The sequence below is a fragment of the Flavobacterium sp. CAU 1735 genome (genome assembly GCF_039888695.1).
Taxonomy (GTDB): domain Bacteria; phylum Bacteroidota; class Bacteroidia; order Flavobacteriales; family Flavobacteriaceae; genus Flavobacterium.
Map to the genome: position 1 here is coordinate 115,343 of NZ_JBDQQQ010000009.1, position 40,663 is coordinate 156,005.

General features: G+C 39.9%; 23 protein-coding genes (1 of these 23 only partly in view). 15 read left to right on the forward strand and 8 right to left on the reverse strand.

From position 1 onward, the window contains the following. The 3 genes in view from AAFN64_RS16695 to panC are tightly spaced (at most 13 nt apart) and all read right to left on the reverse strand, a layout consistent with a single transcriptional unit that may run on beyond the window. Positions 1-28, reverse strand: partial view of a lysylphosphatidylglycerol synthase transmembrane domain-containing protein gene (locus tag AAFN64_RS16695; protein ID WP_347761363.1) — the 5' portion only. The gene continues 935 nt to the left of window position 1, outside the view; 28 of the gene's 963 nt are visible here — the first part of the coding sequence; the start codon lies at positions 26-28; its stop codon lies beyond the left edge, outside the window. Between the two features lie 9 nt (positions 29-37). Then, positions 38-388, reverse strand: coding sequence for an aspartate 1-decarboxylase (gene panD, locus AAFN64_RS16700; protein WP_300488580.1), 351 nt, complete (start codon positions 386-388; stop codon positions 38-40). A 13-nt stretch (positions 389-401) separates the two neighbouring features. Continuing rightward, positions 402-1,250 carry a pantoate--beta-alanine ligase gene (panC, locus tag AAFN64_RS16705; RefSeq protein WP_300488577.1) on the reverse strand — a complete coding sequence of 283 codons (849 nt, stop codon included), beginning with the start codon at positions 1,248-1,250 and terminating at the stop codon, positions 402-404. A gap of 106 nt (positions 1,251-1,356) precedes the next feature. Here panC and AAFN64_RS16710 point away from each other — a divergent pair, with 106 nt between their 5' ends. From AAFN64_RS16710 to AAFN64_RS16730, 5 genes are all read left to right on the forward strand, one after another. After that, positions 1,357-2,163: a glycogen/starch synthase gene (locus AAFN64_RS16710; RefSeq protein WP_300488574.1), complete on the forward strand. Its 807-nt coding sequence runs from the start codon at positions 1,357-1,359 to the stop codon at positions 2,161-2,163. Positions 2,164-2,187: 24 nt separating this feature from the next. Beyond that, the gene (locus AAFN64_RS16715; RefSeq protein WP_347761364.1) at positions 2,188-3,816 is read left to right on the forward strand and encodes a DUF4270 domain-containing protein; all 1,629 of its coding nucleotides are present in this window, start codon (positions 2,188-2,190) and stop codon (positions 3,814-3,816) included. A 3-nt stretch (positions 3,817-3,819) separates the two neighbouring features. After that, positions 3,820-5,667 carry a glutamine--fructose-6-phosphate transaminase (isomerizing) gene (gene glmS, locus AAFN64_RS16720; protein WP_300488569.1) on the forward strand — a complete coding sequence of 616 codons (1,848 nt, stop codon included), beginning with the start codon at positions 3,820-3,822 and terminating at the stop codon, positions 5,665-5,667. Positions 5,668-5,818: 151 nt separating this feature from the next. Next, positions 5,819-7,330, forward strand: coding sequence for a F0F1 ATP synthase subunit beta (gene atpD / locus AAFN64_RS16725; RefSeq protein ID WP_300488566.1), 1,512 nt, complete (start codon positions 5,819-5,821; stop codon positions 7,328-7,330). Between the two features lie 48 nt (positions 7,331-7,378). After that, entirely contained in the window at positions 7,379-7,660 is a 282-nt protein-coding gene (locus AAFN64_RS16730; protein WP_136404131.1) for a F0F1 ATP synthase subunit epsilon, read from the forward strand. 270 nt (positions 7,661-7,930) lie between these two features. Here AAFN64_RS16730 and AAFN64_RS16735 read toward each other — a convergent pair whose 3' ends face one another. Beyond that, complete coding sequence (locus AAFN64_RS16735; protein WP_347761365.1) at positions 7,931-11,239, reverse strand: reprolysin-like metallopeptidase; 3,309 nt, start codon at positions 11,237-11,239, stop codon at positions 7,931-7,933. Positions 11,240-11,390: 151 nt separating this feature from the next. Between AAFN64_RS16735 and AAFN64_RS16740 the strand changes: the two genes are divergently transcribed. Genes AAFN64_RS16740 through bioD form a run of 3 tightly spaced genes read left to right on the forward strand, consistent with a single transcriptional unit; the run spans position 11,391 to position 13,568 of the window. Beyond that, the gene (locus AAFN64_RS16740; protein WP_347761366.1) at positions 11,391-12,533 is read left to right on the forward strand and encodes an 8-amino-7-oxononanoate synthase; all 1,143 of its coding nucleotides are present in this window, start codon (positions 11,391-11,393) and stop codon (positions 12,531-12,533) included. Position 12,534: 1 nt separating this feature from the next. Continuing rightward, positions 12,535-12,954, forward strand: a complete 420-nt coding sequence (locus AAFN64_RS16745; protein WP_347761367.1) for a DUF2007 domain-containing protein — start codon at positions 12,535-12,537, stop codon at positions 12,952-12,954. Beyond that, a complete protein-coding gene (gene bioD, locus AAFN64_RS16750) occupies positions 12,951-13,568 on the forward strand; it encodes a dethiobiotin synthase (RefSeq protein ID WP_347761368.1) in 618 nt (205 codons plus the stop codon). The genes AAFN64_RS16745 and bioD overlap by 4 nt, the downstream gene beginning before the upstream one ends. A gap of 72 nt (positions 13,569-13,640) precedes the next feature. Here bioD and AAFN64_RS16755 read toward each other — a convergent pair whose 3' ends face one another. Continuing rightward, on the reverse strand, positions 13,641-14,462 hold the full coding sequence (locus AAFN64_RS16755) for a hypothetical protein (protein WP_347761369.1): 822 nt from the start codon (positions 14,460-14,462) through the stop codon (positions 13,641-13,643). A 143-nt stretch (positions 14,463-14,605) separates the two neighbouring features. Here AAFN64_RS16755 and bioA point away from each other — a divergent pair, with 143 nt between their 5' ends. Both bioA and AAFN64_RS16765 read left to right on the forward strand, forming a co-directional pair. Further along, complete coding sequence (gene bioA, locus AAFN64_RS16760; protein WP_347761370.1) at positions 14,606-15,886, forward strand: adenosylmethionine--8-amino-7-oxononanoate transaminase; 1,281 nt, start codon at positions 14,606-14,608, stop codon at positions 15,884-15,886. A 23-nt stretch (positions 15,887-15,909) separates the two neighbouring features. Next, positions 15,910-17,064 (forward strand): beta-ketoacyl synthase N-terminal-like domain-containing protein, encoded by a 1,155-nt coding sequence (locus AAFN64_RS16765; RefSeq protein WP_347761371.1) that lies wholly within the window; start codon positions 15,910-15,912, stop codon positions 17,062-17,064. A gap of 1 nt (position 17,065) precedes the next feature. Here the strand turns inward: AAFN64_RS16765 and AAFN64_RS16770 are convergent, their stop codons facing one another. From AAFN64_RS16770 to bioB, 3 genes are all read right to left on the reverse strand, one after another. After that, complete coding sequence (locus tag AAFN64_RS16770) at positions 17,066-17,545, reverse strand: regulatory protein RecX (RefSeq protein ID WP_300488538.1); 480 nt, start codon at positions 17,543-17,545, stop codon at positions 17,066-17,068. Between the two features lie 21 nt (positions 17,546-17,566). Beyond that, positions 17,567-18,436: a cupin-like domain-containing protein gene (locus AAFN64_RS16775; protein ID WP_300488535.1), complete on the reverse strand. Its 870-nt coding sequence runs from the start codon at positions 18,434-18,436 to the stop codon at positions 17,567-17,569. Between the two features lie 107 nt (positions 18,437-18,543). After that, positions 18,544-19,644, reverse strand: a complete 1,101-nt coding sequence (bioB, locus tag AAFN64_RS16780) for a biotin synthase BioB (protein WP_347761372.1) — start codon at positions 19,642-19,644, stop codon at positions 18,544-18,546. Positions 19,645-20,212: 568 nt separating this feature from the next. Here bioB and AAFN64_RS16785 point away from each other — a divergent pair. The 5 genes from AAFN64_RS16785 to AAFN64_RS16805 form a co-directional block, all read left to right on the forward strand. Beyond that, positions 20,213-20,818 carry a hypothetical protein gene (locus tag AAFN64_RS16785; RefSeq protein ID WP_347761373.1) on the forward strand — a complete coding sequence of 202 codons (606 nt, stop codon included), beginning with the start codon at positions 20,213-20,215 and terminating at the stop codon, positions 20,816-20,818. Continuing rightward, positions 20,815-26,403: a hypothetical protein gene (locus AAFN64_RS16790; RefSeq protein ID WP_347761374.1), complete on the forward strand. Its 5,589-nt coding sequence runs from the start codon at positions 20,815-20,817 to the stop codon at positions 26,401-26,403. The genes AAFN64_RS16785 and AAFN64_RS16790 overlap by 4 nt, the downstream gene beginning before the upstream one ends. A gap of 65 nt (positions 26,404-26,468) precedes the next feature. Further along, entirely contained in the window at positions 26,469-29,864 is a 3,396-nt protein-coding gene (locus tag AAFN64_RS16795; RefSeq protein WP_347761375.1) for a VWA domain-containing protein, read from the forward strand. 9 nt (positions 29,865-29,873) lie between these two features. Then, positions 29,874-30,596, forward strand: coding sequence for a hypothetical protein (locus AAFN64_RS16800; protein WP_347761376.1), 723 nt, complete (start codon positions 29,874-29,876; stop codon positions 30,594-30,596). A gap of 11 nt (positions 30,597-30,607) precedes the next feature. Further along, the coding region (locus AAFN64_RS16805) for a thrombospondin type 3 repeat-containing protein (RefSeq protein ID WP_347761378.1) at positions 30,608-40,663 on the forward strand (10,056 nt) is incomplete at its 3' end.

Genomic DNA, 40,663 nt, shown 5'->3' on the forward strand with positions numbered 1-40,663 from the left:
CTATGGTTTTTTTTAATTTCTCTTTCAAAAGAATGATCTAGGTTAATGTATTGTCATTTTCGTTCGGGAAAATGATAGCCGGTTTGAAGTCTTTTGCTTCTTCCGTACCGATAATTCCGTATGAAATGATAATAATGATATCGCCTTTGTGAACTTTTCGTGCAGCGGGTCCGTTTAGGGTAATTTCCCCACTGTTACGTGGTCCGGGAATGGCGTAGGTTTCGAGACGTTCCCCGTTGTTGATGTTTACAATAGAGACTTTTTCTCCTTCAAAAATATTGGAAGCTTCCATCAAAGCGACGTCAATCGTAATGCTTCCGATGTAGTTTAGATCGGCTCCAGTCACCTTTACACGGTGAATTTTGGATTTAACAACTTGAATTTGCATGGTGCAAAGGTAATTAATTTAGTGCAATATTGTCAATCAATCTGATATTGTTTATGTAAACCGCAATAAAGCCGCGGTATTTTTTAGTGCTGCTTTTGCGAGTGGCAGATAATAAGGTCGCCTCATCTGCAATTTCAAAATATTCCAGTTCAAAGGCGGGATATTTGGCAAAGGTACGGGTGACATAATCAATAACGTCCTTGGTCGATTGGGTGCTGAATTTTTGTTTGGCTTCCAACAGGGTTTTGTAAATCAGGGAAGCTTCTTCCCGGGCTTCGCTGCTTAGACGCTCATTTCGGGAACTCATGGCCAGTCCGTTTGCTTCCCGGTGTATCGGGCATCCGATTACGTTTACCGGGATATGGTATTTTTGAACCAGTTTCTTTACAATTTGTAGTTGTTGGAAATCCTTTTCGCCAAAATAAGCATTTGTTGGCTGTACAATTTCAAACAGTTTTTTTACAATCGTTCCAACGCCGTCAAAATGACCCGGACGATGTGCGCCTTCCATCTGAAATTCCAAACCGTCGTATTCAAATGCGGCAGCTGTTGTATTGCCTTCGTAAATATCGTCTACTGTTGGAGCAAAAATCAGGATGTCTTCCGATACCGTACGAACCTTTTCGATGTCACGGTCTATATGTCTTGGGTATTTTTCAAGGTCTTCCGAATTGTTAAATTGTGTTGGGTTTACAAATATGCTGATAACCGTAATCTGATTTTCGGAACAGGATTTTTGTAACAGGGAAAGATGGCCCTGATGTAATGCGCCCATGGTAGGAACAAGCCCAATCGTTTTTTTGGATGTGCCGATTTGCGCTAAATGTTGCGCTAAATCTGCTTTTTTGGCAAAAACAAACATTTGCTTTGGATTTAAATTGGGTGCAAAATTACTATTTTGTCAAACAACTGCATAAAATTTTGTAATTTTGCATGTTTTTTATATCCAATAAATAAAATTTAATGCAATGAATGATAAGAGGATATTGTATGTATCATCTGAAGTGGTGCCTTATTTAGCTGAAAATGAGGTTTCTTTAATGTCGTACGACGTGCCAAAAATGATCAATGATCAAGGAGGACAAATCAGAATTTTTATGCCTCGATATGGGAATATCAATGAGCGCAGGCACCAATTGCATGAGGTTATCCGCTTGTCTGGGATGAATTTAGTGGTAAACGATATGGATATGCCGTTAATTATTAAGGTGGCTTCTATACCGAAAGAGCGTATTCAGGTTTATTTTATCGATAATGATGAATACTTTAAACGCAAAGCTACTTTCTCGGATGAGGATGGAGTGTTGTATCCGGATAATGACGAGCGTTCTATCTTTTTTGCAAAAGGAGTGGTGGAAACCGTTAAAAAATTAAACTGGGTACCCGATATTATTCACGTGCATGGCTGGTTGGCGGGTATGCTTCCGATTTATATGAAACATTATTATAAAGATGAAGCCCTTTTTGCCGATACTAAAATTGTAACGTCTGTTTATGCGCAGTCATTTGATGGAACACTGGATCCGGAAATGATGAAAAAAGTGGCGTTTGATGAAGTTCCGAACGCGTCGATCACCGACCTGGAAATTCCGAACTACGAAAATATTATGAAAGCCAGTATTCTGCATTCGGATGCAGTAATTATAGCTTCTGAGGAGCTCTCTCCAAGTTTAACAAAATTTATAGAAACATCGGGTAAACCTTTTTTACCTTTCGTGCCCAAAGATGCTTTTGCGGAAGCATATACTAATTTCTATAAAAATCAAGTTATATAATCATTCTTTGATCTGATAAAAAATATGAATAGGATTTCATTATTACAAAAATTGCTTTTGTCTTTAACGGCGATTTTGTTGTTCTCCTGCGATAAGGATTTTAATACTGTCGGTTCCGATCTGGTAGGTGAGGAAAATTATAATATGGAGAAGTACATAGGGCAAACGCTGGAGGCTTATAATAAAGCAACAGGTGGGGTGCAGACAAACAACTTGCCGGTGAATCTTTTGGGGGTAATGAACAATACCACTTTCGGCGAAACCAAAGCGCATTTCGTGTCGGAAGTGCAATTGGCTTCCGTGGCGCCAACAATCGGAGATAATCCTGTAATTGATTCGGTTTGGGTGTATGTGCCGTATTTTGCGACACAAACCGGAACGGATGATAATGGCGTGCGTTTGTACGAGTTGGATTCGGTTTACGGAAAAGATAATAAGTTTAAATTAAGAGTCTACGAATCAAAATACCAATTGCGAACGTTTGATCCTGCTAACGGGGGAGATGCTCAAAAATATTTTTCGGATGAGAAAAATCTGGTAGAAAATAACAGAGGTACCTTGCAGTTGAATGATGGGCCTCCAAATCAGAATGAAGCGTTTTACTTGAATGATCTGGAGACAATTTTATATAAATTGGATGCTGCCGGGAATTATCTGAATTCGGCCGGACAGATTATTGATAATAACGATATTGGTAATCGAGTGATTCTGGAACGGTATACGCCGGGTATGTGGCTGGATTTAAATAAAGCATTTTTTCAAAATAAAATCTTAAATGCGTCTTCTGATAAGTTGTTTAATAATAACGCGTTTAAAGAATATTTTAGAGGATTGTATTTTCAAGTGGAAGGTATTTCGGATCAAACCTGTATGGCAATGCTTGATTTCTCGAAAGCGAAAATCAATATTCGTTATAAAGCCGATGCTTCTACGGGGTCGACTACGCGGGTGCGAAAATCGATTGTGTTGAATCTTACCGGTACAACGGTTAACTTTTTAGAAAACAGCTTCTCGCTGCCGACAGAATCCGGTGATGATCGTCTGTATTTAAAAGGAGGTCAGGGGGCTTTTTCGTATATCGATTTATTTAATAAAACCGAGTTGGAAGATCTTCGTGCGCAAGTGGCGAGTAATAAATGGTTGATCAACGAGGCAAATCTTACTTTTTATGTCGACAAACCGGCGATGCAGAACGTAACCTACGAGCCGCAACGTATTTATTTGTACGATATTAAGAATAATAAAGTACTGATCGATTATAATTACGATGCGACAACCAATTCCTATTATCCGAAAATGAGCAAGCTTGTAATCGGTGGATTGGTGGAACGGGAAACGAGTGGCGATAAAAAAGCAATCAAATATAAGCTGCGATTAACGCAGTATGTGAATAATCTGATCAAAAAAGATTCTTCCAATGTACGGGTAGGATTGGTAGTGACAGAGGATATCAATAATGTGAAAAGTGCATACTTTAAAAATCCGTTAATGATGTCCGATCCGATGTCGCCAGCAGGAACTTCATATAATGTGAAATTCCTTCCTGTAGCTTCGGTAATTAATCCGTTAGGAACAGTACTGCACGGAACGAATAGTTCGGATGTGGATAAAAGATTAAAATTAGAAATTTATTATACTAAACCCAAAGAATAATTTATGTGTGGTATTGTAGGTTATGTGGGTCACAGAGAAGCTTATCCTGTGATTATAAAAGGTCTTAAAAGACTGGAATATAGAGGGTATGACAGTGCAGGTGTGGTGTTGTGGGATGGTGAAGATTTGAAACTGTCGAAAACCAAAGGTAAGGTTACGGATTTAGAAGCGCGTGTAGCGGCAGAAATAACAACTACTGGTACAATCGGAATGGGACATACCCGTTGGGCAACCCATGGTGTACCGAATGATGTAAACTCGCATCCGCATGTTTCTAATTCAGGTGATCTTGTGATTATTCACAACGGAATCATTGAGAATTATGAGCCGCTTAAAAAAGAATTAATTAAAAGAGGATATGTTTTTAAATCGGATACCGATACGGAAGTGTTGGTAAATCTGATTGAAGACGTGCAAAAACAGGAAAACCTGAAATTAGGGAAAGCGGTTCAAAAAGCGCTTAACCAAGTGGTGGGAGCTTACGCTATTGCTGTTTTTGATAAGAAAAAACCAAATGAGATTGTGGTAGCCCGTTTGGGTAGCCCGTTGGCAATTGGTATTGGGGAGGATGAATATTTTATCGCTTCCGATGCTTCTCCTTTTATCGAATATACGAGTAATGCAATTTATCTGGAAGATGAGGAAATGGCTATTATTCGTCTGGACAAACCAATGAAGGTTCGTAAAATTAAAGACGATTCATTAGTGGATCCGTATATCCAGGAATTACAAATGAATCTGGAGCAGATTGAAAAAGGCGGTTATGATCACTTTATGTTGAAAGAGATTTATGAGCAGCCTAGCGTAATTAAAGATACGTATAGAGGACGTCTTTTGGCAAATAAAGGAATTATCCAGATGGCAGGTGTTGAGGATAATATTGAAAAATTCCTGAATGCCAACAGAATTCTGATTGTAGCTTGTGGAACCTCATGGCATGCCGGTCTTGTGGCGGAATATGTATTGGAAGAGTTTGCGCGAATCCCGGTAGAAGTAGAATATGCTTCGGAATTCCGTTACCGCAATCCGATCATCTATCCGAACGACGTGGTAATTGCGATCTCGCAATCCGGTGAAACAGCCGATACGTTGGCGGCAATCAAACTGGCTAAAGAAAAAGGTGCTTTTGTTTTCGGAGTGTGTAATGTGGTTGGGTCGTCTATTTCCCGTGAAACGCATGCCGGAGCTTATACGCATGCCGGACCGGAAATCGGAGTAGCTTCTACAAAAGCATTTACAACGCAGATTACTATTCTGACACTAATTGCATTGCGTTTGGCAAAAGCAAAAGGAACGATGAATAATTCCGATTACCAACGCTATTTGTTGGAGTTGGAGTTGATTCCTGAAAAAGTGGAAGAGGCCTTAACGACAAATGATATGGCAAAAACGATTGCCGAAATCTATAAAGATGCACCAAACTGTTTGTACCTGGGAAGAGGATATAATTTCCCGGTAGCTTTGGAAGGTGCGTTAAAGTTAAAAGAGATATCGTATATCCATGCAGAAGGATATCCGGCTGCCGAAATGAAACATGGGCCTATCGCGCTTATCGATGAGCAGATGCCGGTGGTGGTTATTGCGCCAAAACAAAATCATTATGATAAAGTGGTGAGTAATATCCAGGAAATCAAAGCGCGTAGCGGAAAAATCATCGCAGTAGTAACGAAAGGAGATACGCAGGTTAAGGAATTGGCCGATCACGTTATTGAAGTTCCGGATACTGCTGAGGCATTAACGCCGTTATTGGCCACAATCCCATTACAGTTACTGTCGTATCATATTGCGGTATTGCGTAATTGTAATGTCGATCAGCCAAGGAACCTGGCAAAATCAGTTACGGTAGAGTAAATTATAAAAGCGGATTTTTCGGAATTCGCTTTTTTATTATAAAAATTCAAAAATTAAATTGCGTAATTAGCATATAAAAAACTATCTTTGCGCTCTGAAAAAAGAGGTTTTTTCAAGAAACGTAAATAGCTGTTTAATAAATACATAAGCAATGTCTAAAGGAATAGGAAAAGTTGCACAGATTATCGGACCTGTGGTTGACGTAGTATTCAACACACAAAATGCCGAACTTCCAAAGATTTATGATTCATTAGAAATCACTAAAAATGATGGTTCAAAATTAGTACTTGAAGTGCAGTCTCACATCGGTGAAGATACAGTTCGTACTATCTCCATGGATTCTACCGATGGATTAAGCAGAGGTCAAGAAGTTGTTGCTTCTGGAGCTCCGATTCAAATGCCAATTGGAAAAGATATTTATGGTCGTTTATTTAATGTAATCGGAGACGCTATTGACGGTCTTGGAGATTTACCAAAAGAGGGTGAAAACGGATTGCCGATCCACCGTCTGGCTCCAAAATTTGAAGATTTATCAACGTCGTCAGAAGTTTTATTTACCGGAATCAAAGTAATCGATTTGATCGAGCCTTATGCAAAAGGAGGAAAAATTGGTTTGTTTGGTGGTGCTGGTGTTGGTAAAACCGTATTGATCCAGGAGTTGATTAACAATATTGCAAAAGGTCACGGTGGTCTTTCTGTATTCGCAGGAGTAGGTGAAAGAACACGTGAAGGAAATGACTTACTTCGTGAGATGTTAGAGTCAGGAATTATTAAATATGGTGACGATTTCATGCACTCTATGGAAAATGGAGGATGGGATTTATCCAAAGTTGACAAACCGGGTATGAGAGAGTCTAAAGCGACTTTCGTATTCGGACAGATGAACGAGCCACCAGGAGCACGTGCACGTGTAGCTTTATCAGGTCTTTCTATCGCTGAGTATTTCCGTGATGGAGCTGGTGAAGGTCAAGGGAAAGACGTATTATTCTTCGTAGATAATATCTTCCGTTTTACACAGGCTGGTTCTGAGGTGTCTGCACTTTTAGGTCGTATGCCATCTGCGGTAGGTTACCAACCAACATTGGCTACTGAAATGGGTGCGATGCAGGAGCGTATTACATCTACTAAAAATGGTTCCATTACATCAGTACAGGCGGTTTACGTACCTGCGGATGACTTAACGGATCCGGCACCGGCTACAACCTTTGCCCACTTAGATGCAACTACTGTATTGTCTCGTAAGATTGCTGAGTTAGGTATCTATCCTGCAGTAGATCCATTGGATTCTACTTCTCGTATCCTTACACCACAAATCTTAGGTGATGATCACTATAACTGTGCTCAAAGAGTAAAAGAGATCTTACAAAAATACAAACAATTACAGGATATCATCGCGATCTTAGGTATGGAAGAGTTGTCTGAAGAAGATAAATTAGCTGTATCAAGAGCACGTCGTGTACAACGTTTCTTATCACAACCTTTCCACGTGGCAGAACAGTTTACAGGTATCCCTGGAGTATTGGTAGATATTAAAGATACAATCAAAGGTTTCAACATGATTATTGATGGTGAATTAGATCACCTGCCGGAAGCTGCATTCAACTTGAAAGGTACTATCGAAGATGCTATCGAAGCCGGACAAAAAATGTTGGCAGAAGCATAATTCGTTCAATTGAAAAGCTCAATTGCGTAATATCAATTAATAGAAAATATGATTGTAGAAATAGTTTCACCGGAAGCCACTTTATTCAAAGGAGAAGTTACTTCGGTAGCCGTTCCGGGTGTAAATGGTGAGTTTCAGATGTTGAATAACCACGCGCCAATCGTTTCTTTATTAGGTCAAGGAAATGTGAAAATCGTTGGCCCTGGAGTGAAGATCGCAAAAGAATTTGCATCCAAATTCAACAAAGTTAACGAGCAAACCTACTGGTTGCCGATTAATTCCGGAACAGTAGAAATGAATGACAATAAAATTATTGTTTTAGCTGACTAATACAATGATAGCCCATAAAGAAAAGCCCTCGCATTAGCGGGGGCTTTTCTGTTTTTGTATAGGTTATATGTACACCTGACAGGTTTTTGAAACCTGTCAGGTGTTATAGCATCAGATTTTTTGATGATCACCATTTTTAACGGTAACCAGATAAATACCCGATTGTGTGTTTTCTGTTTTCCAACGGAATCGGTTTGTTAAAAAAAGCCCACGTATTAGCGTGGGCTTTTCTGTTTTGTAAGGTTTATACACCTGTCAGGTGTTATTGTGTTATCGGATTACAATTTTCTGTGTTTCCTGGCGATCGCCGTTTTTAACGGTTACCAGATAAATGCCCGATTGCGTATTTTCTAACTGAATTGACTCGTTGAAAATAGTCGTCGTTTGGAAATTGCGATTGTAAATACGACGTCCGCTAATGTCGAAAACCGTGATCTCGGTTGTATTCGCAGCGTCCGGTGTGAACTGAACATGGAACGAACCGTTGTTCGGGTTCGGGTAGATCATAAAATTGTTTAGCTTGGTTTCGGTTAGTCCTAAAGCAGCACTAACGGTACAAATATTCAAACTCCAGCTGTTTAAAACACCACCATCCTGATTGTAGGCATCTGAAATTCGTAACGTCCAGTTTCCAGTCGAATTCTGGCCGTTAAACGCCGATAATGGCTGAGTTGGTAAAACCGTTCCGGAAATACCCGGATTCGTACCGCAAATTACAGGAGTACCACTGTCGGAGAACGTAGCAACAATATTCTGGATGTCATCGCTGGTACAAGGTTGCGCGAATAATTGTACCTGTGTTCCGGATGGACTGATTAAAAAAGCAGTAATATCGTTAATCCATGTATGGGTGACATTCATAGTGATGGCTACGCTTGAAATAACGCCTCCTGATGGAATATTTAACGTCGAGTTGATCGTCGGTGTTCCGGATGCGGAGATCGTGATAGGTACGTTAGCAGAAGCGCTGGAAGCACAACTGATCTGTCCGGTTGTAAATTTAAAAGAATTACTGTAGGTTCCGATACAAGCTGCATTCTTAGGTTGAACGCGCCAGAAGTAGTTGGTCGCCTGTGATAATCCGGAAACCGTATAACTATTTGTCGCTGAGGAACCGGAACTGATAATATTGGTAAAGGCATTATCGGTGGCTACCTGTACATCATAAGCGTTGGCATTGCTGTTTGCTGCCCAGCTTAGGGTTACGCTTGTGTTCTGACCTACGGCAAGATCCGCCGGTGTGGTTAACGACATGGTTCCGAAGTTGGAGTTTAGTAAATCCAGATAGTAATTCGCGTTTTTGGTCGTCGAACCGGAGGTTGCTGTAACATTTAACGTGTATAAACCAGGTGTAGCGGCATTGGTATTGCTTACCGTCATGGTAACCGTACCGTTTGCGCTGATACTTGTTGGTGAAAAAGTAACAGTGGTTCCGGCCGGATTTCCGGTAGCACTAAAAGTCGTGGCTCCGGAAAAACCGTTGTGTGCTTTATAATCAATGGTATACGAAATGCTCGATCCGGTACAGATTGATTTATTCTGCTCGCCGGCTACACCGTTAAAGGCCGAAGCAAATGTTGCCGCTGGTGCAGAAATGGTAAAATTGGCATTGGAAACATCATAAAAGATATTGTCGTAACCGCGTACCATAATTCGGTTTTGCGCTCCCGGTGTATTCGGAATGGTTACCACTTCCGAACCGTCATTCGGAACTTTGCTCGCTAATAAAGTGTCAAATGAAGTACCGCCGTTAGTCGATAGATAAATGTCAACAAATAGAGCGTTAACACCATTGGCGGTTGTTCCGGCTACATCCCAGGTTACGTTCTGGTTGGTACCGGCTTGCCAGGTAACATTCGTATTTGGAACCGATACCAGGAATGGTCCGGCTGTTCCGCTCACGGTTACTTTCATCAGATCGGAAGCAGTTTGTCCGCCACCGGCTTTATTATCTTTTGTGGTTAACGAGAAGTTTAAAGTTCGGGCTACCGATGGACATACTTCCCAGGTATTGGCTGTATTACCGGCTAAAACCGTGGCCAGCGCCGGCATATAACGGGTGGGTGATGTGGTACCGCGAATGGTACGGAACATCGGGCCGTTTACACGTGTTGCTGTAGGTGCCGCAGCCGAGTTCGGGTTTTGCGGGTCGTTTTGTTCCCAGGTATAAGTTAATGCATCACCATCCGGATCGGTTCCGGTTCCGGTTAAAATAAAAGCAGTCGATTTCGGAATAACATAATCCCTACCGGCATCGGCAGTTGGTGGATTATTGGTGATAGCAGTGATCTGGGCGCAACTGGAGCTTACTCCGGATTTTACATTGGCCAGAATATCGCGAATATTTACATAGGTAAAATAATCGTCACTATTGTTCTGTACATTGGCAGGGCAAATCCCGGCATATCCCATGATAGACGATCCTGAACCGGGTTCTACTTCGGTTAATCCGCTTCCGGAACGACAGTTAGAGCTACTCTGCGTATGGTAACCGCCAAACTGATGTCCCATTTCGTGTGCTACATAATCGATGTCGAAGGCATCACCGGTAGGATTGGATCTTCCGGTCATTCCGGTTCCTTTGTGGAAACCACCATTCGGATTGCTGTTGGTGCTGCATACACATCCGATACAGCCGGCATTTCCGCCTCCTGAAGTATTGAAGTTATGTCCGATGTCGTAGTTTGCAAAACCAATTGCGGCATCAATGGTAATACCGGTACGAACGTTATATTCGCCACTCCACGGATCGGCTGTAGTGCTTCCAAAATAAATCAACAGGTCGTTATTCGCAACAAATACCATAGTAATCGAAAGGTCTCTTTCGTAAACACCGTTCACACGGGTCATGGTAATGGCCATTTGTGCCTGAATGTTGGCTCGTTTCTGAGCATCGGTTCCGGTTCCGGCAAAAAGATTACCGTATTCTGCGGTACAAGACTGTGCCAATCGATAGGTTCTCAGTTTTTTGTCGTCGGTGTTCAAAGCGGTTTCAGGATTTCCAACACGGTCTTCGGTTAACGATGGTAGTTTGATGCCGTCGTCGGTTAGACAGGCAAAGTCCGAAAAAGGCTGGTGCAACGAAGCTTTGTTGTAAACGATATAGTTTTGACGGTCTTCGGTATACGGATCAATAAAAACCGTGCTTTCCTCACTCGATAACGTCATGCTGTGTAAACCCAGTTGGGTAACCGAAAAACGGGCTACAGCTGTCGGGTCTTCTACGCCTTGGGCGGCATACGATTTGATCATTGGATATTTGGCTGCTAAAGCCGGTTCCATTATCGGGGTTTCCATTACCCGGAAGTGTTCCAGTTGCCCTTGTGCATTGGGAAGTTCGATAATTAGATTGGATTTGCCCTCAAACTGACCGCGTATCGGAGCGTTGGACAAGCTGTTTTTTAAAGTGCTCAGATCAAGGGTGAACAGATTGTAATTCCGGGGAAAGGAACTTCGGTTTACTTTTTTTTGCGTTGTGATGCTGCTTTCGTCAATCGGTTTCCAAAGTTTTTGCGTTTGGGCAAAGCCTGTGGCGAATGAAAAAAGTAACAAAAACGCTAGTTGTAATTGTTTTTTCATTTTTGTTTGGGTTAAGTGTTAAATAGTTGCTAAAAATAATAAAATTTATTATGCTTTTTGTTTTTAATTTTGAATCATTAGGGCTTTTTGTGTTGGGTTTCATACAATTGTGATACATTGGGAACGAAAAAAGATACTTACTTTTGTCAGTATGAAACGCTTTCCAGTATCACTATCGACTAAATTACAATCCCGGACAGTAGCCAATGCGTTACGGCAATTACCCGAACAAAAAAATGGCGTCGATTTTTCGTCGAACGATTATTTGGGTTTTGCCCGATCCGAATCGCTTTTTCAAAAAGCAACGGCTTTGTTGGCGCAACAGCATAATTCGCATAATGGGGCTACCGGTTCGCGATTGCTATCGGGAAATCACAATCTTTATGCAGAAACCGAAACCAAAATTGCGGCTTTTCACCAATCGGAAAGTGCTTTGATTTTTAATTCGGGCTACGATGCCAATCTGGGCTTTTTTAGTAGTGTGCCGCAACGAAACGATGTGGTGTTGTTTGATGAATTAAGTCATGCTTCCATCCGTGACGGAATTCGCCTTTCGAATGCACGGTCGTATAAATTCCTGCATAACGATCTGGAAGATCTCGAACGCCAGATCAAGCGATTTCAAAATGATCAGGGGTCCGTTTATATCGTGACAGAAACGGTTTTTTCTATGGATGGCGATTCGCCCGATTTGGAACAAATGGCGGTACTTTCCGAACGATATGGTTGTTTTTTTGTGGTCGACGAAGCACATGCTTTAGGTGTGTTTGGCGAAAAAGGAGAAGGATTGATCGATGGGTTAGGACTCCGCGAAGCTGTTTTTGCCCGAATTATGACCTATGGAAAAGGATTAGGTTGTCATGGAGCTGCGGTGTTGGGCGACGTAAGACTCAAGGAATATCTGGTCAATTTTGCGCGGAGTTTTATTTATACGACAGGTTTGCCGCCGCATGCGATTGCAACAATACAGGCGGGATATTTGGCTTTAGAAACGGAAGCCGAAGCGCGAATTCGGTTAAAAGAAAATATCGTTCATTTTAATCGGGAAAAGAACCTGTTGGGATTAAAGCCATTGTTTATCCGAAGTAAATCGGCCATACAATCGGCCGTGATTCCGGGAAATGAAAAAGTGAAAAATATTGCCCGCCAATTGGAACAATCCGGATTTGATGTACGCCCCATTATGGCGCCAACGGTACCGGAAGGACAGGAACGATTGCGTTTTTGTTTGCATAGTTATAATACAACAGCAGAAATATCGGAAGTGTTGCATCTTTTAAATCGCTTGTTATAAGATGAAAAGTGACTTGAACTTGAAAAAAATAGCTGTGTTTAATTATTCAGCCGAAGCTTATATTTATAAGGGAAGATTGGAAGCAGAAGGAATTACGGTCTTTATAAGGGATAATTTTACGGTTGATGCAGATCCGTTGTTTAGTCAGGCCATTGGAGGAGTGAAGTTATATGTAAAAGAAATAGACTACGAAAAAGGGCTACAGGTTTTGGGGGATATTGATAAGTATTCTTTAACGAGCGACGGGAAACCAATTGTATGTCCTAGGTGTGGATCGGAGAAAGTACAAATGTTTTCTGTGCTTAATGATGTAAAATCTATATTTTCCTTTATTGTCGGGCTTTTTTTGGTTGTGCTTCCTTTTTATGTGAAGTATACCTATGTCTGCGATAATTGTGAGTTTAAATTTAAAAAAATATGAAACTATTTGTAACAGGTATCGGGACCGATGTAGGGAAAACCGTAGCCGCAACTATTATAACCGAGGCTTTGGAAGCCGATTACTGGAAGCCGGTTCAGGCGGGTGATCTGGATTATTCCGATAGTCATAAAATAAAAGAAAAGTTATCGAATACCAAAACCCGGATTTTCGATAATGCTTATGCTTTAAATACACCGGCAAGTCCGCATGTGGCGGCAAAAATCGACGATGTGGTCATCGATTTAAAAAAAATCAAAGAACCGAAAACGAAAAATCACCTGGTTATTGAAGGTGCCGGCGGTGTATTGGTTCCGTTAAACGATACGGATTCGATTATCGATCTGATCCAGCCGGATTATAAGGTGATTGTGGTGTCGCGTCATTATCTGGGGAGTATCAATCATACGTTATTGACAATCGAGGTTTTAAAAGCAAGAGGGTTGGCTGTCGCCGGAATTATTTTTAGCGGAAAAGAAAACCCGGATTCGGAATCCATCATTTTAAATCGTACCGGGATTCAATTCCTGGGACGAATCGATGAAGAACCCTATTTCGATAAAAACGTGGTTAAGGAATATGCCGACTTGTTTGCTGAAACATTGTTGGGTTTATAAAAAACAAAACCTGTCAGTTTTAGTAATCCGACAGGTTTTGATTGTAAGGTTGCCTTTGCAGGCGACTTTTTTTTATAGGTATATTGTTACTACAGTTCCACCAGGAAGGGTAAGGGTTGCAATATCATCGCAACTTCCGTTACCATAGTCCAATGTGAAGGTTTGCGAATTTTTCGTGATTGTTTTTTTACCTTTTACGATAACCGGACAACCGATGTTTCGGATTAACGGTTCGGTAATTTCCATATGTAATAAGGTTCCGTTTGGTAAGGTGGTTAACGCGCTACCTCTAATGCTGAAAACATCATCTGTGAAAACCAATGGAGTGGATACACCTCCGATCTTTTCGATGTTAAAGCTTCCTTCTCGGTGAATCGTTCCGCCACCGGAAGGCTGAATGATATTGATGTTTGTGTCGCGGGTAAAGGTTGGAACGCTGTTTACAACCACTCTGCTGACGTTAATGGTGCCTTCAATTTTATGACTGTTGATGTAATAGTTGTCGAATGTGATGGCGGCAGTAATTTCGTTGGTTGTCGTATTTCTATGCGCTACAATATAAATGATTCCGCTGCGGTTGTCTCCATTGTTGTCGATGCATCCGGTTCCAAAATCAACTTTAAATTTTTTGTCTCCGTTGGCTAGTGTCTCCTGAGTGATCACACGGCAACTTGAAGGAGGTAGCTGCGTGTCTATGTTTTTAGAAGCGTAATAACCGTCGCCGGCCAATACTTCTTCTTTAATTCCTTCCACATCTTCTTCAAAAGCTTGCGCTTTGGCATCCGTTGCAACAGTGGTGTCTTGAGTACTACCGGTATCGGAACTATCACTGTTACTATTACAGGAGATAGCCATCAAAGCAGTAAGAGTTAGTAATTTAATAGTTGTTTTCATAATTTTTTCTGATAAGGTTCTTTTTTTTAGACAAATAAAACGATAAATGGTTTAATGTTAAACTTTTTTGTTTTCAAAAAGTAATCCGAAAGTGCGCTTTATCTTTGCGGTACAGAATCGAAATATAAAAAAAGAAGTGTACAGTGGAAAATAACAGACTGCAAAAAGCCGACGCAAATCATTTGTGGCATCCGTATACCCAACATAAAACAGCGCATCCGCATATAGCTATAACGAAAGGAAAAGGAGCTTTATTATGGGATGAAAACGGAAAGGAATATATCGATGCTATTGCTTCGTGGTGGGTAAATCCGTATGGGCATTCCAATCCTGTTATTGCCGATGCGATTTACAAACAGCTAACAACACTGGAACACGTACTTTTTGGCGGGTTTACGCATGAACCGGCGGTGACACTGGCAGAAAAATTGATTCCAATATTACCGGATAATCAGAAAAAGATTTTCTTTTCCGATAATGGATCTACGGCGGTTGAAGTTGCTTTAAAAGTCGCTTTGCAGTATTATTTTAATAAAGGAGAAAAGCGAATCAAAATCATCGCTTTCGAAAACGCCTTTCATGGCGATACGTTTGCAGCTATGGCGGCCAGCGGTATTTCTTTTTTTACCGAGGCTTTCCAGGGATCGATGATTCAGGTAACGCGAATTCCGGTACCAACACCGGGTAATGAAGCGGTCAGTTTCGAAGCGTTGCATGCCTTGTTGCAAACCAACGAATATGCCGGATTTATTTTTGAGCCTTTGGTTCAGGGTGCGGCCGGTATGGTGATGTACGAACCGGAGCAACTCGATACGCTAATCCAAAGCTGTAAAGCATACGGTGTATTTACCATTGCCGACGAAGTGATGACCGGATTTGGAAAAACCGGGAAAAATTTCGCCTGCGACTATCTGACACAACAACCGGATATGATGTGTCTTTCCAAAGCACTAACTGGAGGTACGATTCCAATGGCATTAACGACCTTTACACAAGAGTTGTTTGATGGCTTTTATGACGATGATGTGAATAAAGCCTTGTTCCACGGGCATACTTTTACAGCAAATCCAACCGGTTGTGCGGCGGCATTGGCCAGTTTGGAGTTGCTTTCCGATGCAGAAATCCAGAAAGGTATTGCGAGAATTCATCAGCAACATCTGGCTTTTCAGGCGCGCGTCGAAAATCATCCGCGGGTAAAAACTACTCGTGTTTTGGGGGTGATCTTCGCGCTGGAATTTAAGAGAGATTCATCGGATAGTTATTACGGAGATTTCAGAAATACCCTGTATCGTTTCTTTATCGAAAAAGGAATCATATTACGTCCGGTTGGGAATATTGTATATATACTGCCGCCGTATATTATTTCGGAAGCCGAACTTGAAAAAGTGTACCAGATTGTCGGGGAAGCGTTGGATATGTTTTAATTTTGCACCCAAATACTTTTACGTTGAAAAACAAGATTGCGATAACAGGCCTGGCATCCGTTTCTCCTTTGGGTGATAATCCGACTACAATTTGGGAAGCCTACGGGAATCCGGAAAGTTATATCCGGTTTTTGCCGGTGGGTGATTCCGTATTTCCGGTAGCGGCTCTTGCTACCGATGTGAAACAAAGTATAGAAGCCCTGAGGTTTTCGGATGTAAAATATAAAAATTTGGATGATTCCGTTTTGTATGCTATTGCGGCCTCTCGTAAAGCGGTAGCGCAGGCGGGCTGGAATGACGGTCGTTTTGGAATCAATATTGGTTCGTCCAGAGGCGCGACGCAATTGTTTGAAAAGTACCACCGTGAGTTTTTAGAAACCGGATCAACGGCTACATTGGCATCGCCTACAACTACATTGGGGAATATCGCTTCGTGGGTGGCGAATGACCTGAATAACGACGGCCCGGATATTTCACATTCGATTACCTGTTCGACGGCGTTGCATGCACTTTTAAATGGTGTAGCCTGGCTGCAATCCGGAATGGCTGATAAATTCCTTGTCGGAGGAAGTGAAGCGCCGTTAACGCCTTTTACGCTGGCGCAATTAAAAGCAATGAAAATCTATTCAACCTTAGAAGATTCCTATCCTTGTAAAGCATTTGATCTCGATAAAAAAAGTAATACGATGGTTCTTGGTGAAGGCGCGGCTATGGCCTGTTTGGAAACCGGTGAAAATGTAAATGCACTTGCCTGGATTGAGGGAATTGGTTATGCTACGGAAATGCTGCAGCACAATGTTTCGATATCTGCCGATGCGGAATGTTTTCAGAAGTCCATGCGAATGGCTTTAAATGGGATCGATCCGACAGAAGTTGACGCTATTGTACTCCATGCGCCGGGAACGATAAAAGGAGATGTATCGGAACGTAATGCCGTCGAAAAAGTATTTGGCGATCATATGCCGATGCTAACCACTAATAAATGGAAAATCGGGCATACTTTCGGTTCCTCCGGAATATTAAGTGTAGAGCTGGCAGTGTTGATGTTGCAACATCAGCAATTTATAGGAATCCCATTTCGGGATAATCCGGTTTCAAAACCGGCAACCATTCGTAAAGTATTGATCAACGCTGTAGGGTTTGGCGGTAATGCCGTGAGTGTGTTGTTGTCGAAATAAATTATTCCGCACTTAAATCACTGCATTTTTCGAAAATCAGATTGGATTCATAGCCTTTCCGAAGTAGGGAATCACAAAACTTTTTTTTCTTTTTAAGGAGATTGGATTCTTTAATGGAATTCCAGGTCGCATCGGCCAGTGTGTCGAAAGTTTCGAAATATTCTTCGGGAGTGAATTCTTTTAGCGCACTGTCGATATTGTATTTGGAGATGCCCCGGAATTTAAGTTCGTTAACAATCCGGAGCTTTCCCCATTTTTTGATACGGTGTTTTCCCCGGGCAAAACTGCGGGCAAAACGCTCTTCGTTTAGAAAGTTATTTTCGATCAGGTGTACCACTATTGTGTCGATAGCCTGCGGAATCATATGCATTTGCTGTAGTTTCTGAATTACTTCCGCATGACATCGCTCCTGATAACCACAATAATATTCCAGTTTTTTTATGGCGTCATCAATTGAGTAGTATTGGTGTTTGTGCTGCATCAATTAATGTGCTTTGAAATGTTATTGTATACCTAGTTTTTTATGTGTCTGAATAATCGCCTGCTCGTTTTTATGGTCGATCCATTGCTGTCCTTTTCGTCTTCGCATAAAGTTGTCGAAATGACGCATGATGAATACGTTATAAGCGGCTTTTGACAGATTGGAAATGCTTCTTGGAAACGCCCGTAAACTCATCGAAAATCCGGGAGTGAGGTATTTCATATAGTGCCAGTATCCTTCCGGCATATAGAGCATTTCACCGTGATTTAGGTTACAGATAAGCCCTTTTGCGTGTTTTAAAGCTGGCCATTTTTCAAAATCCGGATTGTCGAAATCGATATCTTCTCTCGAAATCAAAGCATGTGGAATTTTGTATAAATAAGGCGTTTGGTTTGGTTCGAAAAGGATACACTGTTTTTTTCCATTGAAATGGAAATGTAAAATATTGGAATAATCAATATCAAAGTGCATGAATACTCTTGAATTTTCACCTCCAAAAAACAGCATCGGAAGTTGTTTAACCAGTCGTAATCCAATATCAGGCCATTTAAAGTCCTTTTGCAGGGATGGCACTTCTTTCATCAGGTTGTATAGGAAAATACGGTAGTTGGTTGGTTTGGATTGTAGCAGATCGATATAATCGGCCATTTTCATCGTCGCATGAGCTTCGTTGAATCCGTCTTTATGGGATACGGGCCTGTCATCGTATAGTGGTACTGTTTTGTCGCCGGCGATGTCTTTAATATAGTTTAGCTTCCATTTTTCGTAGGCGGGCCAGTCGGTTGTCAGTTGTTCGATGACTAGTGGTTTCTGCTTTTTTACATAGTTTTTGTAAAAATCTTCTTTTGATATGGTTTTTACGCGTTCAATTTCGGTTAAATGTAAAGGCATAATACAATGAGATTATTTTAAAAAAAAAAGCTCCTAATTTGTTTTTTGCAAACAGGAGCTAAGTTAATAAAGCTTTATCTTTTTGTGAAATTATTTTAAATTAAAATTTAAACGGTTTCCTGATTTTTGTTTTTGATGGAAGCTTCCAGATTTCGTTCGATTGAGTGTCCTGGTCGTGTCCATTTTGGTTTTTCACCCAAGGCCTGGAATTTGGAATCCTCGGCTTCTACTGTTTCCGGTTGCATTAATTTAATAAATGGTTTTTGCGGTGCTAAACCAAGTTCCTGGAACATCTTCATGTCTTCGTTTACATCCGGGTTTGGCGTGGTTAGTAGTTTATCTCCTGCAAAAATCGAATTGGCTCCTGCAAAGAAACACATCGCCTGACCTTCTCTGGACATTTGTGTTCTTCCGGCAGATAAACGTACTTGAGTTTCCGGCATAACAATACGGGTTGTGGCAACCATACGGATCATTTCCCAGATTTCAACCGGTTTTTCTTCTTCCATCGGAGTTCCTTCTACGGCTACCAATGCGTTAATTGGCACCGATTCCGGTTGTGGGTTTAAAGTCGATAAGGCTACCAGCATTCCGGCTCTGTCTTCGACACTTTCTCCCATTCCGATAATACCACCGCTACAAACGGTTACATTGGTTTTTCGTACGTTTTCGATCGTTTGCAAACGGTCTTCGTATCCTCGTGTAGAGATAACCTCTTTGTAGTATTCTTCCGAAGTATCAAGGTTGTGGTTGTAGGCATAAAGTCCAGCTTCAGCCAAACGTTGCGCCTGATTTTCCGTAAGCATTCCCAATGTACAACAAACTTCCATATCCAATTTGTTGATGGTACGCACCATTTCCAATACCTGATCAAATTCCGGTCCGTCTTTAACGTTTCGCCACGCTGCTCCCATACAAACACGGGAGGAGCCGCTTGATTTTGCACGTAACGCCTGTGCTTTTACCTGTTGTACCGACATCAGGTCATTACCTTCGACATTGGTGTGGTAGCGCGCAGCCTGAGGACAGTATCCGCAATCTTCCGGACATCCTCCGGTTTTGATCGATAATAGGGTCGATACTTGTACCGTGTTCTGGTCGTGGTTGGTTCGGTGTATTGTGGCTGCTTCATAAAGCAGATCCATTAATGGTTTATTGTATATGGCAATGATTTCTTCTTTGGTCCAATTGTGTCTTGTTGCACTCATCCTTAAACATTTTTTGATGTTTCAAAAATAGGAAATTTGAGTTTAAGTAGAAAAATTTTGTTTGCCTTCGGTTTTTGATACAATTGGTGCATTTTTTTATTTTTTATGGTTTGTTTTGTGAATCTTGATTTTTGTAGGATTGACAAGGGTTTTAAGATAATTTTTGTAATGCTTTTTGTGAAAAAACATCAAATAGTCCTATAATTTTTACATGATACGCTTTTTTCTTTGAAATAAAATTTTACATTTGTGTGAAATTTAACAATTGATCTTACGTAATACTACGTGGTTATAGGGTCGGTTTATGGTAATTAATGTCTTAGTAGAGAAGGTGTGAAGGTGCATTTTTATCGGATTTAATGAATAAGAAGTAGAATTTTATTTAAGAAATACGAGTTTCATCTACGATGATGCTGTCAGATTAAGATTAAAAAATGAAAAGAACAATATTTTAATTGCATGCGCCGAATTTTACCAAAAAAAGCTATTCAAAAAGCACGTATTGTTTCATTTAAAAATGAAATGGTAAGAGCTGAGAATAAAACACCTATTGAGCTAAACAAAAAATATGCGAGTGTATAGAAAACTACTTTTTATATTTTTTGTTTTTTCATTATGCTCCTGTAAAAAAGAAAAGACAGCGACGGGTAGGGATGACTCAGAAATCCGTTCCCGTTATTTTCAGTTAGAGAAAATCGGCTGGAAGTCGCGCGAATATTCTCAAAAAGTAGACGACATCAATTTTACGGCTACCGAAGTGCCCATTCAATATTACATTTTAAAAGACCAGGGAACAACCGATCTGTTTAAAGTGGATTCGCTTTATGAAGCCAACAAACAGGAACGGGTTGTTGAATTTACGTTTCGTCAGGATCAGGAAAAAGACCTTTTATCCGATCAATTTACAGGATTGCCTTATGCCGATGCGGTTAAATATATGTCGTTTGCTATCAATAACGATTTTTATGTGGTTACCTCCAAAAATGATACAATACCGTGTAATGGCGTTTCCTACGAGCGCAATTATAAAATAGCACCTTTCCAGAAAATAGTATTGTTCTTTTCCGGAATTGATCCAAATGAAAAAATCCAATTGATTTATAAAGACCAGTTATTCCGCAAAGGAACATTGAAATTTAAGTTTAAAGACACATTTACAGAAATATTATTATGATCCAAAAAATCAGAACAAGTAAGGTTACAAAAGTCGTTGCTATTTATTTAGCAATGATGTTGTTTTTAGAAATGGTTCAGCCAATGGCAGCGTATGCGTTAACCACGGGTCCTTCACAACCGGAGTTTGAATCGTTTACACCTATTGATACTTCCGATATGGTCGATCTGGCCAGCGGTGATTTTAACTATAATATCCCGATTATGGATGTTGGTGGTTATCCGTTAAATCTGGCATACAATTCCGGAGTTACCATGGATCAGGAAGCCTCATGGGTTGGTTTAGGCTGGGATTTGAACGTAGGGCAGATTAACCGACAAATGCGTGGTTTGCCAGATGATTTCAAAGGAGACGAGATGATCTATGAAAATAACATGAAAGACAATGTGACCATCGGGTCGAATGTAAACCTCTTTCTTGCCGGATTTGGTATTGGCGAAATGGCCATGCCAAGTATCGGACTTGGTGTGAAGTATAACAATTACGATGGTTTTGGATTCTCGGTTAATGGTGGTTTGAGCTATCAAATCAGTGATAACCTTTCTGTAGGGATGAATATGGAATCATCTTCTTCCGAAGGCGTTTCGGTATCGCCAAGTGTGTCGTTCAATAAAAAGAAAACCGATAAAGATAAAAATGAAAATACTTTAACCGGGAGTCTTGGGGTGAGCTTAAATAGCCGAAAAGGATTGGAGACAATGACGATGTCATATAAAGCAGCCAAAAACAACAATAATCTTAAATATATAAAGAATCAGCAAGATTTATCAGGCTCTTTGTCGTTTGCGGATGTATCTTTTACACCTACAAAACGTGTTGGAATGGTGTCGTCCAACTATATGTTTGGTATGAATGTGGAAGGAGAGTTTTGGGGTGTGGAACCGGGAATGAAGTTTTCCGGATACCGAACCAGTCAGGGAATTAAAAGTTCTGAAAAATATAAAACAGAAAGAGGATATGGTTTTGAAAATAGCTATAATGCCGGAAGTGCTGATATCTTAGATTTTAACAGAGAAAAAGACAGAACGTTTAATAAAAATACAACATCATTACCGGTTACGAACAATACATACGATTTGTATAGTGTTCAAGGACAAGGGGTAGCAGGAATGTACCGTCCGTATAAATCGCAGGTGGGATTTGTGTACGATAGTTATATACAAGACGATACCAACGGTGGTAGTTTAGGTCTTGAATTTGGGGCCGGTGGAGGTGTCCACTTTGGTTTCGATGCAACGATTACTAAAGGTAATAGTGCTACAGGATTGTGGATGAGTAATAATCCGGCTTTGGCGCGATTTAGAGAGAAGGTGAATGGTAATAAAGTGGATTATGAAAAAGTGTTCTTCAAAAATATCGGAGGAGAGCATGTTGATAAAGAATTAAACTTATTCAATACGCAATTAGGAGGTTATGATCCGATTAAACTGGAAATTGGAGGTACTAAGTTTTCAAGGAATACTATTCTGAATTATTCCAGAAACGGTAGTTATATACAGAACGCCAGCTATGTAAAAAGAGAAGGACGTTTAAACAGAAATCAGGTTATCCAAAAGTTAACCCGTACGGAAGCGCAAAAATTTGGTTTTAAAACGCAATTTAGCCCGTACTCGTTAGCAGGAAAACACGATCATCATACTTCTGAGGTACGAATTATACAAGAAGGAGGCGATCGCTATATCTTTGGACGTGCGGCATATAACTCCATAAAGAGAGAAGCTACGTTTGATGTAGGAAGTAATCCGGGTGTAAACTGTTCCAAAGGATTGGTAAATTATAACCCGGGTAGTGATAACTCAGCCAATAACAGTAAAGACGGTGACCAGTATTTTAACAGGGTTACAACTCCGGCTTATGCACATACGTATTTATTGACGTCTGTTTTGTCATCCGATTATCAGGATTTAAAAGATGACGGTCCTACCGATGACGATTTAGGGACTTATACGAAGTTTACCTATAATAATACACAACCCTATAAATGGCGTATTCCGTTTAAAGAAAATGTAGCCAATTATGATGAAGGTTTACGTTCCAGTAAAAAGGATAACAAAGGAAACTATCAGTACGGTGAAAAAGAAATGCTTTATATCAAAAAAATCGAAACGAAAACACACGTTGCTATTTTTGAGATTTCACCACGTAAAGACGCTTACGGTGTAAAAGGTGAAAACGGAGGTATCGGATTGGATTCGAAGTCGTATAAACTGGATAAGATTTCATTGTATTCGAAACCGGAATATTTAGCCAATCCTACAGCGGCTACACCTATTAAAGTAGCACATTTTGAATACGATTATAGTTTGTGTCAGGGAGTTGAAAACCACGAAAACGCAAATATGTCGGGAGGCGCTTACGATGGTCAAAAAGGAAAACTAACACTTAAAAAAGTATATTTTACCTATAAGAAATCCAATATGGGTAAATACACACCGTATACCTTTAATTATGGGTATAATCCTTCTTACGATATGAAGGCCTATGATATATGGGGGAATTACAAGCCAGTTGCGGCGAATGTAGGTTGCGGAACAAACGATGCATTATCTAATGCCGAATTCGGATATGTGGATCAAAAAGACAGGGCTGCTGCAGATCAATATGCTTCTGCCTGGTTATTAAACAACGTTAGTTTGCCATCGGGTGGTAGAATAGAGTTGAATTATGAAGCTGATGATTATGCTCATGTTCAGGATCGCGATGTTATGGAAATGTTTAAAGTGGTGGGAGCCGGTGAGGCACCGCTAACATCTCTAAGCCAGTTAAACAATACAAAACTATATGGAAATAATCTTTCCCGTTATTTATATATCAAATTAGATGATTCTAATTTTCAAGACTTTCATGAGCGTTATATCAAACCGATACAAAATGATCCGATTTATTTTAGGTTTTTAGTGAATATGGCGCCAAATGATAATGCCAAATACGATTATGTGACAGGTTATCTAAACGTTGTAAAAAACCAAACGTATAACTTTATTCAGGACGGTAACGGTGAAAGTTATGCGTCTATTAAAATTGAAATGGTAAACCAGGGCGACGGTGGTAATCCGGAAGTGAACCCGATATCGAAAGCGGGTTGGTACTTCGGAAGACAAAACCTAAACCGTGTGGTGTATAGTATGAACAATGAAGAGGATACCAATAATCTTGAAGGTGTTGTGATGGAACTTATCGGTTGGATTCCAACGTTGTTGGATATTTTCAAAAGTCCAAACGGGAAACTAAAAGAAAAAGGAATTGCCAGCAAATTTATCTCCGGAAAATCATGGATTCGTTTAATGCAACCGAACCGTGAAAAAATCGGTGGCGGTAGTCGTGTGAAAGAAGTTAAAATGCATGACGAATGGCAAATCATGACCGATAACCCAAGTGATGAATTATATAAACAATATTACGGTCAGGTATATACCTATAAAACGGAACAAGGTAAAACATCGGGAGTAGCAAGCTATGAGCCGATTGGTTCTAAAGAAAATCCATTTGTAGAGCCATTTTATGATAAAACAAGTAAAAGTTTATTATTAGGACCTGAAACGGAAAACTATGTCGAAAAACCTTTTGGAGAATCGTTTTTCCCGTCACCGAAAATTACCTATAGTAGGGTAGCGGTTAAAAACCTTCCAAGGGGGAAATCGTTAGGGCCTCGGGATCCGGGTGTGGTAAAACGACATGCTACAGGACAGGTGGTAACTGAATTCTATACGACTTACGATTTCCCTACTGTGGTTAACTATACGCCTATGTCATCGAAATATGATAAATCGGATATCCTGGCAAGTTTATTAAAAATCAATGTTAGAGATCATTTAACATTGTCTCAGGGATACTCGATCCATACCAATGATATGGATGGTAAGATGAAGAGCCAACGTGTCTATGCTGAAGGACAACTTGCATTTATCTCCGGAGTGGATTATAAATACAGAGAAAATCCAAATGCACCTAAAAGTCAGGGGAAACTAAACAACGTGGTTACTACCGTTGATGGTTCCGGAAATATTAGTTCAAAACTGGTAGGAGTAGATTATGACGTAATCAACGATTTTAGAGAAAGTAAATCGGTAACACAAACGGCCGGTATTCACTTTAATACTGCTGGTATTCCGTTGTTTCTGGTTTTTGTGGTTATACCGGTTCCATTACCGAGTTATTCGAAACATGAAAATCAGATCCGAACTGCTGTAACTACAAAAGTGATTCATAGTAGTGGTATTTTATCCGAAAAAGTAGTGTATGATGTCGGATCTAAAGTGTCCACGAAAAATAGCGCATGGGATGCCGATACCGGACAAGTACTGTTAACGGAAACGACAAATGAATATAACGATAATTATTACAGCTTTAATTTCCCGGCATACTGGTCGTATAAAGGAATGGGGCAGGTAGCGAAAAATATCGGAATGGAATGTGCTATTTCCAATATAAATAACACCGATAAATATAAAATGGATGGTGGTTATAGTGCAGCCAAATATTTAATGGATGGTGATGAAGTGTGGGTTAATGGAATCAACCGATCGGAACAAGACCAGACATTTTTCGCCTGGGTAGTTCAAAATAAAGAAATCGGAAATGAATTTATGATGATTGATCGCAATGGTTTGCGTATCACCAGGGATAATATCATTAATGGTAGTATTAAGATCATCCGATCCGGATATCGAAACAGGTTGGAAGACTCCATGTCAGCAATAACATCGACTAAAAATCCGCTTTACACGTATAACGGAAATAATCAGATGGTATCGATGAAATCAAACATCGGAAGCAACCCATTTTACTCGTCAACATTTAACGATTACAGAATCGTAAATGCATCGGCAGTAGAATACAGTAATATCTGGGCAGCACAATGTGAATGTGATTTACCAAAGATGACCTATGACAGTGGACATAACCTTGTTTTTGAATATGAAAAAGACAATAATACCAGTGACCCGGATGATATCGCCGCAAACTCGTACAATCCATATTTGTATAATGTTTTAGGAAACTGGAGAGCCAACAAATCGTATGCGTATTTAACCGGAAGAAATTTTACCGATAATACGAATGATCTGAACCCTACACTGCGAAAAACAGGTTTCTTCAACAATTATGAGTCGTTCTATGTTTATAATGCTTTTACTGGGAGATGGGAGAAGAATGCACTGTATTCCAACTTTGGTAAATGGACTTTTGCATCAGAAATAACACAGTTCAACCCATATGGTCAGGAAGTAGAAAACAAAGATGCGTTAAATCGTTATTCATCGGCGTTTTTCGGTTATAATAACCGATTCCCGATCGCGGTGGCATCTAATGCAAAATATAAAGAAATGGCTTTTGACGGATTTGAAGATTATGATTTCTCTACCTGTCTGACATCAGCGCACTTTAATTTCCAGGGATTACTTGTACCAAATGAAGTAACTGTTTCGTCGAAACAATCGCATACCGGTAGAAAAAGTTTGAAAATTGAAGCCGGTAAAAAAGCACTGCTTAAAAAACAGGTGGTTTCCTGTATTGATGTGCCAAGTAGTCCAGTGGCCAAAGTAAAACCGGTACAAAAAGAATTAGCTAAAGTCATTAAAAAATAGTAGTAGAGATGATTCGTATAAAATTGAAAAATTTAGTTTTAATAGTGTTTTTACTATTGTCTGGCATGACTGTTTTGGCTCAGGTTACTCCGGAAGAAAAACAGGCACTGATCGATATATATAACAGTACTAATGGTAAGAAATGGAAAAACAATAAGGGTTGGGATGTTACGAATCCTAAATCGGTTGTGACTTCCTGGGATGCTGCAAAGAAAACAGGATGGTATGGTATTACCGTTAAAGACGGCCATGTTACCGATATCGTTTTAAATGACAATAATCTTGAAGGGGAATTAAAAGCAGACCCGGACGCATTTCAGGCGTTGACTCGTTTTTTAATTAATGGTAACAACGTAACCGGCGAACTAGCCGAAGATCTATTGGAACCATTGGGAGAGCTGCCTAAATATATGGACGAAGCTCCAAAGGTGGCAAAAGAAACAGCGACTAAGCGTGTTGCCGATGCAAAGGTGGAAAAGGTAGCGGTTGCGGATAATGCAACGGCTGTAACAACCGAAAGAAAACGTTGGGAATCGTGTACCAGAGATAATCCAAATTCACCGATAGTAAAAAATATATTCCTGAAGTTTATAAAATACCTGGTTAACGCCAAGAATAGTGGTGTACCGGATTATCAGATTGAAGGAAGTAACCCACCGGAATTTAACGCACTAAAACCGTTTATTACGGATCCGAATCCTAAGATTACACATTTTGTTTCCGCTTTCGATCCTTCGAATAGTGTCCTAACGGAAATGCGTTTCTCTTTTACAGGAGATCACGGTGAGCATGATGTTTGGCTTTCCGGTAGTTTTTCGGATATCGCCAATGTTAATTTTGATATTGATTTAAGTGGTTATTCCGATTCAGGACATTATTTGGATTTACAAGGTGATTATTCTGAGATTTATCCGGGCTATAAAATCTATTTAAAACGGTTTGAAGTGATGCACGTCGATTTCTGCCCGGACAGATTACCGGTTTGTAACGAAAAAAACCGAATGATTTTGTCAAGTTCTTCCGGACTGGAAGCGTTATGCGCCGGACAATTTATTAAGGCGACTTTCTACCCTTCTATGGCGAGTGCCGATTATAGTATCGCGATTCTAAATTCAAGTGGCGCTACCGTATATACCGGTACGTATAGCGGCGGCAATGAGGTGTATATCAATGCGCTGGAAGCGGGTACCTACACGATTTATATAGATGTTATGAATTATGATAGTGGATGTGTCTTCTCGGTTGAACAGCAGTTTACGGTTCAGAATTGTAGTAACTTCTGTGCTTCCAATAATCCGAATACCGTAATTGTAAAATACTTATATCTTAATTTAATAAACCATTTGGTTACAAAAATGGTAACCGATGGTATGATTCCGGATGGGTATTTTCCACCGCAATTGAGTGCATTAGTACCGTATATCTCCGATCCGAATCCGAAAATTTACAACGCGCATTTTACAAGTCACAACGAGTATTTCCGTTTTTCATTTACAAATCATGGTTCCGATTATGATGTATCGCTACGATTTACGCCAAATACCACTGTAACCGGTATCGATTTGGCCGGATATTCATCGCCCAATTTAGTTTCGACAATTCCGGTGCTTTATAATACGGGTGTGATGGAGCCGAATCATACGGTGAAGCATATCGATTTTTGTCCGGCAACACCAGTATATTGTACGACAACAAATCCAAATGCTCCGGTAATTAAAAACTTGTTCCTTAATTTGATCAATAAATTAAGAACACTTCCTACTGCGAGTGTGCCTAATGGATATACTTGTACGGAGTTAACGGCTTTGGCGCCCTATGTTACGGATCCGAGCCCTAAAATTTACAACTTTGCCAATTCAGGAGGTTCGATTTCATTCTCCTTTAATCCACACGGTTCACAATATGACGTGGTGGTTCCGCTTCTAAGTAATTTAAGTATTACGAATGTGGAGTTCAATAATTTTGTTGCTCCGGATATGCAGGCGACATTTAAAACGACTTTCAGTAACGGTTCGTCAAATAATACGGTTGGAAAGGTTAAGCATATCAATTTATGTCCGGACGATTTGTACTGTATGTCACACGTGGCAATCGTAGTGGACGAATCCGGATCGCTTGATGATACCGAAATCCGAAAAATCCGAAAACAACTAAAAGCATTTGTACAGCAACAAGCCGATACGAATGATAATTTAGGAACCAATATCTATGTTTCCCTGATCGGTATGTCTGACAGTGATACCTACAACAGAGCTGATGCCATCATGCAGGTTAAAATTACAAACGGTTCGACTTTAAATCAATTTAATAACTGGATTAACAGTTTTGGTGCCCGATACGGTCAAACAGGTATCAGTCATGGTTCCGATTACTGGAAAAGTGCTTTGGACAAAGCATTAAGCACCTCGATGAAACCTAAAGGGGTTATTATGATCACCGATGGTTGTCAGACGTCCAATGTTGCGAATTTGGTTAACACGATGAAATCATTTGATAATTATAGAAATCCGGCGAATCCAACAACTTCATTAAATCCAAATGCTCCGCATTTATATGTACTGGGAATCGAAAACGGTTTCTATGTGGATTCGGAAACGGTAGTAAGTCAGCGAATGGCGCAAAACCAGGATCCTAATTTAAATCCGGCTTTGGTAGCACCTGCTTTGGGAACTAACGATTTCGCCCGAGTTGCTCCGGTTGAACATACCGATGTAATTCAAACACAAGCCGAATCACGTCTTAGAAAGTCATTAAAATTCTTATTGGGTTACCCTGCAGATCAATTCCCGGTAGCGAGTATCGATTACTTTAAACCAGCCGATTATTATGGTCATGATAACTTTAATATTCTGGGTTCAGACGATCGTTACCTTTCGGAAAAATTGGTCGACAGTCAGATTTCTTGTGGTATCTCCATTACAAAAGATTTTTGTGAAGATTGTTACTCGTTCCAACCGGAACCCGGAAAGGAATATATCTTAAGTGCCTGGGCAAAAGAAGAGACAAATGAACAACTTAAAACATTTGTAAACCCTGCGATTACACTGATTTTTTATCACAATAAACAGGCATTGCCACAACACGAAATAACAAGAATCACAGCGACACCTTCCGGTGAAATTATCGACGGATGGCAACGCATCTTTACCAAGTTTAAGATTCCGTATTCTGAAACAAGCGCTATCAACAATACGATTTCAATTGGAGTTGAGCTAACGAATAACAGCCCGAGTATTCCGGTTTATTTTGATGATATACGCGTGCATCCTTTAAAAGGTAGTATGAAATCATTTGTATACGATCCGGAAACCTTTAAGTTGATGTCGGAATTAGACGATAATAACTACGCTACTTTTTATGAGTATGACAATGAAGGCGGACTGGTTCGTATTAAAAAAGAAACGGAAAGAGGTGTGAAAACCATTCAGGAAACCCGTTCCGGAAGTGTAATTAAAAACTAAAGGATAGTCATGGTAAATAAAATCATCACATCCGTTTCCATCCTTTTTATGGGGTGTCTGGTTCAGGCACAAACCGTAGGAGAGGTTTTGAAAAAAATTACAGCCGGATACAGTATTGCAGAACCACTACAGTATAAAACCGATTATAAACTGTTCAAAGATCATAAGTCGACTAAGGTGGAAGAAAATTATAAAGGAGTCTTTTATAAAAATGCGGCGAACGAGGTTTACATTAAAATCAACGATACGGAGATTATTAATACGAAGAAAACCAATATAAAAGTCAGCCACTCCGAAAACGCTATTGTGGTTTCGAATCCGGTTGCCAATTATTTCGGTGAAGCCGATTTTAATAAAGTATTTGAATTGTGTAAACTGAATTCGTTTAAAGATTATAAAACCTATTGGGAAATCAGTCTGGAACCCAAAACTCATTCCGGATTGACCTATTCCAAGATCATTTTAAACGTGTCAAAGAACTATTTTATACAAAAACAGATCTTTTACTATAACACGGGAATTAATTTTTCCAAGGATTATAAAGGAACAGATGTTAACTATCCGAGACTGGAAGTGGTTTATAGCGATTATAGCAGAAAAGCAATTCCTCCTACGGTTATTAATACACAAAACTATCTTTCTTTCTCTAACAAGAATAGCATTGTTTTGGCTCAACGGTTTAAAAAATACGAAATAATTGATCAACGAATTGTTTCTAATAATATAAAATAAAAATCAGATATATGTATATCCCTAAGCGTTTATTTATTTTAGTATTTACACTATTTACAGCGTTTGTTTTCGGGCAACAGGAAGAAACTTTGGGTGCTATTACCTCGGGTAGCCAGTTGCATAGTTTGCCAACGCTAAGCATTACCGACCCGAAATATGGCTCTTTGAATCAGCAGAATGTTTTTACATCTATTGATCCTGCGGTATATATTCATTTTGGTTTCAAGGATCTTGTAACGAATCAGCCGGCTTATCAGGCACAATATTCTTGCGAGGTGAAATTGGGAGTTATACCCTATAATAACCAAAATGGACAAGTGGCGGGTTATGCTGTTAAGTTGAAAATTGTACACGACAACCTGACTGAGGGCGTGAAATTCGATGATTATGCGGTTTATAAGTTGCCGGGTATTCATAGAGCGGATGTAGTGGTAGAAGAGGTAGTGTACAGAGATTTGTCGGGACAAATTATTCCTACAGTTAGTAATTCTACGGCCTATCTTCAGCTTCGTTTTAAAACGGATCGTTATTACAATATCAAAAATACAACGGTTAATCCGGTTTCGAAAAGACTCATTAAATACAATGGAATGTCGGAAATGGTGGTTAACAATGTAAGTGATGGTGCCGAAGAACTGGAAATCAACTGGACGCGTTATAATGACGCACCAGCGACGGAATATGAACTGGAATGGACCTGGGTGGATAACTTTGGGCCAAACGGAAGCAAATTGATGCCGAATCAGATTGCCTTAACAGAACAGGATTTTAAACTAAATAGTACTCGAGTACAAACTAAAGAGTTACGATATAGAATTCCATTGGTGTTTTCCAAAGGTTATCTGGTATACCGGGTTCGACCGGTTGGACGCTTCCTTGACGATACCAAAAAGAGCTATTATGGAACCTGGTCATCCGGATTAGCCGGTGCCTTCCAGAATGTAGCTAACTGGGGTACTTTCCTTGAAATTGATGCCGATCATGAAGTTGGTAAAAAGAACTGGCAGTATAAGGCTTCTTTTGCCGAAGATGGTAAGAAAAAAGAAGTTGTAAGTTATTTCGATGGTACCTTACGTAATCGTCAAACGGTTACGAAAACAAATACTAATAATAAAACAATTGTTGGAGAATCGGTATATGATAATCAGGGACGTGTTGCCATAGAAGTATTACCAACTCCTATTGAAGCTTCCGGTATTCGCTATTACCGTGACTTAAATAAAAATGATGGCGGGAAGGTTTTTACCCATCATGATTTCGATTGGGATCGACTTAATGGATTAATCTGCGAACCTATAGTGCCACCGGGAATGTCTAAAAGTTCCGGTTCTAGTAAATATTATTCGGAAGAAAATCCTATTGTAGGTAACTACCAGGATTTTGTACCTAATGCCAATAAATATCCTTTTTCTCAGATTGAATATACGCCGGATAACACGGGAAGAATCCGAAGAAAAGGAGGCGTAGGACAAGAGCTTCAATTGGGTAATGGGCATGAAATGAGTTATTTATACCTGCAACCGGATCAGGAAGAATTAAACCGACTTTTTGGATATAAAGTAGGGGATTTCAAACGCTATAAAAAGAATGTAGTTGTCGATCCAAATAAACAGGTTAGTATCAATTATCTGGATCCACAGGGAAGAACTATTGCTACAGCGTTGGCCGGTGATAATCCAAAAGAGCCTATGGTCTCGTTAGAGGATGAAACGAATAATGCATTACACCAGATGACAACTGCTAATGTGTTGTCGAATAACGATGCGTATGCTACCGGACAAAATGGAATCCTATTGGATGGAGTACGATTAAATAAGCAGATAGGTGTTATTAAGGAAGAAGCGTTAACATTTAATTATGGTCTGACACATGCTACTAATACCTATACCGACTATTGTATGGGTGGAAAACACTATCCTTTTGTATTTGACTGGAGTATGAATCTTTTGGATGATTGCGGTAGCGGTATGTTAGTCAACCAGCATGGTGATTTTGAAATTCCGGGCGGGGTCTTTCAGTTAGGAGCGGTAAATCTGAATTCGTATACGCCGAATGCACCAGCGATTCTATTCAATAGAAGTTCAACGTCCGGTGTGTTAAAAATTGGTTCGTATACTTTAAGTAAAGATATCCGGGTAAATCAGGCCGCTGTCGAGCAATATGCAGATGATTATATCGCACAATTAAGAATTACAAGCAATCCGTGTTTTCCGACTTTAGGAAACTATGTAGTTGATATTAGCGAAGAAGACTGTCACGTGACGTGTAGAAGTTGCGAGGAAGCGTTGATTTGTACCTATTTGACACCACAGGAATGTGCGGCATATAGAACAACGTTCCCTATTGGTACAGACGAAAGCGTATTGGGAGACATCAATGTAAGAGAGTATTATGTCTTACTTGCTGAACGAAAATATGTAATCGACAATCTGAACACTAATTTCGCAGGAAGTTCATTTTCTTATAACGGAACACAATATGTAGATGTGAATGGACTTATTTCGCAGTATACCATCAATATATATGTGACTCGTTTCAAAAAGGAACTTAGAGTAATGTTAGATGGTTGTAGAGAATTGTGTATACAGCCGGGAGATACCTGTAACATCAATACCAGCATATTGTTATCGGATGTTAGTCCGCATGGACAATACGGGTCAATTTCAGGAATCGATTTTCCAACGGCACAACCAGGTGGAACAACAACACCTGCAACTAGTGTAGATGATACCTTGAGTTTGTTTAATGAAGACAACCAATTGTTATATGGTGGTTCTTCAACACAGACGTATGTCGATTTGGATACCGGATTAACCGTTACTCAAAATGTATCGAACTATAACTGGAGAAGACCGGCAACGCCATATATGGACGATAACGGTGATATTGCAAAGGTTAAAGTAGAAAGAATCAATTATAACACCTATATTCCGGAGGTAATGCCTTCGGCTAGTGTCGAAGATGATCCACTGGATCCTACTTCATCAAATAAATATGTGCGTCCGCAATATTTAAGAAATGTAACGGATTTTGTAAATAACTGGCAAGCAAGCTGGGCAGAATCGTTATTGCCATACCACCCGGAATACCAGTATTTGAAATATAATAAAGCAATTTGTGCTAAAACAAATTCAACTGGAGATAACTCGGATAGCTTTGATGAGAAACTTAAAGCCTTGGATTATACCAATGTCTTTACAACAAATGGAATGGTACAAAATTTAGTCAATATTACGGCTAATGACCCTTTCTATAACAGTCAGATTACAACAATGCCTGCACAGGGTATCACGTATGAGATAGAAACGGCTGCTGATTTTAACCTGAGAAGGAATTTATTGGTAGAAGCAATGAATACGAATTATGAAGGTATTAAATTGGCTAATAATGCCCGATTGAATATGCTACAAACGGCGTATTATACAACTGTTTTCGGTAATGGAATTGCGCCGGCTTCTACCTATCAGAGTTTGGTTACGTCTCCGCTTAACCAGTTGCTTCCGATTCTTAATGCGCTGAATCCGAGTGAAAAAGAGCGTGTTTGGAAGAGCTTTATGAATAACTATATCGCGTTTAAACAAAAAACGAGAACGGTATATTCCCATATGTTTGCCCTACGAAATAGTGGTTATAACGGTTGTATTGGCGACGTACAGAACGTTGATACTTTTGTAACACTATTTGAAAAATATAATACAACAGGTAATTATAGTAACCTGTTACAACGAATCAACCAGGCTTTTGCAACTCCGGTTCCAACAACGCCTGCTGGTACGGTACTGGCATGTTCTACAACTACAGTAGCCTACTATAAAAACAAAGAAAAACGATTTATATCAGCTGATTACGGCTTTAACTCCGGTGTTCCGGGAGCACAGGCCGTTGCCAATGCGACTGCCGATGCCGATGCACATACGTATCAGCAAACTGGAAAATGTCCATTATTAGTGGATACCGAAAGTTTATTAAAAGGATTGATCAATCCTTCTTTCCAAAGTCAGGGATTATTGCTTTACGGCTTTAATGCCTACAGTATGCCGATGTTAACACCGGATTTATTTAATTCGGTATTGTTAGATCCCGCTGCTTATGCGGCAAACCCACAAAATGTTACCATTAATGGAAATATTGTAAATGGGGGAGCGAGTTTGAATCTTACTTTTAATACCGCGAGCGGTGTTATTTCACAACCAATCGAACTTAAGATTTTAACACAGACTTTATCTATAGGCTCCTATATGAATGGCTGTAACGAAACGTTACCGGCTCCTACATGGACGGCTTATAATACAAACTTTAAGATTGTAGACTTCAAGAATATTTATTATGTGCCGGGATCATTTAATGCGGCCAATAATACCTATAAATTCCAGATTGTTGCGGTTCTAAAAAGACTTACAGGAACAAGTTGTCCGGCTCTTGAAGAGATCGTTTTGGAAGGAACTGTTAAAGCGGCTATCGGACAATGTAGTTTCGGGGATGCAGCTGGAGAAACAGGTGAAAATTGCGACAAACGAGTGCGTTTTGAAAAAGCATTGGTACGCGTTATGAATGCTTTAAAAGGAACAAATCCAAATATTCCGGGACAATTATTTACATCTGGTGTAGCCTTAAATGGTGCTCCAAATGATAAATATACCTATGGAAGCAGTGTTATGCCGGAGGTATTAAGCGACTTGGCATTAAATTCAACCTGGTCGTGTAGTCCGAGTACCAGTTTTACGGTTAACGGCCCAACTCCGTTTACAATTTATAATCTGGTTAACGAATTTGGAAATCCATCTTTCCTACCGGGCTCTTTTTATAGAGTAACGGGAATAAAGATTGAAAAGAATATGGTGAATGGTGTTGCAAGTGGTGATGACAAAATAGCGATCAGCTATTTGGATCTGAAAGATCAGGTGTTTACCCTATATGGACGTATCACACCATTAAACTATAGTTGTATCTGTACGGAAGAAGTTTCTCAGACAGAAGCTATAGAAGCAAACTTCTTAAACCTGACGAATCATCTTTGGAGTGTAGGAGGTAATTCCGGTCCGTTTTTACCGGGTATTTTGGACGGATATAACCCGGCACAGATGCAGGCTGTGGCTCCATATATTATTGGAAATAATCCAACGGTAAATCAATACGCTACATACTGGTCTGATGGATTATCGAATTATGATGGAATCAAGTTTAATTTCTTTTCGGGTTCTCAGGAATGTCAGTTTGTGTTGCCACTTTATGCTTATCCGGGAAGAGGTTCTACTTTAACGAATTATACTAGACAGATCACGCATTTCTCGAATTTTAAAATACTTGAAAATTTAGGTAATAATACGTATGCTTTTAGTGTTTTTGTTCACCATGGTTCTTATAGTGTTAGTAGTGGTCGATTTAATATGGTCTATCCGGCTGGAATCCAGGAAGCTCGTGGTACGATAAGCTGTCTTCAGCAAACGTTCTGTGAAGAGGAGTTCGGAGTGACAACTGCATTGACATCCGTGTTAAAGGATCTTATACAGCAACAATCAGTAGCCGATGGTTCTACTGCTAATGGATTACCGGCTTTAAATACCTACGTTCAGTTATCTGGAGCTGCTCCGTCAGCCAGTATCAATAACTTCTATAAAGTAGAAAATACTGCCAGTTCTCAAATTGGATTTACGTTTGCCAAAGAATCGGAATGTGAAGTAGTGTTTACAGTACCAGGTGTTTCGTTTGCAAATGTTACGAATATCTCGGGATTGTCATTTACCAATACGCAATCGGGTAATTTTACAGCTACGGTTACAACGAATACCGGAGCACAAATTGTTGCCAACGGTACCAGTAAATGTATCACTGCACGAAAATGTAATTCTGTAATTCAGGTGCCTTGTACATCTTGTATACCGTCTACCGTTCCTCCGATGGCTTGTGTGGATAAATGGTTCCAGTTCCGCGATATAATGGATATCGTACAAGGGTATCAAATGCCGGATCATTTGGCTCAAGATGCGAAATATTTCTGTGAAGCCAACCTGGGTTATCTGGTTACGGATTATATACATTATTTGAATATAACGGGAGCTTACGATGTTAGTATGCCAGCCTTTATAACGATAAGTGAATTCGGAGCAACTAATTTGAATTATGGTTATAATGGTACCCAAATGGTTATTAATGCCTATGGTACGTATTTGATGTCGCATCCGTTTATTGAATGGAGTGAATTCGTAAATCAATATGTGACGGAAAATAAAATTTGTCCTCCGGCACCAATGGTTCCGACCATCAATTTGGAAGTAGATGATATTCCTACCCCTTGTGAGATTTTTGTACACTCGGTACAACAGACTTATATGCAGGAATTAATGGAGGAATATTTTGCTGCAAAACGAGAAGAATTTAAACAAAAATATATTCAGGCCGCTATCAACGGATTACAGGAATCGTTGAATAAGGTGTCTTATGATAAAGAGTACCAGTATACGTTATACTATTATGATCAGGCAGGAAACCTAGTGCAAACGGTTCCTCCTCAGGGAGTTTCCCGATTAGCGCCGGATGCCAATGGTTTAATCAATGAGATTAGAACCTCAGTACCAGAAGAAGAGCAACAGACAGTAGGCGGTATTCTTGTCGATCCGAATCACAGGATGAAAACGCTATACCGTTATAATTCCCTGAATCAGTTGGTATGGCAAAAAACACCGGATGGTGGTGAAGCACGATTTGCTTATGATCAATTAGGGCGTATTATAGCCTCGCAAAATGCAAAACAGGCGGCTATGCCAAAACCAAGATTTAGTTATACACGTTATGACGGTCTGGGACGTATTGTGGAAGCTGGAGAATACGAGCCTCAGCAAGCTTATATTAACGAGGAAGGAAATGTTATCGTAGGAGGTTCTCCGGTAGGTGATCTGGAAACGTATAATTATAGACGTTATGAAGTAACGCGAACGCTTTATGATACCCCGGTTGAAAATACTACCGGTTGGTTTGAATCGTATTCCGATAATAATAACCACAAAAGAGTGACAGCTATACTAACGTATAGCATCATGGAGGATGGTGTAAACTTTGATGAACAAAAAATTATCGCGAATGATCAATATGATAATGCCATTTTGTACGATTATGATATCCATGGAAACGTAAAAGAACTTATTTATCATACGAATAAAGAGGTCTTAAGAAGTTTAAATCAGGATATCAAAAAAGTGATCTACGATTACGACCTAGTGAGCGGAAACGTAAATAGCGTAACGTACCAACCTAAAAAAGCAGATCAGTTTGTTCACCGTTATGAGTATGATGCCGATAACCGAATTACGCAGGTTTATACCAGTAAGGATAAAATCGTATGGGAAAAAGAAGCGAAATACGACTATTATGAGCATGGACCTTTAGCACGACTTGTAGTTGGAGATAAGCAAGTTCAGGGATTGGATTATTTTTATACGCTTCAAGGTTGGTTAAAAGGAGTGAACTCAGAACGTTTAGGTACAATAACACTTAGAGGTGCTTATACCAACTATGACATAGGTGGCGACGGAGATCTTTTTAGTAGTGCAGCGAAAGATGCTTTCGGATTTGGATTAAATTACTTTAGAGGTGACTACCAATCCAGACATCATGTTACGAATGGTAAAGACAATATGGCATTAAACTATAGTTTAGCAAACGGTCTGGAAAGAGAGAGAAATTTATATAACGGAAACATTAAAGAGATGGTTACCTCTTTAATGGATTTGTCTCAGGTAAATTTAGCATCGCAGTATAATTATTATGCATACGATCAGTTAAACAGAATTAAGGCTATGAACTCCCTAAGTATTAATGATATATTTGGGATGTTTACAGAGGAATCCTATCAATCGAATTATTCGTATGACAGAAATGGTAACATACTGGCATTAAATCGTACGGCACCGAGGAATAAAAATAGCGGATACTCTGAAATAATGGATGAATTGCGATATCATTATCAGGACGGAACGAATAAATTGATGCATATTGAGGATGCCGTTCCTAACGGAGCGTTTACTAATGACCCGTCGAATCCGAATGATACGACTTTAGATATCGATAATCAGGATAAAAATAACTACCAGTACGATGAGATTGGTCAGTTGATCCGTGATGAAAAAGAAGGCTTAAATATTAGCTGGAGAGTGGATGGAAAAGTGAAATCGATAAATAAAAGCAATGGAACGGTAATTGATTTCGAATACGATGGTTTAGGAAAAAGAATTGCTAAAATCGTTACCAATGGAAGCGATGTGACGACTACATTCTACCAACGTGATGCACAAGGAAATGCAATGAGCACCTATGAGATGGTCAAGAGATGGGGACAACCGGAAAAATACTACCTGATTGAACAGGAAATTTACGGAAGCAGTCGTCTTGGAGTTGAAAAAAGCAGAAAAGAGCTTAATGCGGAGACCGGAAGAGGAATTGCTTTACGAATGGATGCGCTTGTAGCTACAGCACAAATTGCGGACAATGTTTCGCAGGCATTATTAACAAATCCGTCTTCTATTTGGGGATTATCGTTTAGTGGAAATAACAATGTTACTTGGGGCGATGGCGACAAGAGTATTAATTTCTTTGATCAGGGTGGAAAAACACAGGAATTTGAAATCAGAGCAAACTTCAAAATTGTTGGAGGTTCAGCGATGTCAGTCAATCAAAATCATGCGTTAGTAACTTTAGACGGTGCCAGAAGACCGGAATATAAACAATGGGATAATAGTATTGCGCGTATTGTGATTAAGAGAAATGCAAGTGGCGCTTATGTACCGGCATTAGAAGTTGAAAAATATACGAAACGATTCCACCGTTATAAACCGTTCTTTGTTTTCCACAGACGTTGGAATTATAGAAACTATAAAACCGTTTGGACATACGAATTGAGAAATGCGATACCGGAAACAGAATGGAACTTCCATGCGAAGGTATCGGTAAGTGGCGATAGTTTTAGCCCGCAGTTTACGATTAACGGAAATGTTTACACGTCGCGAGATTTTATAACCAATGTAAATCAAGAGTTAAACGGACCGGAATCTGGTGATACAAGAGACTTCCCGGAACCGGATCCTGTTTCGAATACTTTAGGTAAAACCGCAAAAACATACGGAAATGTTGACGGGAACTATTTTGGAAATTCTTTCCAGGGAGTACCAGTTGAAATGTGTGATTTTACGTATACTGTAAATAATGGTCAGGGATCGGATAATACTCCGGTATATGTCTTCCCGTTTGATGAAGGACCGGTTGGACAACCTACGGCAACTAACAATTTGCTGACAATGACAAGAAATGGTGTTCCGTATACGCAATCGTATTGTGGACCAACAGCACTAGATTCTGATGGTGATGGAATTCCGGATGCAGTGGATAACTGTCCGAATAAATTTAACCCGAATCAGAGTGATGTGGATGGTGATGGTGTTGGAGATGTTTGTGACAACTGTATGTACACATATAATCCAAACCAGGCCGATACAGATGGTGATGGTAGAGGAGATGTTTGTGACAACTGTATCAACAATCCAAACTACAATCAGATTGACACGGATGGTGACGGAAGAGGTGATGCTTGTGACAACTGTAGAACGATTTACAACCCGGGTCAGGAAGACGCTGATGGTGATGGTATTGGAGACGTTTGTGAAGGATTGGATCAAGGTCAGGGTACATCTGCAGCAGTTGGAACACCGGTTACAGCTTATCGTTTTGTAGGGGATAAAAACTACGAATTATCGAACCATTTAGGTAACGTTCTTTCTGTAATTACCGACCGTAAATTGGCTGGGTTATATGGGCGAGGAGTACTGTTAATTCCAGACGTAGTTTCATACAATGATTACTATCCGTTTGGGATGCTAGTACCAAACCGTCATGAGTCCTCAGAATCATATCGTTATGGATTCCAGAACCAGGAAAAGGACGATGAAGTTAAAGGTGAAGGGAATAGCCTGAATTATACGTTCCGAATGCATGATTCGAGAACAGGAAGGTTCTTTGCAAGAGATCCTCTGGAGAGAGACTATACATGGAATTCTCCTTATGCTTTTAGCGAAAATAGA

Bases quoted from the DNA above. Each gene is read 5' to 3' on its own strand.
- panD (WP_300488580.1), bottom strand. From the start codon at position 388: ATGCAAATTCAAGTTGTTAAATCCAAAATTCACCGTGTAAAGGTGACT.
- panC (WP_300488577.1), bottom strand. From the start codon at position 1,250: ATGTTTGTTTTTGCCAAAAAAGCAGATTTAGCGCAACATTTAGCGCAA.
- AAFN64_RS16710 (WP_300488574.1), top strand. From the start codon at position 1,357: ATGAATGATAAGAGGATATTGTATGTATCATCTGAAGTGGTGCCTTAT.
- AAFN64_RS16715 (WP_347761364.1), top strand. From the start codon at position 2,188: ATGAATAGGATTTCATTATTACAAAAATTGCTTTTGTCTTTAACGGCG.
- glmS (WP_300488569.1), top strand. From the start codon at position 3,820: ATGTGTGGTATTGTAGGTTATGTGGGTCACAGAGAAGCTTATCCTGTG.
- atpD (WP_300488566.1), top strand. From the start codon at position 5,819: ATGTCTAAAGGAATAGGAAAAGTTGCACAGATTATCGGACCTGTGGTT.
- AAFN64_RS16730 (WP_136404131.1), top strand. From the start codon at position 7,379: ATGATTGTAGAAATAGTTTCACCGGAAGCCACTTTATTCAAAGGAGAA.
- AAFN64_RS16735 (WP_347761365.1), bottom strand. From the start codon at position 11,239: ATGAAAAAACAATTACAACTAGCGTTTTTGTTACTTTTTTCATTCGCC.
- AAFN64_RS16740 (WP_347761366.1), top strand. From the start codon at position 11,391: ATGAAACGCTTTCCAGTATCACTATCGACTAAATTACAATCCCGGACA.
- AAFN64_RS16745 (WP_347761367.1), top strand. From the start codon at position 12,535: ATGAAAAGTGACTTGAACTTGAAAAAAATAGCTGTGTTTAATTATTCA.
- bioD (WP_347761368.1), top strand. From the start codon at position 12,951: ATGAAACTATTTGTAACAGGTATCGGGACCGATGTAGGGAAAACCGTA.
- AAFN64_RS16755 (WP_347761369.1), bottom strand. From the start codon at position 14,462: ATGAAAACAACTATTAAATTACTAACTCTTACTGCTTTGATGGCTATC.
- AAFN64_RS16770 (WP_300488538.1), bottom strand. From the start codon at position 17,545: ATGCAGCACAAACACCAATACTACTCAATTGATGACGCCATAAAAAAA.
- AAFN64_RS16775 (WP_300488535.1), bottom strand. From the start codon at position 18,436: ATGCCTTTACATTTAACCGAAATTGAACGCGTAAAAACCATATCAAAA.
- bioB (WP_347761372.1), bottom strand. From the start codon at position 19,644: ATGAGTGCAACAAGACACAATTGGACCAAAGAAGAAATCATTGCCATA.
- AAFN64_RS16785 (WP_347761373.1), top strand. From the start codon at position 20,213: ATGCGAGTGTATAGAAAACTACTTTTTATATTTTTTGTTTTTTCATTA.
- AAFN64_RS16790 (WP_347761374.1), top strand. From the start codon at position 20,815: ATGATCCAAAAAATCAGAACAAGTAAGGTTACAAAAGTCGTTGCTATT.
- AAFN64_RS16795 (WP_347761375.1), top strand. From the start codon at position 26,469: ATGACTGTTTTGGCTCAGGTTACTCCGGAAGAAAAACAGGCACTGATC.
- AAFN64_RS16800 (WP_347761376.1), top strand. From the start codon at position 29,874: ATGGTAAATAAAATCATCACATCCGTTTCCATCCTTTTTATGGGGTGT.